72 protein-coding genes, 2 pseudogenes and 1 other annotated feature (2 of these 75 cut by a window edge) are annotated in these 55,036 nt (G+C 39.6%); of the genes and pseudogenes, 5 read left to right on the top strand and 69 right to left on the bottom strand.

What is annotated here, in order from left to right:
* On the bottom strand, positions 1 to 174 hold the 5' portion of the coding sequence (locus FSZ17_RS00940) for a hypothetical protein (protein ID WP_057776581.1). The gene continues 57 nt to the left of window position 1, outside the view; only the first 174 of its 231 coding nucleotides appear in the window; it begins with the start codon at positions 172 to 174; its stop codon lies beyond the left edge, outside the window.
* A 143-nt stretch (positions 175 to 317) separates the two neighbouring features.
* On the opposite strand from FSZ17_RS00940, the gene pdaB reads away from it, so the two are divergent.
* Positions 318 to 1,070 carry a polysaccharide deacetylase family sporulation protein PdaB gene (pdaB, locus tag FSZ17_RS00935; protein WP_057776580.1) on the top strand — a complete coding sequence of 251 codons (753 nt, stop codon included), beginning with the start codon at positions 318 to 320 and terminating at the stop codon, positions 1,068 to 1,070.
* Positions 1,071 to 1,190: 120 nt separating this feature from the next.
* Here pdaB and FSZ17_RS00930 read toward each other — a convergent pair whose 3' ends face one another.
* Complete coding sequence (locus FSZ17_RS00930; RefSeq protein WP_057776579.1) at positions 1,191 to 1,829, bottom strand: KinB-signaling pathway activation protein; 639 nt, start codon at positions 1,827 to 1,829, stop codon at positions 1,191 to 1,193.
* A gap of 151 nt (positions 1,830 to 1,980) precedes the next feature.
* Between FSZ17_RS00930 and gerD the strand changes: the two genes are divergently transcribed.
* The gene (gene gerD, locus FSZ17_RS00925; RefSeq protein WP_057776578.1) at positions 1,981 to 2,610 is read left to right on the top strand and encodes a spore germination lipoprotein GerD; all 630 of its coding nucleotides are present in this window, start codon (positions 1,981 to 1,983) and stop codon (positions 2,608 to 2,610) included.
* A 46-nt stretch (positions 2,611 to 2,656) separates the two neighbouring features.
* Here gerD and FSZ17_RS00920 read toward each other — a convergent pair whose 3' ends face one another.
* The 3 genes from FSZ17_RS00920 to FSZ17_RS00910 form a co-directional block, all read right to left on the bottom strand.
* Positions 2,657 to 3,715, bottom strand: a complete 1,059-nt coding sequence (locus FSZ17_RS00920) for an Mrp/NBP35 family ATP-binding protein (RefSeq protein ID WP_057776577.1) — start codon at positions 3,713 to 3,715, stop codon at positions 2,657 to 2,659.
* A 139-nt stretch (positions 3,716 to 3,854) separates the two neighbouring features.
* The gene (gene cwlD / locus FSZ17_RS00915; protein ID WP_057776582.1) at positions 3,855 to 4,571 is read right to left on the bottom strand and encodes an N-acetylmuramoyl-L-alanine amidase CwlD; all 717 of its coding nucleotides are present in this window, start codon (positions 4,569 to 4,571) and stop codon (positions 3,855 to 3,857) included.
* A gap of 115 nt (positions 4,572 to 4,686) precedes the next feature.
* Positions 4,687 to 5,130 (bottom strand): YbaK family protein, encoded by a 444-nt coding sequence (locus tag FSZ17_RS00910; RefSeq protein WP_057776576.1) that lies wholly within the window; start codon positions 5,128 to 5,130, stop codon positions 4,687 to 4,689.
* A gap of 297 nt (positions 5,131 to 5,427) precedes the next feature.
* Between FSZ17_RS00910 and FSZ17_RS00905 the strand changes: the two genes are divergently transcribed.
* Both FSZ17_RS00905 and FSZ17_RS00900 read left to right on the top strand, forming a co-directional pair.
* Positions 5,428 to 6,639 (top strand): DUF4062 domain-containing protein, encoded by a 1,212-nt coding sequence (locus tag FSZ17_RS00905; protein ID WP_057776575.1) that lies wholly within the window; start codon positions 5,428 to 5,430, stop codon positions 6,637 to 6,639.
* The gene (locus tag FSZ17_RS00900) at positions 6,632 to 6,811 is read left to right on the top strand and encodes a hypothetical protein (RefSeq protein ID WP_057776574.1); all 180 of its coding nucleotides are present in this window, start codon (positions 6,632 to 6,634) and stop codon (positions 6,809 to 6,811) included. The genes FSZ17_RS00905 and FSZ17_RS00900 overlap by 8 nt, the downstream gene beginning before the upstream one ends.
* A gap of 7 nt (positions 6,812 to 6,818) precedes the next feature.
* Here FSZ17_RS00900 and FSZ17_RS23240 read toward each other — a convergent pair whose 3' ends face one another.
* From FSZ17_RS23240 to FSZ17_RS00875, 7 genes and pseudogenes are all read right to left on the bottom strand, one after another.
* Positions 6,819 to 6,959, bottom strand: a complete 141-nt coding sequence (locus tag FSZ17_RS23240) for a hypothetical protein (protein ID WP_156416287.1) — start codon at positions 6,957 to 6,959, stop codon at positions 6,819 to 6,821.
* Between the two features lie 318 nt (positions 6,960 to 7,277).
* Positions 7,278 to 9,023 carry a GMC family oxidoreductase gene (locus tag FSZ17_RS00895; RefSeq protein ID WP_057776573.1) on the bottom strand — a complete coding sequence of 582 codons (1,746 nt, stop codon included), beginning with the start codon at positions 9,021 to 9,023 and terminating at the stop codon, positions 7,278 to 7,280.
* 15 nt (positions 9,024 to 9,038) lie between these two features.
* Positions 9,039 to 9,860 carry a gluconate 2-dehydrogenase subunit 3 family protein gene (locus tag FSZ17_RS00890; RefSeq protein WP_057776572.1) on the bottom strand — a complete coding sequence of 274 codons (822 nt, stop codon included), beginning with the start codon at positions 9,858 to 9,860 and terminating at the stop codon, positions 9,039 to 9,041.
* Positions 9,861 to 10,068: 208 nt separating this feature from the next.
* Positions 10,069 to 10,128, bottom strand: a pseudogene (gene rpsI / locus FSZ17_RS24050) (30S ribosomal protein S9); the annotation flags it as partial.
* A gap of 405 nt (positions 10,129 to 10,533) precedes the next feature.
* Complete coding sequence (locus FSZ17_RS00885; RefSeq protein ID WP_057776571.1) at positions 10,534 to 10,986, bottom strand: DUF6220 domain-containing protein; 453 nt, start codon at positions 10,984 to 10,986, stop codon at positions 10,534 to 10,536.
* 45 nt (positions 10,987 to 11,031) lie between these two features.
* Positions 11,032 to 11,856: an alpha/beta fold hydrolase gene (locus tag FSZ17_RS00880; protein WP_057776570.1), complete on the bottom strand. Its 825-nt coding sequence runs from the start codon at positions 11,854 to 11,856 to the stop codon at positions 11,032 to 11,034.
* Between the two features lie 18 nt (positions 11,857 to 11,874).
* Entirely contained in the window at positions 11,875 to 12,351 is a 477-nt protein-coding gene (locus FSZ17_RS00875) for a MarR family transcriptional regulator (RefSeq protein WP_057776569.1), read from the bottom strand.
* 345 nt (positions 12,352 to 12,696) lie between these two features.
* Here FSZ17_RS00875 and FSZ17_RS00870 point away from each other — a divergent pair.
* A pseudogene (locus FSZ17_RS00870) lies at positions 12,697 to 13,296 on the top strand (site-specific integrase); the annotation flags it as partial.
* A gap of 117 nt (positions 13,297 to 13,413) precedes the next feature.
* Here the strand turns inward: FSZ17_RS00870 and rpsI (FSZ17_RS00865) are convergent.
* From rpsI (FSZ17_RS00865) to cysE, 57 genes are all read right to left on the bottom strand, one after another.
* Positions 13,414 to 13,806 carry a 30S ribosomal protein S9 gene (gene rpsI / locus FSZ17_RS00865; RefSeq protein ID WP_057776567.1) on the bottom strand — a complete coding sequence of 131 codons (393 nt, stop codon included), beginning with the start codon at positions 13,804 to 13,806 and terminating at the stop codon, positions 13,414 to 13,416.
* Between the two features lie 21 nt (positions 13,807 to 13,827).
* Positions 13,828 to 14,265, bottom strand: a complete 438-nt coding sequence (gene rplM / locus FSZ17_RS00860; protein ID WP_057776566.1) for a 50S ribosomal protein L13 — start codon at positions 14,263 to 14,265, stop codon at positions 13,828 to 13,830.
* Between the two features lie 176 nt (positions 14,266 to 14,441).
* On the bottom strand, positions 14,442 to 15,179 hold the full coding sequence (gene truA, locus FSZ17_RS00855; protein WP_057776565.1) for a tRNA pseudouridine(38-40) synthase TruA: 738 nt from the start codon (positions 15,177 to 15,179) through the stop codon (positions 14,442 to 14,444).
* Positions 15,180 to 15,191: 12 nt separating this feature from the next.
* The gene (locus FSZ17_RS00850; RefSeq protein ID WP_057776564.1) at positions 15,192 to 15,989 is read right to left on the bottom strand and encodes an energy-coupling factor transporter transmembrane component T family protein; all 798 of its coding nucleotides are present in this window, start codon (positions 15,987 to 15,989) and stop codon (positions 15,192 to 15,194) included.
* Complete coding sequence (locus FSZ17_RS00845; protein ID WP_057776563.1) at positions 15,986 to 16,855, bottom strand: energy-coupling factor ABC transporter ATP-binding protein; 870 nt, start codon at positions 16,853 to 16,855, stop codon at positions 15,986 to 15,988. Before FSZ17_RS00845 ends, FSZ17_RS00850 begins: the two co-directional genes overlap by 4 nt.
* The gene (locus FSZ17_RS00840) at positions 16,831 to 17,673 is read right to left on the bottom strand and encodes an energy-coupling factor ABC transporter ATP-binding protein (RefSeq protein WP_057776562.1); all 843 of its coding nucleotides are present in this window, start codon (positions 17,671 to 17,673) and stop codon (positions 16,831 to 16,833) included. Before FSZ17_RS00840 ends, FSZ17_RS00845 begins: the two co-directional genes overlap by 25 nt.
* A gap of 602 nt (positions 17,674 to 18,275) precedes the next feature.
* Complete coding sequence (rplQ, locus tag FSZ17_RS00835) at positions 18,276 to 18,638, bottom strand: 50S ribosomal protein L17 (RefSeq protein WP_057776561.1); 363 nt, start codon at positions 18,636 to 18,638, stop codon at positions 18,276 to 18,278.
* Positions 18,639 to 18,718: 80 nt separating this feature from the next.
* Positions 18,719 to 19,663 (bottom strand): DNA-directed RNA polymerase subunit alpha, encoded by a 945-nt coding sequence (locus FSZ17_RS00830; RefSeq protein ID WP_057776560.1) that lies wholly within the window; start codon positions 19,661 to 19,663, stop codon positions 18,719 to 18,721.
* A 176-nt stretch (positions 19,664 to 19,839) separates the two neighbouring features.
* Positions 19,840 to 20,229 carry a 30S ribosomal protein S11 gene (gene rpsK, locus FSZ17_RS00825; protein ID WP_057776559.1) on the bottom strand — a complete coding sequence of 130 codons (390 nt, stop codon included), beginning with the start codon at positions 20,227 to 20,229 and terminating at the stop codon, positions 19,840 to 19,842.
* Between the two features lie 21 nt (positions 20,230 to 20,250).
* Positions 20,251 to 20,616 carry a 30S ribosomal protein S13 gene (gene rpsM / locus FSZ17_RS00820; RefSeq protein WP_057776558.1) on the bottom strand — a complete coding sequence of 122 codons (366 nt, stop codon included), beginning with the start codon at positions 20,614 to 20,616 and terminating at the stop codon, positions 20,251 to 20,253.
* 22 nt (positions 20,617 to 20,638) lie between these two features.
* Entirely contained in the window at positions 20,639 to 20,752 is a 114-nt protein-coding gene (gene rpmJ / locus FSZ17_RS00815; RefSeq protein ID WP_000868344.1) for a 50S ribosomal protein L36, read from the bottom strand.
* A gap of 36 nt (positions 20,753 to 20,788) precedes the next feature.
* The gene (gene infA, locus FSZ17_RS00810) at positions 20,789 to 21,007 is read right to left on the bottom strand and encodes a translation initiation factor IF-1 (protein ID WP_009336604.1); all 219 of its coding nucleotides are present in this window, start codon (positions 21,005 to 21,007) and stop codon (positions 20,789 to 20,791) included.
* A gap of 235 nt (positions 21,008 to 21,242) precedes the next feature.
* Complete coding sequence (gene map, locus FSZ17_RS00805) at positions 21,243 to 21,989, bottom strand: type I methionyl aminopeptidase (RefSeq protein WP_057776557.1); 747 nt, start codon at positions 21,987 to 21,989, stop codon at positions 21,243 to 21,245.
* Positions 21,989 to 22,639, bottom strand: a complete 651-nt coding sequence (locus FSZ17_RS00800; RefSeq protein WP_057776556.1) for an adenylate kinase — start codon at positions 22,637 to 22,639, stop codon at positions 21,989 to 21,991. Before FSZ17_RS00800 ends, map begins: the two co-directional genes overlap by 1 nt.
* A 63-nt stretch (positions 22,640 to 22,702) precedes the next feature.
* Positions 22,703 to 23,998: a preprotein translocase subunit SecY gene (gene secY / locus FSZ17_RS00795; RefSeq protein ID WP_057776555.1), complete on the bottom strand. Its 1,296-nt coding sequence runs from the start codon at positions 23,996 to 23,998 to the stop codon at positions 22,703 to 22,705.
* Positions 23,998 to 24,438, bottom strand: a complete 441-nt coding sequence (rplO, locus tag FSZ17_RS00790; RefSeq protein ID WP_057776554.1) for a 50S ribosomal protein L15 — start codon at positions 24,436 to 24,438, stop codon at positions 23,998 to 24,000. Before rplO ends, secY begins: the two co-directional genes overlap by 1 nt.
* A 35-nt stretch (positions 24,439 to 24,473) precedes the next feature.
* On the bottom strand, positions 24,474 to 24,656 hold the full coding sequence (gene rpmD / locus FSZ17_RS00785; protein WP_057776553.1) for a 50S ribosomal protein L30: 183 nt from the start codon (positions 24,654 to 24,656) through the stop codon (positions 24,474 to 24,476).
* Positions 24,657 to 24,669: 13 nt separating this feature from the next.
* Positions 24,670 to 25,170 carry a 30S ribosomal protein S5 gene (rpsE, locus tag FSZ17_RS00780; protein WP_057776552.1) on the bottom strand — a complete coding sequence of 167 codons (501 nt, stop codon included), beginning with the start codon at positions 25,168 to 25,170 and terminating at the stop codon, positions 24,670 to 24,672.
* 24 nt (positions 25,171 to 25,194) lie between these two features.
* Positions 25,195 to 25,557 carry a 50S ribosomal protein L18 gene (gene rplR / locus FSZ17_RS00775; protein WP_057776551.1) on the bottom strand — a complete coding sequence of 121 codons (363 nt, stop codon included), beginning with the start codon at positions 25,555 to 25,557 and terminating at the stop codon, positions 25,195 to 25,197.
* Positions 25,558 to 25,589: 32 nt separating this feature from the next.
* The gene (gene rplF, locus FSZ17_RS00770) at positions 25,590 to 26,129 is read right to left on the bottom strand and encodes a 50S ribosomal protein L6 (RefSeq protein ID WP_057776550.1); all 540 of its coding nucleotides are present in this window, start codon (positions 26,127 to 26,129) and stop codon (positions 25,590 to 25,592) included.
* A gap of 31 nt (positions 26,130 to 26,160) precedes the next feature.
* A complete protein-coding gene (gene rpsH, locus FSZ17_RS00765; RefSeq protein ID WP_057776549.1) occupies positions 26,161 to 26,559 on the bottom strand; it encodes a 30S ribosomal protein S8 in 399 nt (132 codons plus the stop codon).
* Between the two features lie 29 nt (positions 26,560 to 26,588).
* A complete protein-coding gene (rpsN, locus tag FSZ17_RS00760; protein WP_009499044.1) occupies positions 26,589 to 26,774 on the bottom strand; it encodes a 30S ribosomal protein S14 in 186 nt (61 codons plus the stop codon).
* Between the two features lie 25 nt (positions 26,775 to 26,799).
* On the bottom strand, positions 26,800 to 27,339 hold the full coding sequence (rplE, locus tag FSZ17_RS00755) for a 50S ribosomal protein L5 (protein ID WP_057776548.1): 540 nt from the start codon (positions 27,337 to 27,339) through the stop codon (positions 26,800 to 26,802).
* Positions 27,340 to 27,367: 28 nt separating this feature from the next.
* Positions 27,368 to 27,679: a 50S ribosomal protein L24 gene (rplX, locus tag FSZ17_RS00750; protein ID WP_057776547.1), complete on the bottom strand. Its 312-nt coding sequence runs from the start codon at positions 27,677 to 27,679 to the stop codon at positions 27,368 to 27,370.
* 35 nt (positions 27,680 to 27,714) lie between these two features.
* Positions 27,715 to 28,083 (bottom strand): 50S ribosomal protein L14, encoded by a 369-nt coding sequence (gene rplN, locus FSZ17_RS00745; protein WP_057776546.1) that lies wholly within the window; start codon positions 28,081 to 28,083, stop codon positions 27,715 to 27,717.
* Positions 28,084 to 28,123: 40 nt separating this feature from the next.
* Positions 28,124 to 28,387, bottom strand: a complete 264-nt coding sequence (gene rpsQ / locus FSZ17_RS00740; protein WP_057776545.1) for a 30S ribosomal protein S17 — start codon at positions 28,385 to 28,387, stop codon at positions 28,124 to 28,126.
* Positions 28,388 to 28,408: 21 nt separating this feature from the next.
* Positions 28,409 to 28,609, bottom strand: a complete 201-nt coding sequence (gene rpmC / locus FSZ17_RS00735; RefSeq protein WP_057776544.1) for a 50S ribosomal protein L29 — start codon at positions 28,607 to 28,609, stop codon at positions 28,409 to 28,411.
* Positions 28,599 to 29,033, bottom strand: a complete 435-nt coding sequence (gene rplP / locus FSZ17_RS00730) for a 50S ribosomal protein L16 (RefSeq protein ID WP_057776543.1) — start codon at positions 29,031 to 29,033, stop codon at positions 28,599 to 28,601. Before rplP ends, rpmC begins: the two co-directional genes overlap by 11 nt.
* Position 29,034: 1 nt before the next feature.
* Positions 29,035 to 29,691: a 30S ribosomal protein S3 gene (gene rpsC, locus FSZ17_RS00725; protein ID WP_057776542.1), complete on the bottom strand. Its 657-nt coding sequence runs from the start codon at positions 29,689 to 29,691 to the stop codon at positions 29,035 to 29,037.
* A 3-nt stretch (positions 29,692 to 29,694) separates the two neighbouring features.
* Entirely contained in the window at positions 29,695 to 30,036 is a 342-nt protein-coding gene (gene rplV / locus FSZ17_RS00720; protein WP_009336582.1) for a 50S ribosomal protein L22, read from the bottom strand.
* Positions 30,037 to 30,054: 18 nt separating this feature from the next.
* Complete coding sequence (gene rpsS, locus FSZ17_RS00715) at positions 30,055 to 30,333, bottom strand: 30S ribosomal protein S19 (protein ID WP_057776541.1); 279 nt, start codon at positions 30,331 to 30,333, stop codon at positions 30,055 to 30,057.
* A gap of 60 nt (positions 30,334 to 30,393) precedes the next feature.
* Complete coding sequence (gene rplB / locus FSZ17_RS00710) at positions 30,394 to 31,224, bottom strand: 50S ribosomal protein L2 (protein ID WP_057776540.1); 831 nt, start codon at positions 31,222 to 31,224, stop codon at positions 30,394 to 30,396.
* A 26-nt stretch (positions 31,225 to 31,250) separates the two neighbouring features.
* Positions 31,251 to 31,535: a 50S ribosomal protein L23 gene (gene rplW / locus FSZ17_RS00705; RefSeq protein WP_057776539.1), complete on the bottom strand. Its 285-nt coding sequence runs from the start codon at positions 31,533 to 31,535 to the stop codon at positions 31,251 to 31,253.
* The gene (gene rplD, locus FSZ17_RS00700; protein WP_057776538.1) at positions 31,535 to 32,158 is read right to left on the bottom strand and encodes a 50S ribosomal protein L4; all 624 of its coding nucleotides are present in this window, start codon (positions 32,156 to 32,158) and stop codon (positions 31,535 to 31,537) included. The genes rplW and rplD overlap by 1 nt, the downstream gene beginning before the upstream one ends.
* 27 nt (positions 32,159 to 32,185) lie before the next feature.
* Positions 32,186 to 32,812, bottom strand: coding sequence for a 50S ribosomal protein L3 (gene rplC / locus FSZ17_RS00695; RefSeq protein ID WP_057776537.1), 627 nt, complete (start codon positions 32,810 to 32,812; stop codon positions 32,186 to 32,188).
* Between the two features lie 39 nt (positions 32,813 to 32,851).
* Entirely contained in the window at positions 32,852 to 33,160 is a 309-nt protein-coding gene (rpsJ, locus tag FSZ17_RS00690; RefSeq protein WP_003348621.1) for a 30S ribosomal protein S10, read from the bottom strand.
* A gap of 423 nt (positions 33,161 to 33,583) precedes the next feature.
* A complete protein-coding gene (gene tuf, locus FSZ17_RS00685) occupies positions 33,584 to 34,771 on the bottom strand; it encodes an elongation factor Tu (protein ID WP_057776536.1) in 1,188 nt (395 codons plus the stop codon).
* A 123-nt stretch (positions 34,772 to 34,894) separates the two neighbouring features.
* Positions 34,895 to 36,973 (bottom strand): elongation factor G, encoded by a 2,079-nt coding sequence (gene fusA, locus FSZ17_RS00680; protein WP_057776535.1) that lies wholly within the window; start codon positions 36,971 to 36,973, stop codon positions 34,895 to 34,897.
* Between the two features lie 51 nt (positions 36,974 to 37,024).
* On the bottom strand, positions 37,025 to 37,495 hold the full coding sequence (rpsG, locus tag FSZ17_RS00675) for a 30S ribosomal protein S7 (protein ID WP_057776534.1): 471 nt from the start codon (positions 37,493 to 37,495) through the stop codon (positions 37,025 to 37,027).
* Positions 37,496 to 37,535: 40 nt separating this feature from the next.
* On the bottom strand, positions 37,536 to 37,958 hold the full coding sequence (gene rpsL, locus FSZ17_RS00670) for a 30S ribosomal protein S12 (RefSeq protein WP_057776533.1): 423 nt from the start codon (positions 37,956 to 37,958) through the stop codon (positions 37,536 to 37,538).
* 102 nt (positions 37,959 to 38,060) lie between these two features.
* Complete coding sequence (locus tag FSZ17_RS00665; RefSeq protein ID WP_057776532.1) at positions 38,061 to 38,309, bottom strand: 50S ribosomal protein L7ae-like protein; 249 nt, start codon at positions 38,307 to 38,309, stop codon at positions 38,061 to 38,063.
* A gap of 166 nt (positions 38,310 to 38,475) precedes the next feature.
* Positions 38,476 to 42,075, bottom strand: coding sequence for a DNA-directed RNA polymerase subunit beta' (gene rpoC / locus FSZ17_RS00660; protein WP_057776531.1), 3,600 nt, complete (start codon positions 42,073 to 42,075; stop codon positions 38,476 to 38,478).
* Positions 42,076 to 42,229: 154 nt separating this feature from the next.
* Entirely contained in the window at positions 42,230 to 45,790 is a 3,561-nt protein-coding gene (gene rpoB, locus FSZ17_RS00655) for a DNA-directed RNA polymerase subunit beta (RefSeq protein ID WP_057776530.1), read from the bottom strand.
* Between the two features lie 341 nt (positions 45,791 to 46,131).
* Entirely contained in the window at positions 46,132 to 46,734 is a 603-nt protein-coding gene (locus FSZ17_RS00650; RefSeq protein WP_057776529.1) for a class I SAM-dependent methyltransferase, read from the bottom strand.
* 114 nt (positions 46,735 to 46,848) lie between these two features.
* Positions 46,849 to 47,214, bottom strand: coding sequence for a 50S ribosomal protein L7/L12 (gene rplL, locus FSZ17_RS00645; RefSeq protein ID WP_057776528.1), 366 nt, complete (start codon positions 47,212 to 47,214; stop codon positions 46,849 to 46,851).
* A gap of 56 nt (positions 47,215 to 47,270) precedes the next feature.
* On the bottom strand, positions 47,271 to 47,771 hold the full coding sequence (rplJ, locus tag FSZ17_RS00640) for a 50S ribosomal protein L10 (RefSeq protein ID WP_057776527.1): 501 nt from the start codon (positions 47,769 to 47,771) through the stop codon (positions 47,271 to 47,273).
* Positions 47,772 to 47,803: 32 nt separating this feature from the next.
* Positions 47,804 to 47,945 (bottom strand) — a sequence feature (ribosomal protein L10 leader region).
* Positions 47,946 to 48,012: 67 nt separating this feature from the next.
* A complete protein-coding gene (gene rplA / locus FSZ17_RS00635; RefSeq protein ID WP_322107596.1) occupies positions 48,013 to 48,756 on the bottom strand; it encodes a 50S ribosomal protein L1 in 744 nt (247 codons plus the stop codon).
* Between the two features lie 113 nt (positions 48,757 to 48,869).
* Positions 48,870 to 49,295 carry a 50S ribosomal protein L11 gene (gene rplK, locus FSZ17_RS00630; protein WP_057776525.1) on the bottom strand — a complete coding sequence of 142 codons (426 nt, stop codon included), beginning with the start codon at positions 49,293 to 49,295 and terminating at the stop codon, positions 48,870 to 48,872.
* 221 nt (positions 49,296 to 49,516) lie between these two features.
* Positions 49,517 to 50,050, bottom strand: a complete 534-nt coding sequence (nusG, locus tag FSZ17_RS00625; protein WP_057776524.1) for a transcription termination/antitermination protein NusG — start codon at positions 50,048 to 50,050, stop codon at positions 49,517 to 49,519.
* Positions 50,051 to 50,176: 126 nt separating this feature from the next.
* The gene (gene secE / locus FSZ17_RS00620; protein WP_057776523.1) at positions 50,177 to 50,359 is read right to left on the bottom strand and encodes a preprotein translocase subunit SecE; all 183 of its coding nucleotides are present in this window, start codon (positions 50,357 to 50,359) and stop codon (positions 50,177 to 50,179) included.
* Between the two features lie 54 nt (positions 50,360 to 50,413).
* On the bottom strand, positions 50,414 to 50,557 hold the full coding sequence (gene rpmG, locus FSZ17_RS00615; RefSeq protein ID WP_082625437.1) for a 50S ribosomal protein L33: 144 nt from the start codon (positions 50,555 to 50,557) through the stop codon (positions 50,414 to 50,416).
* Between the two features lie 111 nt (positions 50,558 to 50,668).
* Entirely contained in the window at positions 50,669 to 51,325 is a 657-nt protein-coding gene (gene sigH / locus FSZ17_RS00610; RefSeq protein WP_057776522.1) for an RNA polymerase sporulation sigma factor SigH, read from the bottom strand.
* A 74-nt stretch (positions 51,326 to 51,399) separates the two neighbouring features.
* On the bottom strand, positions 51,400 to 51,909 hold the full coding sequence (locus FSZ17_RS00605; protein WP_057776521.1) for an NYN domain-containing protein: 510 nt from the start codon (positions 51,907 to 51,909) through the stop codon (positions 51,400 to 51,402).
* 2 nt (positions 51,910 to 51,911) lie between these two features.
* Positions 51,912 to 52,655: a 23S rRNA (guanosine(2251)-2'-O)-methyltransferase RlmB gene (gene rlmB / locus FSZ17_RS00600; protein ID WP_057776520.1), complete on the bottom strand. Its 744-nt coding sequence runs from the start codon at positions 52,653 to 52,655 to the stop codon at positions 51,912 to 51,914.
* Positions 52,652 to 53,077: a Mini-ribonuclease 3 gene (locus tag FSZ17_RS00595; RefSeq protein ID WP_057776519.1), complete on the bottom strand. Its 426-nt coding sequence runs from the start codon at positions 53,075 to 53,077 to the stop codon at positions 52,652 to 52,654. Before FSZ17_RS00595 ends, rlmB begins: the two co-directional genes overlap by 4 nt.
* Positions 53,078 to 53,080: 3 nt before the next feature.
* Positions 53,081 to 54,484, bottom strand: coding sequence for a cysteine--tRNA ligase (gene cysS, locus FSZ17_RS00590; RefSeq protein ID WP_057776518.1), 1,404 nt, complete (start codon positions 54,482 to 54,484; stop codon positions 53,081 to 53,083).
* Positions 54,465 to 55,036, bottom strand: partial view of a serine O-acetyltransferase gene (gene cysE, locus FSZ17_RS00585; protein WP_057776517.1) — the 3' portion only. It continues 97 nt past the right edge of the window; the window shows 572 of its 669 coding nt (coding positions 98-669); the start codon falls outside the window, past its right edge — the gene reads right to left on this strand; the stop codon is at positions 54,465 to 54,467. The genes cysS and cysE overlap by 20 nt, the downstream gene beginning before the upstream one ends.

The raw sequence follows: 55,036 nt of genomic DNA, 5'->3' as shown, positions 1-55,036 counted from the left end.
CGAAGCTACTCTTTTAAACAAAGAAAATAATATTTTATATCTCTCTTCCATTGCTCTTTTAACAATATGATCAATTCGTTCATCCTTTAAATCAAAAAGAATTTCATCCATTTCTCTTTTTATTAAGTATTGCATTTCTTTTTGTTCCATATCATTAATTAATATTCCAATCATAAATGCACCTCTTTATATTCCAATATGGTTTTTGTAGTATTTTCCAAATTATTTTTTTTATGAATTTGATTTTGTATTCATTTATAAAAAAAACTTTGCATAGGATTGAGACAAGGAGTGTATTGGACGAGGTGAAGAGAAAAATGAATTACTTTTTTGTACTAAACGGGAAATCAATGAAAAAAACCGCTTTAATAATTATTGCATCATTTTTTACTGCATGGTTTTTATATATCGGGAATATTGTGCATTTGCCGGTATTTTCAACAAAGGATGGGCCTAAAGCGATATATAAAGGAGAAAAAGATCTTGCCCTTACCTTCAATATTGGTTGGGGGGATGAAAAAGCAGAGCCTATCCTGGATGTTTTGAAAAAAGAGAATGTAAAATCCGCTACTTTTTTTCTCTCTGGTTCATGGGCGGAGCGTCATCCAGATTTAGTAGCGCGAATAGTCAAAGAAGGATATGAAATAGGAATCCTTGGTTATAATTACGAGGACTATACTGAGCTTGAGGAAGCGAAAATTAGACAAGATATAGCGAAAGCTCAAGTTGCATTTAAGAAATTAAATGTAAAAGACATCAAGCTAGTTCGAGCTCCGACAGGTCATTTTGACCAAAAAACTCTAAAAATTGCTGAAAGGCTCGGTTACACAGTTATACATTGGAGCATAGATTCAAAGGATTGGACAAATCCAGGGACAGAACAAATTATCAATAATGTGTCTAGAGCTAAAAAAGGCGATATTGTATTGCTTCATGCTTCAGATTCCGCAAAACAAACAGAAAAAGCACTGCCACATATCTTAAAACAATTAAATAAAAAAGGAATTGAACTAGTTACCGTATCAGAAATGATCGCAAATGCAAAAACAAAAACAAGTGAAATTAAATAAGAGGGTGACCACACAGGAGCGATAGTGACGAGGAGGCTTCCGGACCGTCCGCGATCGCTAAGTGCCTGCAGCGGAAATCAACAAGGAAGTTTAAAATAACCTAACTAAAAAAGCCTTCCATTATTTGGTCGGCTTTTTTGATTTCTGTTGTTTTTGTAGTTGAGATTTTTCGTTAAGCTTATGTAGAATAAGTAGCTGGTAAGTGTTGCATACTAATAAAGGAACGATCATCAGATAAACCCAGCTTTGTTCGTTGACCCTTAATACAGGAACCCACTCAATCGTCGTTACAACAACCATAAAGAAAACAGCTGGTATAAATGCTTCCTTATTCGTTAACTTCGCCTTAACCGCTGCAACAACAAGCGCTACCACTAATACAAATGCAGCAAGTGCGATGTACAGCAGTATGCTTTCTCCTTCCTTCGCAAAAGCATTATAACGAAGGTACACTAGATCGAATAATACAAACACAATAAGAAGGACTTGTACAGCATTCCATAAGGAGCGGGATTTAAATATTCCTAAACCAAAACGGTGGACAGTTAAATAAGCAAAAAACCCCATTTGGCTAAGAATACTAAAAATGAAGCCAACACCTATTAACCAAAATAACACAGATAATATTTCAAGAAAATCAAACGGAACAAATAACGGTTTAAATTCATTCCATCGGACGATAAATCCAACAACCCCAGTAGTTAATCCCCCTACCAAAAGCGTGGATAAAAATAGCTTTACCCAATTTCGGCTCGTCAATTTATTTTTCCTCCATAATATAAATTATTCACCTTATGATTGTACCAACCAAGCTTTGAAAAATCTAGGGATTGTATTTTCTCGCGAATAATAATTGCTCTTTTTCTTCATCATAAAAATAAGGATACCTTCTCTGAAAGGAGCTTCAAGTATGTTAAATAAATTCCGTTTGCTCCTGACACTACTGCCGATCATATTCATAACGGGCTGTGCTCAAAATGAAGCTGGCGGCAATCAATTGGATTATGAGCAAACAAAAAAGATGGTTGTCGATATACTTAAAACCGACGATGGAAAAAAGGCTATCCAAGAACTTATGTCTGAAGATAAAATGAAGCAACAGATTGTTATGGATCAAAAGATTGTGTCAGATACAATAGAAAAGACATTAACTTCCGAAAAGGGAGCAGAATTTTGGAAAAAGCAATTTGAGGATCCTAAATTCGCCGAAAGCATGGCAAAAAGCATGAAGACCGAAAATGAGAAGCTTCTAAAGGATTTAATGAAAGATCCTGAATACCGTGGCATGATGATTGAAGTCTTACAGGATCCTGAATTAGAAAAAGAGGTCATAAAAGTTTTAAAAAGCAAAGAATATCGAGAGTATTTACAAACAGTCGTAAAGGAAACCTTTGAGAGTCCCCTGTTCAAAGCAAAAATACAAACCCTCCTTTTAAAAGCGGCAGATGAGGTTAAGAGCGGTGAAAAGGGTGGAGAAAAAGGCGACGGCGGTGAAGGGCAAGGACAACAAAGTGAAGGTGGAGGCGGCGGAGGCCAGTAAGAGTGAATAAAAAACCTCTTCTTTTTCGAGAAGAGGTTTTTCCACTTTACTTACCTTCCAGTGTATTAACAACCTTTTGGGCAATATCTCCATAAATCTTACCAAGCTTATGGTCTGCATCATACACAGATGGCGCGAAATCATCTTCATTCCAATCAGGCTGCGCGAGTGGCAATTGGCCTAAAACGGTTGTTCTAAGCTCATCAGCCAACTTCTCTCCTCCACCTTGTCCGAATACATATTCCTTCTCACCTGTAAGCTGACTTTCAAAGTATGCCATATTTTCAATAACACCTAATATTTCATGCTCTGTTCTTATAGCCATCGCACCAGCACGAGCTGCTACAAATGCTGCAGTTGGATGAGGGGTAGTCACAACGATTTCTTTACAAGCAGGAAGCATTGTATGAACATCTAATGCAACATCTCCCGTTCCTGGGGGCAAGTCTAACAGTAAATAATCAATTTCTCCCCACTCTACCTCATTAAAAAAACTATTGAGCATTTTCCCTAGCATTGGCCCTCTCCAAATAATCGGAGAGTTATCTTCAACAAAGAAGCCCATTGAAATCACTTTTACACCAAATCGATCGACTGGAATAATTTTTTCTCCTCTTACGACAGGTCTTGTTGTTATTCCCATCATATCTGGGACACTGAATCCATAAATATCGGCATCAATTAATCCGACCTTCTTGCCTAACCTCGCCAAAGAGACAGCAAGGTTCACGGATACAGTTGACTTTCCTACTCCACCTTTTCCACTCGCAATCGCAATAAATGTTGTTTTACTCTCTGGTGAAAGCAATCCTTTGTCATCTTCTTGTACTGCTTGGCGGTATTGTGACAGAACAGATTCTGGCAGCTCACTAAAACGAATTCCAACCGTATCCGCTCCTGCTTCTTTTAGACGGCTAACGATGAGAGTTTGAAGCTGAAGCTGCTCAGCTGTACCTGTTTTCGCAATAAGGATTTTTACACTTACATGATTTTTTTCTTCTTTGATCTTAATTTCCTCAATTGCTCCCAGCTCACCTAATGATTTATGTAAAAATGGCTCCTGTAATCCACTTAAAACTTCTCTTATATTTTGTTCAGATAACATATTAGCACCTGCCTTTTATATTCGTTTCCATTTAAGTATAACATATAGATTTATGAATAATGTTAATTGTATCACACCTTATTTACTCTAATTGGAAAAGGAAAACGATCATTGAAAAAAGATGCTATCATAGCACCTTTTATTCCTCTTCTATTAACTCGTTCTCATCAGAGTAATAGCGCAATATTCCATTATAAATCGAAGCCGCTACTTTATCTTGGTATTTTTCTTTCTTTAAATTAGCCTTTTCAGCTGCATTGGATAAAAATCCTATTTCAACTAATGATCCAGGAATTTTTGCGTTTTTAAGGATATATACATCAAGCACTTTTGCTTTTCGAGTGGTGTTTTCCAAATTACGCCGCAGTTCATCCTGAATAAATTTTGCTGAACGTGCATTTTCCTCTCTTTTCGATGCATAAAAGGTTTGTGCTCCGCTCCACCTTGGGGATGGAATCGAATTTAAATGGATGCTCACAAAATACTCTGCACCTGATGTATTAATCATTTCCAGCCTCTTCTTTAAATCCTCTACCTTTCGGCGGCTGTAACCCCTTGTCCCTTCAGGAGCCAGATCCCGGTCATCCTCCCTCGTCATCAAGACAAGAGCTCCCTGCTGCTGCAAGAGATCACGGACTTTCAATGAAACATCAAGCGCAATATCCTTTTCAAGTGCATCCAAATCCCCTGCCCCACCGTCAGGGCCTCCATGACCTGGATCAAGTAAAATGATTTTACCTGTTAAAGGCAAATTCCACGACTCCCACGAATCATTCTCTGCAAAATCATATTGTAAAATAAAAAACAGAATGATCAGCCCAATGGCGAAAGCCCATGTTTTTAGTCTTTTGTTCATCAATCTGTCCATCCTCCCGCTCGTCCTCACTTCAATATATGGGACGAGTTGGAGTTCTAGAACGAAGAAATACGATAAGCGGTTGTAGAACTATCGATAATAAAAGGGAGGTTTTCTAGTGCAATCTTAAGCGATGTCTTCTTTCTCCTTTATGAAAACCCTCCATCCACCAGTAAGAAACATATTCCTCGCATAAATAATATAAGGACTCATTCATAACTCCCTCCTCACCGCTTCCCCAGTACAGGAAGAAATGGTATAGGGTATCAATTAAATGCCGCTCTTCATTCCGGCATCGATATTTTACAGCCTCGATCGTTTCACCATAAAAACCAAAACGGCTAAAATGTGCACCCAATAAATAAGCCTCGATCGCCACATCATAGCAAGCTTCTTCTATTCCATTATTCATCAACAAGCCAGCAACAAAGCGAGATGACCCGAAAAGCTGCTGTACTTTTTCTTTTAATGTCTTTATTGAAATTTCCCGCAAAACGGATCTTTCATATTTAATTTGCTTCTCTCTTTTCTTTTCATTAAAGGTTGTAATCACATTCATTGTATTTCACCTCTTGAGGATAGTCTTTATCCCTTAAGGACGAGAAATACAAAAAGCACATAGCTTTTGACTGCCAATTTTTTATCTATGCTATAAACTTCCTTGTTGATTTCCGCTGCAGGCACTCGCTTTCCGCTCCAATCAACAACAAAATAGCATTTTCAAAACTTAACTTTAACACAACCTTTATTTCAGTTAATACAACCAGCAAGAACGAACGATTCGCTTTTTTTATCATTATTTTAGGAATTATTTGATAAAATGGTATATAGAGATTTTACCAAAGGAGGTATTTAATTGAATATTGATGTAACCAAAATATTTATTAGTTCTTCCTCTCAGCAAACCCTTCAGCCATTAAGAGAACGAATAAAAGCAGCTTTAGAGAATGCTGGTCACGAAACGGTTATGTATGAGTATGGAGATATGGGATTATATACAGATAACCCTAATCAAGATTGCTTAATTAAGGTAAAGGATAGTGATGTCCTTGTTTTATTTATATCCAATAAAGCGGGAAGCCTAAGCCGTAATAATCCCAATATTACCATTACATATGCAGAATTTATGACCGCTCTCAAAAACGATAAAATTGTCATACCGATCGTGGAAACGCAAATACTTAACTTCTATAAAGAGCATGTGAAAGATGAATTAGACAGAGCGATTTACAAGTATGAAATGAAGTACGACCATGAGCCTCGATTCACCTTTCCAATCGTAAAAGCCCTTTTGGAAGAACATAAAATAAATGATACGGTCTTACATAAAAAAATTTTAGAGATTGCCGTGGATGATTTTATTTGGGCCTTTGTCCATGATTGTTTTAATATGACAAGATGGACGTATGATTACAGCATCGCTGATACACCTGAACTTTGTAGCTTCCTTTTGAAGGTTTTAAGTCAAGTATTAAGAAAAAGCACGAAATTTTATCTTCATGAAAAAGAAATAACTCAAAACCTTTTGCTGTACGATGAGCTTTCTGTTTATCAAGACGCTGTAAATAATTTTATGAAGTGCATTGTGAACGCCAAGCTAAATCTCCCATTATTCTTTAAAACTTTATCCGAGTATTTGCCAGGTCAATCCATTTATGATCCTTACAGTGATTTTGCGGAACACCCTGTACCTATTTTGAATATATCTGAATGTAAAGCCATTACATTGTACAAACGAAGTGAAGACCTATTCTCTTTAGTTGATTCGTATGGAAGCAAAACCCCAGCACAAAACTTTAAAATTGAGGATGAAGATTCATTTGTTGCTCAAACTTATCATAAAGATATGGAGCATCGAGAACATGTTTTTTACTCAGAAGAGAAACAGATGATTTACATGACAAAGAAGGTTGGAGAATTAGTCTTATCATGCCACTTTCAATTATCTCAGCTTTGGTCAAGTCGTCGTGTGAACAGCTATGAAAGCGATATTGTAAGTGCTATAATGGAAAAAAGGCAACCATTTGATTTTGCAATTGACCTTTTAGGAGGGATGTTAAATGAGTAAGGATAGTGTAGTCTATATCGGTTCCACTCCTAAGCATCTGACTCGTATTGCAAAAGAAATCGATATGAGGAAAAAATCAGAAAACAATAGACGTCTACTAGAATCTTTAGGATATAATAAATCTCACACATGTGGGAAATCACCATTTACTGGAATTATCAAAAAAGCGTAGAAAAATTCTACGCTTTTTTATTTTCATATATGAAGACCCTCAAACCAACATCCATGGTAACTAGCAGATCTTCATTAGGAATTGATTTTTGAATCCGTAACTCTTCCTTTTCGAAAATTGGAATGTTTTCATCAATAACTTGTTCCAATAAACCTCCAAAGTCTACTACTAAAAGTTAATTTGACATCTGGGCTTGTCAGCCTAGTGTATTCAAACAGTTCATTGATAGTGTTTTTAGCTTTAGAGATTTGGAATAGATCGTCTCCACAGATAATCAAGGAGAACGCATTCTCCTTTTTGTTGATAAAGACCGTAAAGAACAATATAAAACTATTTATGTCAAAAAAAACAAATCGCCTTAAAATTATTGAACTAAATGGAAAAGGACAAATCTTTAATGGGATTTTGTAATTATAACAAAATGCCCCTCACCCAAACTTTCCCGGGAAGGGGCTTTCTAAAAAAATTAAGCACTGGTGCCACCCTGTTTTCCTTTTGCCAATTGACCGCCGTTTTTCAGATAATGTTCAATACCTTCAGCTGCACGGTAACCCAATGCGCCAATTGTTGCAGTTGGATGATGACCCGCAAATTGTGGGAAAGCTGATCCACCAACTACGAAGAGGTTGTCAACATCCCACATTTGTAAGTAGTTGTTTACTGCAGACGTTGCTGGGTCCGCCCCCATAATGACTCCGCCCGCATAATGACCGCCACTATAAACATGATCAAATTCTTGTGGCACTTCATCCTCATCAATAATATCTGCGCCCATTGCTTTCATAATTTCCCGTGACTTCTCTATCCCAAACTTAGCAATATTCCGATCCTGATCTGTATATCGATTGGTTATACGCAAAAGTGGATCATTATAGATATCCTTATAGGTTGGATCTAAATCCGTAAAATTATGCCACCAGGACATGGTTGCCGATGTATACCATACAACAAGGGAGCGGTTCGCATAAAAAATTGAATTCTTTTTAAACTCTGGCCCCCATTTTGGGGTGCCCTTTGGGACATGGTTCGTCGCGATAGCTCCATCACCATATTGTCGAAGTTCGATTCCCCCGCCATTAATGAAATCCAATTTTGAATGATCGAAATTATCCCCTGCAAAATCACTTAAGGTGCCACCTAATGCGCCAGCTCCCATGTAATAATTGAATTTCTTGTTTTTGAAATACCCTCTCGCCCCAAGAAAGGTAATACCGAACTGGCCGTTAAAATTTCTTCCAATAACGCCTTTTCTTGTATTAGGATTATAAGGTTGTCCTATATTAGATAACATTAATAAACGATTGTTTGTAAATGTGAATGCGGCTAGCACCACTACATCCGCGGGTTGTTCGAATTCTTCTCCAGTCATGGTATCGACATATAGAACACCCGTCGCTTTGCCACCAGAGTATAACACACGCCGTACATAGGCCCCTGTTCTCACCTCAAAGTTTCCCGTTTTCATGGCCGTTGGAATGACCGTTACAAGTGGATCAGATTTCGCTCCAAAATCACATCCGTATTGCGTGCAAAATGAACAAAACATACATTGGCCCATCTTTTCCCCGTCAGGATTCGTATAGGCCTTTGATAAATTACCTGAAGCAACTTGATAGGGATGGTAGCCCATTTTCTTAGTGGTGTCTTTAAATAAGCGAACCGCTGGCGACTCCTTCATCGGCGGGTTTGGATAGTCACTTGATCGCTTGTCTCCAATCGGATCTGGTTCTCCAGAGGTACCTGCTGTTTTTTCCCACCGATCATAGTATTTTTCCATCTCATCGTATGTAATGCCCCAATCCTGTATAGCCATACCTTCTGGGATTTTATCTTTTCCGTATCGCTCGATCGTCTTACTTCTAATTTCAAAGTCGTATGGCTTCCAACGGTAAGTGGCTCCAGCCCAATGAACACTGCCCCCACCCAAATCCGTGCCAACCATCATTTCTTGACGAGTTCTTACCGGCAGAGCAATTTCATCTAAATAATTTCGGGAAGTAATGGTTTCTGGGGCTAAATTCTGCATCATCTCATAGCGATTTGTATAACGCAGTTCATCCTTCACTCCTATATAATCTGCCCGAATGACATTTTTCCCCCGTTCCAAAGCAATCACTTTATAGCCTGCTTTCGAAAGTTCCGCTGAAACAACACCGCCTGCCCAGCCCGTACCTACAACTACTACATCTACTTTATCTAATTTAACAGCCATCGTATTTGCCTCCCATTAATGACCTTGATAATTACGTAAGTTTGTCGGTTCCATTTTAATAAATTTTTCCTCCCCAATTTTATCCAAGTAGCCCATTTGTGGACCCGGATACTCTTTCATCTTCCATCCCATCATATCTTTATTTCCGCCATACACGGGATCTGCATAAGCACCTTCAATCGTAGTCTGCAGAAGTAAGTGGAAAAAGTTTGAGGATCCTACCCCTTTCATCTCGACTTTATCCTCTTCAAACATATGTAGCACCTCATCTTGCTTGTCTGGGTCCAACTCAACAAACCCTTTACCGAATTCCTTTTGAGCCACTTCATCCATTTTCCTTAGACCCAAAGTGAACATTTCACCCCTATTTAATATGGTATGGTAGCGCGGTGACGGAGTAGGTATTTGCGTGCCTGAATTCGGCCCTTGGCTATCTTGACGCCGTTGTACATTATGATTGCCAGCTTCCTTTATGTCGGAAATAAAAGGACCCTTCATATATTCCTTCGCATTCGTCCCCCATTCACTAGCTAATTGTTTGTCAATAAAGTAGGGAACGCTTAATTCAATGGCGCCAGGACCCAAATCATCTTTTGGAAAAATACGTTCTGTTGCTGCCGATAGAATATCAAAGTCTCTTGCTCGATTGATGAAGACACGTGCTTCTTGCAGGCCACCACTGATATTTTTCACATCTTGGATTTCTGGTTTTTTTTGAAACTGGTTTGTCAACAAGCCGCCAAATAAGGTTCCACCAACTAATCCACCCGCAACTAGCCCTGTATTCTTAATAAACTGGCGGCGGCTCTCGTTAGTTTCCTTCGGTTTATCTGTCACTTCATACTCCTCCTTACACCTCTATTAATTCATCAATTATGTTTAATATTTCCAGCATAATCCTTACATATTCATTTCTAATTAGAATTAAGTTTTTATGTGGGGTGTGAGTTATACAATTTGTTAAAGGAGGCCAAAGGTCAAAGACCATTTTTATACAAAAAAAGACCCCCAACCAAATTGGTTGAGAGCCTTTGATAAGCAATAATTAACGTTTTGAGAACTGAGGTGCACGACGAGCGCCTTTAAGACCGTATTTTTTACGTCCTTTGTTTTATATATTAAATATGAAGAATCTAGGAATAAAATAACTTACTGTAAGCCTGATTTATCGGGCTTCTTTCTGTTCAATAAAAATTTGATAATATATCCTTATATATATTTGGTGGTCAGAATGTGGTCAAAAATAACTCATACTTATTCCACTTAAGCGCCCGTTGGTGGAAGATCAACAATATTATTAAAGGCTTTATAGCCTGTTTACGTATCTGGTAAAAAAACTGTTCGGGTTTTGTTGCTTTGAAATAAAGTTTGATAAAAACACCTTACAAGCCCATATTTTATGGTAAATAAGAAGAATCCATTTCAAAAAAGATTGATCAAAATGGATTCTTCTTCAGATTGGGAGCCTTAGTTGAACGGGGGTGCTACGGCAGCCCTTTTTCTTATTCCACTATTTTTGAGTGGTGAGAAGAGTTGTATCTGTGCTAGCTGCTAAGACGCCTAAATAATACCTATATGAACTCCATGCTAGTGTAAACGAGACCCAAAATAATACAAGGGCAAGAACTGGGTGAAGCGCCCCAGCAATACCATGGGCTGTGTAGTATTGGATATTACAAAGGGCAAACATGCCAAAGCTTCCCCAGATCATTTTCCAAGGTAAACGACCGATAAATCCAAGGAAAAACATGAGTATCGAAATATATTCAAACATATGCACAAAGATCCTATGTCTTCCCCAATTGACTGGATCTTCGAATATTGCCATTCCTGCTAAATAAACCTGTGCGACGATACAAATGAGTAAAATCAACGCTAATAAGAAAAATCCTATCTGAGAGTACTTCACTCGGACAGAAAGCTTTTCTTTTGCCTTTTCCGTATTCGCATCTTCAATCATCATGATTTAATCTCCTTTCTAAACAAATAATCATTTTCTTTCCGTTATTTATGATACTTCAGTACTCTTAAGCACTTTTCGTAATGTTTCTGCCCACTCGTGAGGTAAATCGAAATAGGAAATATGATGTCCCGGAAAGGTAACCATTTTACAACCGAGCATTTCCGCCAAGATAGGTGCTGTCCTGGCGTAATAAGCACCCTTAGCCAAACTCCTACTGCCCGCTGCCATAATAACCTTAACGCCATTTTGCTTAATATTCTTGATATCAGGCATATAGTTCACACTTGAAAGCATTTCATGATTTATGAGGTAGTGATTATTATTCGCCTTCGTCACACGATCTTGAAAATCCTTTGGGACGCTTTTGAAAGCACTGAATGGGATAGAAAGCGCCATATTAAACCTAAAAAGAGCAATTTGGTAGTTAAATCTGAAAGATGTCCTAAAAACCTTTGCGAAAAATCCCAACCATTTTTTTCTATCGGGAAGAACCCGCAAAACAGGAGGCTCATGAACGACCATCGCTTTAACAGCCTGAGGGTGGCTCCTTGCCATTTCGAGTGCAAAGATTGCACCGCCACTGTTTCCAAACACATAAGCTGTTTCATGACCTGCCGCACGGAGAACGGCAACGGCATCGCGTGCTTCCCGGCTAACTTCAAAATTTACCGGCTCATTTCTGGTACTGCGGGAATTACCCCGACGATCATAAGTAATCACTTGGTATTCATCAGCGAGAATATCTGCAACATACGAGTAAAATCCTGCATCACCTCCACCTCCTGAAATCATCAAGAGTGGTACACCTTGACCGCGGACTTCAAAATATAGTTCATCACCCTCCGACGTAACACGTCCTGTTTTTACCACAGAATCACCGCCCTCCTATTATATATAATTATCCATACCCAACTTTTTAAGTTCGGTGGCTATCTGCCCGTAAATTTTATTTAATATTTTGATAAGCTGATTTTTTTCCTCTTCACTTAATTGACTGAAAAATCCACGATCTTTTTCAATCCGGGAACTATGCATTTTTTCATGCTCTATATAAATATCTCTTCCAACATCGGTGAGTTTGTAATATATTTCTTTTTTATTCTCTTGCTTTTGATATTTTTCTACTGCGCCATCCTCAATTAATTTTTTCATTGTTTTACTGATTGCTCCTCTTGTCACACGCAGCGACTTTGAAAGCTTTGTAACATTTGGGTCTTCAATTTTTTCGATTAAATCAATACTGTGAACTTCTAAAAATGTGTTTTCTTTCATGAACTTGTATTTTTGTTCATCGATATTTTTAATAATTCTATGCCTTTCAGCCACTCGATTAAAAATAGCACTTAGTTCTTCTTCTTTTGTCATAAAAACCCTCCATTTATTGTTTCTAGGGAAACAATAATATTGTAGCGCTTTTTTGTTTCCGAAGTCAACAAAAAATATTAACTGGATTTTTGGAGTTTAAAAAACTTTATTAAGGGGTATCGTCAGGAACCCCGCAGTTACAGCGTTGAGGAAATCTAAATGTAAAGAAGCCTAATTTCTCGCTTACCCAATACAGAGAAATTAGGCTTTAGTTACTTCTGAATAGCGCCCGATTGTGGAATAGCTTTTTCCTAAATGATATAAAATTCATCTAAAGGCTCAGAAAAGGAGTTACTAAATGAGGAAAATGAATTTGAGGACCGTGATTACTGGACAAAGGACGAGGTAAAAAGATTCCTTTCCATTACTAAAAAGGATACATCACTTCGGGAACATGTACTCTTTCACCTCTTAATTTACACCGGGGCTCGTAAAGGGGAATTATTAGCGTTAACATGGGATGATATCGATTTTGAGGCCGGGTTTATCCGTTTATGGAGAACCCTGTTCCAGACCGATGGAAAACATCTTTTTCAAATGCCAAAAACAAGGGATTCTAAGCGTTTAATTAGTTTGGATAATAAAACCCTATCTTTGCTTAAAAAGTGGCGCATAAGCCAAAAGGAAGAGGAATTTGCCAACAGAATAATAAGTAGTGCCAATAATCTTGTTTTTAAAATAGAGGATGGGACACCATTACGCTTAGCTTATCTTAATGAAAAGCTAAATATTTTAATTAAAAAACATAATCTTCATCCCATAACAATTCACGGTATAAGGCACACTCACGCATCTTTATTATTTGAAGCTGGTGCTAATATTAAAGAAGTACAAGAACGGTTAGGACACGCCGATATTCAAATGACAATGAATATCTACACCCACGTAACTAATACCCTTAAAGAGCAAACCGCTTCAAAATTTCAAAAGTATATCGAGCTATAATTAGTCGTCTAATGTGGTCAAAAAAATATTGGTGGTCAAAATGTGGTCAAAAGTAGTCTTTAGGCATAAAAAAGACCCTTTCCACAGAAGTGAAAAGAGCCTTCGAAACATTGATAATTAACGTTTTGAGAACTGAGGTGCACGACGAGCGCCTTTAAGACCGTATTTTTTACGTTCTTTCATACGAGCATCACGAGTTAATAGACCTGCAGCTTTTAATGTTGGACGGAATTCTGGATCAGCTTGAAGTAACGCACGAGCGATACCGTGGCGAATTGCGCCAGCTTGACCAGTGTATCCACCACCATTTACGTTTACATGAACATCATAGCTACCTTGTGTTTCAGTAGCTACAAGTGGTTGGTTTACAACCGCACGTAAAGCAGCAAATGGGATATACTCTTCGATTTCACGACCATTGATAATAATTTTACCATCGCCTGGTACTAAACGAACTCGTGCAACGGAGCTCTTACGACGACCAGTGCCAATATATTGAACCTGTGCCAAGTTAATAACCTCCCCTAAAAATTATCCACGAAGTTCGTAAACTTCAGGTTGTTGAGCTTGGTGCTTATGTTCAGCGCCAGCATATACGTGTAATTTCTTGAACATTTGACGACCTAGAGTGTTCTTTGGAAGCATGCCTTTAATAGCAAGCTCTAACATTCTCTCAGGATAGTTCGTACGCATTTCGTTAGCAGTTCTTGTTTTTAATCCGCCTGGGTGATTTGTGTGACGGTAGTAGATTTTATCAGTAAGTTTCTTACCTGTTAATTCAATCTTAGCAGCATTAAGAATAATTACATGATCACCAGTATCAACATGTGGTGTATAAGTTGGTTTATGTTTACCACGTAGGATTGATGCAACTTCACTAGCAAGACGACCTAGAGTTTTGCCTTCTGCATCAACCACGTACCATTTACGCTCGATATTGTTTGAATTCGCCATAAACGTTGTACGCATCATTTTCCCTCCTAAAAATTCCATTTTCATAATTTCATTGGTTTCATTTATCTTAGACACAATAAGTTCCGGGGCTTATCGTGGTTTTAATAACAATACCTTTGCTATGATACACTTTTATACAGCTATTGTCAATAAAATGTTACACCAGGTTTAGTTGTTTTGGAACATTTTTTTTAATAAAAAACATTCCATAAATAAAGCCCATGTCCAGGAGCCGTTTTTCCCGCATAAGATCGGTCTTTCTTATCCAAAATGTCCAATATGGATTCCGGGTCTCTATCTCCAACTCCGACCTCTAAAAGAGTTCCGACTAAGATTCTCACCATATTATACAAAAAGCCATTACCAACAAAGCGGAACACAAGCTCCCCATTATCCTCAATCAGCTCAATCTCTTTTATTTCTCTTACCTTATCCTCTACTTCCGTCTTTGCAGAGCAGAAGCTTGTAAAGTCATGGGTGCCAAGCAGATGAACAATGGCCTCTTTCATAGCAGAGATATTTAAAGAATAGGGATACTGAAATGCATAATGTCGGCTGAATGGATCTCTCTTAGGGGATCGATGCAGAAAATAGCGGTATTCCTTCCCTTTTGCATCAAAACGGGCATGAAAATCCTGTTCTGCTTCCTCTGTTTTGACAATCACGATATCATCAGGCAAAAGCGAATTAAGGGCGATATCCCACTTTGACAGTGGAATTTGCAACTCCGAATCGAAATGAATAACCTGCCCTTTTGCATGTACACCTGCATCCGTTCTACCTGAGGCAATGATCTTTACATCTGCCCCCTTGTGCAGCTTCTTCAAGGCAGTCTCGATTTCCCCCTGCACTGTCCGCTTTTTCGGCTGAACCTGATAGCCAGCAAAAAGTGTTCCGTCATAGGCTACAACACACTTTAGTCTTTTCATCATCTTGCCCCATTACGTTCTTAGTAAAAATAATAAAAGCGTCAATAAAACAAGCAGCAAGAGCATAATAGTATCATTGAATCTCCAGCTAAGCTGCCGATATTTCGTTCGTCCTTCCCCGCCGCGGTATCCCCTTGCTTCCATCGCTGTAGCAAGCTCTTCAGCCCTTTTAAAGGAACTGACAAAAAGAGGGATTAAAAGTGGAATGATTGCCTTAACCCTTTCTTTAATGGGTCCGCTTGTAAAATCAACGCCTCTTGCTGTTTGAGCCTTCATAATCTTATCTGTCTCTTGCATCAGTGTTGGAATAAACCTAAGTGAAATTGACATCATAAGAGCCAGCTCATGCACAGGAAACTTCACTTTATTTAACGGATGCAGCAAGCTCTCCAAACCATCCGTTATTTCAATCGGTGTCGTCGTTAACGTAAGAATGGAAGTCATTAATATCAGTAAGAAGAAGCGCATAGAAATGAATATCCCTTGCCTTAATCCTTCTTCATAGATCTTGAACCAGCCTGCCTGAAATATGATTTCCCCTTCTTTTGTTAAAAACAAATGCAATAGCATTGTGAAAAGGACGAGCCAAAGAACAGGCTTTAGCCCTGCAATAATAAAGCGAAAAGGAACTTTGGACAAAGAAACCATAAAAAAGGTATAAACAACTAATAGAGCGTATGTCACGGTGTTGTTCGCGATAAAAACAATGCAAACAAATAAAAAAATCAAAAGCAGCTTTGATCGTGGATCCATCTTATGGATGAAAGATTGAGCAGGAACATAGCGGCCAAAAATCATTTTCTCCATCATCTCTGCTCACCCCTCTTCAATAATGCAGCAATTTCCTCCGTAAGCTGCTCGACAGATAAGCACGTTTTAGGAAAATTCATTTGAAAAGCCTTTTCAATTTTTTGCTGAAAACGGACAACCTCTGGAACATCTAGCCCAAGCTCCAATAAGCCTTCAGGTGAAGAAAAAATTTCCTCAGGTGTTCCTTTTTTGTACACTTCCCCTTGATGCATAATCACAATTTGATCAGCATACCTTGAGGCATCCTCCATACTATGAGTAACAAGTACAGTAGAAAGCTTTCTTTCCTGATGGAGAGCATAGAACATCTCCATTATTTCTTTTCGTCCTCTAGGGTCAAGACCTGCTGTCGGCTCGTCCAGAACAATGACATCCGGTTCCATTGCCAGTACACCAGCAATAGCAACTCTTCTCATTTGACCACCAGATAAATCAAAAGGTGATTTATCCAAAATGTCTTCAGAGAGACCAACTTGACGAATCGCGATTCTTGCCCGTTTTTTTGCTTCATCCTCTGAAACACCAAAATTCATCGGTCCGAAGCAAATATCCTTCTCAACCGTTTCCTCAAATAATTGATGCTCTGGAAATTGAAACACAATCCCTACTTTTTGCCTTACTTCTTTAAGGTTTTTCTGCTTCTTCTCTGAAGTGATTTCTTTATCCCCTATGATGACTTTACCGGCCGTTGGCTTCAACAATGCATTTAGATGCTGTAGAATGGTTGATTTACCTGAACCTGTATGTCCGATAATAGCAAGAAATGTCCCCGATGGAATATCGATAGAAACATCCTTTATAGCTAACCGTTCAAAAGGGGTATTCGCCTGATATCGATATTCTACTTGTTGTAGTAAGATGTCCATAACTCTGCCACCAACTCTTCTTCCGATAAAAAATGTCTCGATAGGGAAATGCCTTGCTCTTTTAAAAATTTGCTCATTTTCACAGGAAATGGGATATCTAGACCAAGCTTAACAAGCTCTTCGTCCATTTGAAATATTTCCTCTGGCGTACCTTCTCTATAAAGCTTGCCTTTATTCATGACAATGATTCGATCAGCTTTTGCTGCTTCCTCTAAATCATGAGTAATGGAAATAACGGTCATATTATGAGTTTCTTTCAATTCTCTAACCGTTTCTAGAACCTCTTCTCTTCCTCTCGGATCAAGCATAGAGGTTGCTTCATCTAAAATAATGACAGATGGTCTAAGGGCAATTACACCGGCGATTGCCACCCTTTGCTTTTGGCCTCCAGACAGATGGTGCGGCTCTTGATCAAGAAATTGCGCCATTTTCACCTTATTCAGGGAACTATTGACTCTTTCAATCATATCATCTCTAGCAATCCCGTTATTTTCTAAACCAAAAGCCACATCATCCTGGACAGTCGTTCCAACAAATTGATTGTCCGGATTTTGAAACACCATTCCAATCTTTCTTCTCGTTTCCCACACCGTTTCTTCCGTTAAAAGCATGCCATCTACAGTAATAGTCCCTTCCTGCGGATATTGCAGCCCATTTAATAGCTTCGCCAGGGTGGATTTCCCTGAGCCGTTATGACCAACAATCGCGAGCCACTCACCTTCATAGACCTCAAAGGATACATCCTGAAGGGCATAATTCGCCTGAATATCATATTGAAATGAGACATTATTTAGCTGAACTAGGGGCTTCTTGCTCATTGTTGTTCCTCCTCTCATCTCTCTCTTCTCTCTATTCTATACTGATCTCTCAGACAATCAACAACAAAATAGCATGATCAACACTGAGCTTTAATACAGCCATATTAAAAAACCCGCCACAATTGGCGAGCATAAATAGTATGACAGCGGATATTTATTCCTATAACAAATAGAATAAGATTACACAGCTTGTAATCTTGAAAGTAAACTTACTAGATAATCTGCTATCCGAGCTTTATTAAAGCCAAGACTGCCTCTCTATTCAAGCTCAAAATCATAGATTTATCCCTAAAAAAAAGCCTGCACCTCCCCGTTAAAACAGGGCCCCCCTGTTGTGCGTAAACTTTGAAACTAATTCGGAAAGGTGCAAGAGCTAGACGAGTCATATATAAAATCATGCTCATCGTAACGCTCACTTTTTTTGCTAAAATTCGTTTAGCTACTAAAATTTAGCAGCTAAACATCTTATAGAAAAAGGGCAAAGAACTACTGTCCTGCCCTATGCAAAGGTTTTTCTATAAGTTAGGCGTGAGGATTGACTAGAGGAAATCGGTGCAAGCACCGGCCTCTTCATCAAAACCTCATTCCTTAACTAGATGAAATTATACTAATTCAATGATAACCATTGGCGCACCGTCTCCACGACGTGGTCCAAGTTTCATGATACGAGTATATCCACCTTGGCGTTCTTCATAGCGAGATGCGATATCGCTGAATAGCTTTTGAACAGCATCTTGGTTTGTTTCAGCGTTTGCTACCTCATTGCGTACGAATGCAGCTGCTTGACGACGAGCATGAAGATCGCCACGCTTTCCAAGAGTGATCATTTTCTCAACAACTGAACGAAGCTCTTTCGCACGAGCTTCAGTTGTTTCAATGCGCTCGTTGATGATTAAATCTGTTGCTAAGTCACGTAGCATAGCTTTACGTTGAGAGCTAGTACGTCCTAACTTTCTGTATCCCATGAAAGTTTCCCTCCTTTGTTGAAGTCATTCATAAAAGCTTTAGGTAGCCTCGTCAAAATGCCTCATGAAGCAATTACTTATCAGTCATCTTTACGTAAGCCTAATCCAAGCTCTTCTAGTTTGTGTTTAACTTCCTCAAGAGACTTTCTGCCTAAGTTACGAACCTTCATCATATCTTCTTCCGTCTTATTAGCTAATTCTTGAACGGTATTGATTCCGGCACGCTTTAAACAGTTGTATGAACGAACTGATAAATCAAGCTCTTCAATTGTCATCTCAAGTACTTTTTCTTTTTGATCTTCTTCTTTTTCAACCATAATTTCAGCATTTTGAGCTTCATCCGTTAATCCAACGAAGATATTCAAATGCTCAGTTAAAACCTTCGCACCAAGTGCAACTGCATCTTGAGGACCTGTACTTCCATCAGTCCAAACGTCAAATGTTAACTTATCATAGTTAGTCATTTGGCCTACGCGTGTATTTTCTACTTGGAAAGAAACACGTGAAACAGGTGTATAGATAGAATCGATTGGAATCACACCAATCGGCTGATCTTCTCTTTTATTTTGGACGGCAGGTGTATATCCACGACCGCGTCTAGCTGTTAAACGCATGCGTAAATGACCGTTCGTTCCTAAAGTAGCAATGTGAAGATCTGGATTTAGAATTTCAACATCGCTGTCATGAGTAATATCAGCGGCTTTAACTGCGCCTTCACCCTGTACATCGATTTCAAGAGTCTTCTCTTCATCAGAGTAGATTTTCAGTGCAAGCTTTTTGATGTTTAAAATGATAGATGTCACATCTTCTACGACGCCTTCAATTGTTGAGAACTCATGAAGTACCCCATCAATCTGAATTGATGTAACTGCGGCACCAGGGAGTGAGGATAAAAGGATACGACGTAAGGAGTTACCCAAAGTTGTACCATATCCACGCTCAAGTGGCTCTACAACGAACTTCCCGTACTTGGCATCATCGCTGATCTCAACCGTTTCGATTTTTGGTTTTTCTATTTCGATCATGAAAATATACCCTCCTTCAAAACGTCGAAACCCCGGTTAGCAAAATTAACCGAAATTCCCCATGTATACGTTCCCGTTTTGCGCACAACAACTTGAATCATATTCTGTACAAAAAGTAGAAACTTTTTTCCATCATATCCCATTATAGACAAGGATACGAAATTTATACAGAAAAATTACACACGGCGACGTTTTGGTGGACGACATCCATTATGTGGAACTGGAGTTACGTCTCTAATTGCAGTAACTTCTAGACCAGCAGCTTGAAGTGCACGGATTGCAGCTTCACGTCCAGCACCAGGTCCTTTAACAGTTACTTCAAGAGTTTTCATGCCATGCTCCATAGAAGCCTTTGCTGCAGTTTCTGCTGCCATTTGAGCTGCGAAAGGAGTAGATTTACGAGAACCTTTGAACCCTAACGCACCAGCGCTTGACCATGAAAGTGCATTCCCATGAGCATCAGTGATAGTTACAATTGTATTATTGAAAGTAGAACGAATATGTGCAACACCTTGTTCAATATTCTTTTTCACACGGCGTTTACGTGTATTAGTTTTACGAGCCATTTAAAGTACCTCCTTTACTGATTATTTCTTCTTGTTCGCTACAGTCTTACGAGGACCTTTGCGTGTACGAGCATTGTTCTTAGTATTTTGTCCACGAACAGGTAGACCACGGCGATGACGAAGACCGCGATAGCAACCGATTTCCATTAAACGCTTAATGTTAAGTGAAACCTCACGGCGAAGGTCACCTTCAACTTTTAATTTGTCGATTACTTCACGAATTTTATTTAATTCGTCTTCAGTTAAATCACGAACACGAGTGTCTTCAGAAACACCAGCTTCTGCTAAAACTTTTTGTGCAGTTACTTTACCAATTCCATAGATGTAAGTTAAGGATATTACTACACGTTTTTCACGTGGAATATCTACACCAGCAATACGTGCCATTCGTTAGCGCACCTCCTTGTATTTAACCTTGTTTTTGTTTATGTTTAGGGTTTTCACAGATAACCATAACTTTACCACGTCTGCGGATAACTTTACACTTTTCGCAGATTGGTTTAACAGATGGTCTTACTTTCATTATCCTAACCTCCTTAATAGTACGGAGTGCAGTGGTTTATTTAAAACGATAAGTGATTCTTCCGCGAGTTAAGTCATATGGAGAAAGCTCTACAGTTACTTTATCCCCAGGTAATATACGGATAAAGTGCATGCGGATTTTCCCAGAAACGTGTGCTAACACTGTATGACCATTCTCTAACTCTACTTTAAACATGGCATTTGGCAAAGTGTCAACAACAGTACCTTCGATCTCAATTACATCGTCTTTCGCCATCGAACGTGTCCCCCTTTTCATTTCAAATACGAAATCATTTTTTATACTTTGCTAGATGCAAAGTGCATTTTCCATTAGTTGCACAACCGGTTTCTTGTAATCTTTCTGAACTTCTTAAGATGCCAACAACCTTATTATTATAACACAATGTTTAGCATGAAGTCCTAAAAGAACCAATACAAGTTTGACCTAAAAATAGAACAGAATGGAAGGAACAGAGAAAATCACCTACAAATTAGGCTTTTGTAAGGATCTCATAACCTGTTTCTGTGATGGCAATTGTATGTTCAAAATGAGCACACATTTTTCCGTCAACCGTTACAACTGTCCAGTTATCTGTTAACGTTTTTACATATCGGCTTCCTGCATTCACCATAGGTTCAACAGCAAGTACCATCCCCGGTTTTAAGCGTGGGCCCTTGTTCGGGGGACCGTAATGAGGAATTTGCGGATCCTCATGTAAGTCTTGCCCTATTCCATGACCTACATACTCGCGTACAATGGAAAAACCATATGATTCCGCATAAGTTTGAATCGCATGTGAGATGTTCGACAGACGCTCTCCTGGTTTTGCTTCTGTAAGACCTTTATATAAAGATTCCTCAGTTACATCCAGAAGTGTTTGAGTTTCCTTATCAATCGTACCTACAGGATACGTCCAAGCAGAATCACCATGATAACCGTTAAATTTAGCACCGATATCAACGCTTATAATGTCGCCATTCTTTAATACCCGATTACTAGGAATCCCATGAACAAGCTCATTATTAACTGAAGCACAGATGCTTCCGCGAAAGCCATTATAACCTTTAAAAGATGGAATTGCATCATGTTTTTTTATAAACTTTTCAGCAATGTCATCCAATTCTAAGGTTGTAATGCCTGAAGCAATATGTTTTTTCAGTTCTTGATGAGTCAGCGCTACAATTTTTCCAGCTTCACGCATGATTTCAATTTCACGCGGTGTTTTGCAAATGATCATTATTGCAATCCCTCGAGTAATTGATCCACATCAGCAAATACTTTATCTATTTCCTGCTGGCCATCAATATTGCGCAAATAGCCTTTAGTTTCATAGAAATCAAGTAATGGTTTCGTTTGTTTAATATTAACGTCCAAACGATTCTTAACAGTTGCCTCATTATCATCAGCACGCTGATACAGCTCTCCGCTGCAACGATCGCAAACACCATCTTTTGCAGGAGGATTGAATACAAGATGATAAGTGGCACCGCAATCTTTACAAATGCGACGGCCAGTAAGGCGTTCCATTAGAATTCCATTGTCTACGTCAATGTTAATGACGTAGTTAATTTTTTTATCCAAATGAGTGAGGATGTCTTCCAATGCTTCTGCTTGAGCAACAGTTCGAGGAAAGCCGTCCAGCAGGAAGCCTTTCTTACAATCACCCTTAGATAATCTTTCACGGACAATACCAATTGTTACCTCATCAGGAACAAGTTCGCCTTTATCCATAAATGATTTTGCCTGAAGGCCGAGTTCCGTTTCATCTTTTATTGCTGCACGGAACATATCTCCTGTTGAGATATGAGGGATGCCGTATTTTTGGACAATCTTTTCCGCTTGTGTACCTTTACCGGCACCAGGGAGCCCCATTAATACTAAGTTCATGTGAAATCCCCCTAAATCTAATTGGTTTTTAGGGACCGTCAATGGGTACCCTAAAAAACCAAATTATTTAATAAACCCTTTATAATGACGTTTCACAAGTTGAGCCTCAAGCTGCTTCATTGTTTCTAGTGCAACACCAATAACAATTAATAAGCTTGTTCCCCCAATTTGAGCAGATTGCGGCAAACCAGAAAGATTAATAAAGAGAATCGGCAAGATCGCAATAGCTGTCAGGAATAAGGCTCCCACAAATGTTAAACGATATAGAACACGAGTTAAATACTCTTGAGTACTTTTTCCTGGACGTATACCAGGAATATAACCGCCTTGCTTTTTCAAGTTATCCGAAACTTGTTCAGGATTTACTTGAATGAAAGCGTAGAAATAAGTAAAGGCAATAATCAGTGCACTATACACGACCATTCCTATTGGATTTGAGTAATTAAATACTCTTTCAATCCAGAGTGTTACCTCATTTTGCTCAAAGAATGAAGCAATCGTTCTTGGTGTAACGATAAAAGAAACTGCAAAGATAACCGGAATTACACCTGCAGCATTTACTTTTAAAGGTAAGTGAGAGGATTGACCACCAACTGGACCTTTTCCTGCTACCATTCTTTTTGCGTATTGAATAGGAATTTTTCTTAATGCTTGCTGAATAAAGATAGTACCGACAACAATTGCAATAACTGCAATAGCAAGTAGTACAAATTTTACAATGTTAAGGAACAGCTGCTCTCCAGCATTTTCAAATGACTGAGCATAAATTTGATTAAATGTAGATGGAATACCAGCTACGATCCCAGCAAAAATGATGACAGAGATTCCGTTTCCAACACCTTTTGAAGTGATTTGTTCACCTAGCCACATTAAGAATGAAGTTCCTGCTGTTAAGACTACTGCAATTAATAGATAGTTTCCGATACTTGGATTTTCAATTAACTGCCCGCCAGCTAGGTTGTTGAACCCGTATGACATACCTAAAGCTTGGATAAAACCAAGCACAATAGTGAAATAGCGGGTAAACTGAGCTAACTTACGGCGTCCAACTTCTCCTTGCTTTGACCATTCAGTAAACTTCGGAACAACGTCCATTTGAAGCAACTGAATAATAATGGATGCGGTAATGTACGGCATAATCCCCATTGCAAGAATTGAGAAGTTTCGTAACGCCCCACCGCCGAATGTATCCAGAAGACCGAATACATTAAGTTCATCCTGGGCCTTTAAAAGATCTGCATTCACTCCTGGTACAGGAATAAATGTACCAATACGGAATACAACCAACATTAAAAGGGTGAATAGGATCTTTCTTCTTATATCACCCACGCGCATAAAATTGGAGATTGTCTGAAACATTAAATCACCTCAGTTTGACCGCCGGCAGCTTCAATAGCTTCCTTCGCAGCAGAGGAGAATTTATGAGCTTTAACAGTAAGCTTTTTCTCAACTTTGCCTTTAGCAAGAATTTTGATTCCTGCTTTCTCGTTGCTAACTACACCTGTTTCAATAAGAAGTACTGGAGTTACTTCAGTACCATCTTCAAAACGATTTAGAGCATCAAGGTTCACAACCGCATATTCTTTACGGTTAATGTTTGTAAAACCACGTTTTGGTAAACGTCTGAATAAAGGTGTTTGACCACCCTCGAATCCAGGGCGAACACCGCCGCCAGAACGAGCATTTTGACCTTTATGACCTTTACCAGCAGTTTTACCATTACCGGAACCAATTCCACGACCTTTACGTTTGCGTTCTTGACGTGAACCTTCTGCAGGCTTTAATTCATGAAGTTTCATGTTGGCACCTCCTTATTTGTTAGAAGAGTAAAAAATTATATTTCTTTTACCGTAACAAGGTGAGCAACTTTATTGATCATTCCGCGAATAGCTGGATTGTCTTGATGCTCAACTGTTTGGTGCAATTTGCGTAAGCCAAGAGCTTTAACTGTTTCGCGTTGGTCACCTGGGCGGCCAATCACGCTGCGAGTGAGGGTAATTTCTAGTTTATTCGCCATTTGATTTCCCTCCTTATCCTAACAGTTCTTCTACTGATTTACCACGTAATTTCGCTACGTCCTCAGCACGTTTTAATTGTGTTAAACCGTTCAAAGTAGCACGAACCATGTTGATTGGTGTGTTTGTACCTAAAGATTTAGATAAGATATCACCAACACCAGCTAATTCAAGTACCGCACGAACAGGTCCACCAGCGATAACACCAGTACCTTCATATGCAGGCTTTAAAAGTACTTCTCCAGCACCAAAGTTTCCAATAACTTGGTGAGGAATCGTTGTTCCAACCATTGGTACTTCGATTAAGTTTTTCTTTGCATCTTCAATCGCTTTACGGATTGCTTCTGGTACTTCTTGTGCTTTACCAGTACCAAAGCCGACATGACCGTTTTTGTCACCTACTACTACAAGAGCAGAGAAACGAAAACGACGTCCACCTTTAACAACCTTCGCTACACGATTAACCGTAACTACGCGTTCTTCAAGTTCAAGTTTGTTTGGATCAATACGACGCATCTTTTTGTGTCCCTCCTTTGTCTATTAAAATTCTAAACCGTTCTCGCGAGCTGCATCTGCTAATGCTCGAATGCGGCCATGATAGAGGTATCCCCCACGGTCAAATACGACAGCTTTAATTCCTTTTTCTACTGCACGCTTCGCAACTAATTCTCCGACCTTTGTAGCTGCGTCAACATTACCTGTAGATTCAAGGTTAATTTCTTTATCTAAAGTAGAAGCACTTGCTAAAGTAACTCCCTTAACATCGTCAACTAATTGAGCATAAATATGCTTATTAGAGCGGAACACATTTAAACGAGGACGAGTTTCAGTTCCAGAAAGCTTAGCACGTACACGGCCATGTCTTTTCTTACGAACTGCATTTTTATCAGCCTTCGTAATCATTAAAGTCACTCCTTTCGTTTACCTATGCGGCATTACTTACCAGTTTTACCTTCTTTACGACGCACATATTCGCCTTCATAACGGATACCTTTTCCTTTGTAAGGCTCTGGAGGACGAACATCACGAATGTTAGCTGCTAATGCACCAACACGTTCTTTACTGATACCTTTAACAATAACCTTTGTATTAGATGGAACTTCAACTTCAATACCATCTTCAGGTTCGATTTCAACAGGGTGAGAGTATCCTACGTTTAATACAAGTTTTTTACCTTGTTTTTGAGCACGGTAACCGACCCCGATTAGCTCTAGACCTTTTTCAAAGCCTTTAGATACACCTTCAACCATGTTTGATATTAATGCACGAGTAGTACCGTGAATTGTACGGTGCTCTTTTGATTCAGATGGACGAGAAACTGTTAATACATTTTCTTCTACTTGAATCGTTAAATCTGGGTTGAATGAACGTGTAAGTTCACCTTTAGGACCCTTTACTGTAACAGTGTTTTTGCTATCGATATTAACCGTAACACCAGTTGGAATTTCAATTGGTTTTTTACCTATACGAGACATTTATTGCACCTCCATTCATTAAGAAACTCTATTACCAAACGTATGCTAATACTTCTCCGCCAACTTGTTTAGCACGAGCTTCTTTATCTGTAAGAACTCCTTGAGAAGTAGAAACTAGTGCAATTCCAAGGCCGTTAAGTACACGTGGCACTTCGTCAGCTTTTGCGTATACACGAAGACCAGGCTTGCTTATACGCTTAAGACCAGTAATTACACGTTCGTTGTTTGAACCGTATTTTAAGAAAATGCGGATGATACCTTGTTTGTTATCTTCGATAAACTCAACATCGCGTACAAAACCTTCACGCTTTAAGATATCAGCAATCTCTTTTTTGATATTAGAAGCAGGAACTTCTAATTTTTCGTGACGTACCATATTCGCATTACGGATGCGAGTAAGCAAATCTGCAATTGGATCTGTCATGACCATTGTTTTTACCTCCTTCCTAAACCTTATGTTTACCAGCTAGCTTTTTTCACGCCAGGAATTTGACCTTTATATGCTAATTCACGGAAACAGATACGGCAAAGCTTAAATTTACGGTAAACAGAATGTGGACGTCCGCAACGTTCGCAGCGTGTGTATTCTTGTACCTTATATTTAGGCGTGCGTTTTTGTTTCGCAATCATTGACTTTTTAGCCACGTTTTCGCCTCCCTCTATTTAGCGATTACTTTTGGAATGGCATTCCAAATTGAGTTAAAAGTTCACGAGCTTCTTCATCAGTATTAGCTGTAGTTACGATAACGATATCCATACCACGAACTTTGCTTACTTTATCGTAATCAATCTCAGGGAAGATTAACTGCTCTTTAATACCTAAAGTGTAGTTTCCGCGTCCATCAAAAGACTTTTTAGAGATACCGCGGAAGTCACGTACACGTGGAAGGGAAACAGAGACTAACTTATCGAAAAACTCATACATGCGCTCCCCGCGTAGTGTAACTTTAGCACCGATAGGCATACCTTCACGTAAACGGAATCCAGCGATAGAGTTTTTCGCACGAGTAACAACTGGTTTTTGACCAGAAAGTAACGCTAACTCTTCAACCGCATTATCTAATGCTTTAGCATTTTGAACAGCATCACCAACACCCATGTTGATAACGATTTTATCAATCGTAGGTACTTGCATTACTGATTTATAGTTAAACTTGCTCATAAGAGCAGGAGTAATTTCTTTTGTATACTTTTCTTTTAGGCGGTTCATGTGATTAGTACCTCCCTTCTTCTATAAACTATTTATCTAGAACTTCACCGGATTTTGTTGCTACACGTACTTTTTTGCCATCAACCGTTTTGTAGCCAACACGTGTTGGATTCCCAGACTTAGGGTCTACAGGCATGACATTTGATACATGAATAGGTGCCTCCTGGCTATTGATTCCACCTTGTGGGTTCATTTGGGAAGGCTTAGAGTGTTTTTTTACAATGTTAACTCCTTCAACAAGAACACGGTCTTGTTTAGGAAACGCTGCAAGAATAACACCTGTTTTGCCTTTATCCTTACCAGAGATGACCATAACTTTGTCACCTTTTTTTACATGCATCCGTAAGCACCTCCTTAAAGGCATTTTAATTTAAATTATAGAACTTCTGGAGCTAATGAAACAATTTTCATGAAGTTGCTGTCACGTAACTCACGCGCAACAGGTCCGAAGATACGAGTTCCACGAGGACCCTTATCATCACGAATAATTACACATGCGTTTTCATCAAAACGAATGTAAGTACCGTCATTACGGCGTACTCCGCTCTTAGTTCGAACAATTACGGCTTTAACAACATCACCTTTTTTAACAACGCCACCTGGTGTTGCTTGTTTCACTGTACAAACGATAATGTCGCCAATATTAGCAGTTTTGCGGCCAGAGCCACCAAGAACTTTAATTGTAAGTACTTCACGAGCACCAGAGTTGTCAGCAACTTTCAAACGTGATTCTTGTTGAATCATGTGTGTAACCTCCCTTCGGAATTAAGCTATTTCCGAACAATTAGATAATAACTGCTTTTTCTACTACTTCTACTAAACGGAAACGTTTTGTCGCTGAAAGCGGGCGAGTTTCCATAATACGGACGATATCGCCTGTTTTCGCTACGTTTTGCTCATCATGAGCTTTGAATTTTTTAGAGTACTTAACGCGTTTACCGTATAATGGGTGTTTTTTGTGAGTTTCAACAAGGACAGTAACGGTCTTATCCATTTTGTCTGAAACAACACGCCCAGTGTAAACTTTGCGTTGGTTGCGTTCACTCATTGTGCGAACCTCCTCTCAATATCACTTTGAAAAGCCAATTTCTCTTTCACGAATCACAGTTTTCATACGAGCGATCGATTTACGAACTTCACGAATGCGTGCTGTGTTTTCAAGTTGTCCAGTCGCTAATTGAAAGCGAAGATTGAATAATTCTTCTTTTAATGATTTCACTTTTTGTTCAATTTCGGCAGTGGTAAGGTCACGAATATCATTAGCTTTCATTTGATTCACCACCAATTTCTTCACGTTTTACAAACTTACACTTTACAGGAAGCTTGTGTGATGCAAGACGAAGTGCTTCACGAGCGATTTCTTCAGAAACACCAGCAATTTCGAACATTACTTTACCAGGCTTAACAACTGCTACCCAACCTTCTGGAGCACCCTTACCGGAACCCATTCGGACTTCTAGAGGCTTTGCAGTGTAAGGCTTGTGTGGGAAAATTTTGATCCAAACTTTACCGCCACGTTTCATATAACGAGTCATAGCGATACGAGCAGATTCGATTTGGCGGTTAGTGATCCAAGAAGCTTCAGTTGCTTGTAATCCGAATTCACCAAATGTTACTTCAGTGCCGCCTTTAGCGTTACCACGCATTTTTCCACGGTGTTGACGGCGATATTTTACGCGTTTTGGCAATAACATATTATTTGCCTCCTTCCGCAGATTTCTTCTTAGTAGGAAGGACTTCTCCCTTATAGATCCATACTTTTACGCCAAGCTTACCATAAGTTGTATCAGCTTCAGCGTGAGCATAGTCAATATCAGCACGAAGAGTATGAAGTGGAACTGTTCCTTCGCTGTACGACTCAGAACGAGCGATATCAGCACCGCCTAAGCGTCCAGATACCATAGTTTTGATACCTTTAGCACCAGCGCGCATTGCACGTTGAATTGTTTGTTTTTGAGCACGACGGAAAGAAACGCGGCCTTCTAATTGACGAGCAATGTTTTCCGCAACTAATTTCGCATCGATATCAGCTTTCTTAATTTCAAGAATATTGATGTGTACACGTTTGCCAGTTAATGAGTTAAGTGCTTTACGAAGTGCTTCAACCTCAGTACCACCCTTACCAATAACCATTCCTGGCTTGGCAGTGTGAATAGTGACGTTTAGACGATTAGCTGCACGTTCGATTTCGACTTTTGATACAGAAGCATCTTTAAGACGCTTTGTGATGTACTCACGAACTTTAAGGTCTTCGTGTAAAAGATCAGCATAGTCTTTGCCTGCGTACCATTTTGATTCCCAATCACGGATAACACCGATACGCAAACCGACTGGATTTACTTTTTGACCCACTGATTACCCCTCCTTCTTTTCTGATAAAACGATAGTAATATGACTAGTACGTTTGTTGATTTGGCTTGCACGGCCCATTGCACGAGGACGGAAACGTTTTAATGTTGGTCCTTCGTCAACAAATGCTTGAGCAACTACTAAGTTATTAACGTCCATTTCGTAGTTGTGCTCAGCGTTAGCTAATGCAGATTTTAAAACTTTTTCTACGATTGGAGAAGCAGCTTTTGGAGTTAAATTTAAAATCGCTACTGCTTCGCCTACTTGCTTACCTCGAATTAAATCTACGACTAAACGAGCTTTACGAGGAGCAATACGAACTGTTCTTGCAACAGCTTTAGCTTGCATATGAATGCCCTCCTCTCATTAACGTCTTGTTTTCTTATCATCATTGCCATGGCCTTTGTATGCACGTGTTGGAGCGAATTCTCCAAGCTTGTGGCCTACCATGTCTTCAGTGACAAATACAGGTACATGTTTACGACCATCGTAAACTGCAATTGTGTGTCCGATGAATTGTGGGAAGATCGTAGAACGGCGAGACCAAGTTTTTACAACTTGTTTGCCTTCAGTTTCATTTAGCTTTTCGATCTTTGTCATTAAATGATCATCAACAAAAGGTCCTTTTTTTAAGCTGCGACCCATGATTGAACCTCCCTTCGCGATTGATCTACGGTTCTATATGTGAACCGTAGGACAATCCCGTTATTTTTTACGACGACGAACAATAAACTTATCCGACTTGTTTGATTTTTTGCGTGTTTTGAATCCAAGTGTTGGTTTGCCCCAAGGAGACATTGGAGACTTACGTCCGATTGGTGAACGTCCTTCACCACCACCGTGTGGGTGATCGTTAGGGTTCATTACAGATCCACGAACAGTTGGGCGCTTACCTAACCAACGAGAACGTCCTGCTTTACCAATGTTGATAAGTTCATGTTGTTCGTTACCAACTTGACCTACAGTAGCACGGCACTCAGCAAGGATCATACGAACTTCACCAGAGTTTAAACGTACTAATACGTATTTGCCTTCTTTACCAAGTACTTGAGCAGAAGTACCAGCAGAACGTACTAGTTGTCCACCCTTACCAGGTTTTAATTCGATGTTGTGGATTACTGTACCCACAGGGATGTTAGCTAATGGAAGTGCGTTTCCTACTTTGATGTCAGCTTCAGGACCTGACATGATCTCCATTCCAACTTCTAAGTTTTTAGGAGCTAGGATGTAACGCTTTTCTCCATCCACATAGTTAATTAATGCGATGTTCGCAGAACGGTTTGGATCGTACTCGATTGTAGCAACGCGTCCTGGAATGCCATCTTTTGTACGTTTAAAATCGATTAAACGATATTGACGTTTATGACCGCCACCTTGATGACGGACAGTTAACTTACCTTGGTTGTTACGGCCACCTTTTCTCTTTAAAGGAGCAAGTAGGGACTTTTCTGGTTTGTCAGTCGTAATCTCTGCAAAATCAGAAGTTGTCATTCCGCGACGACCATTAGAGGTAGGTTTATACTTTTTAATCGCCATTTCATTTCCCTCCTCTTCAATAAATATTAAGCTTCAAAGAATTCGATTTCTTTGCTATCAGCTGTTAATTTCACAATTGCTTTACGACGTTTGTTAGTGTATCCACCAAAACGTCCCATACGTTTGAATTTACCTTTGTAGTTCATGACGTTTACTTTCTCAACTTTAACACCGAAGATTGCTTCTACAGCGTCTTTAACTTGAGTTTTGTTAGCACGAACGTCAACTTCGAACGTATATTTTTTATCTGCCATTAAATCAGAAGAAGCTTCAGTAATTACGGGGCGCTTAATGATATCGCGTGCATCCATTATGCAAGCACCTCCTCTACTTTTTCAACAGCTTGCTTAGTCATGATTAATTTATCATGATTTAAAACATCCAACACATTAATTCCGTCAGCAGTTACAACAGTTACACCTGGGATGTTACGAGCAGATAATGCTACGTTTTCATCTAGATCAGCTGTTACGATTAACGCTCTAGAATCAACTGAAAGACCTTTTAATACACCTTTAAAGTCTTTTGTTTTTGGAGTTTCGAAAGCAAGGCTTTCTAATACTAAAATGTTTTCTTCTAATACTTTAGAAGATAATGCAGATTTAATCGCTAAGCGACGAACCTTTTTAGGTAATTTGTAGCTATAGCTGCGTGGAACAGGACCAAATACAGTACCACCACCGCGCCATTGTGGAGAACGGATAGAACCTTGACGTGCACGGCCTGTGCCTTTTTGGCGCCATGGTTTACGTCCGCCGCCTGCTACTTCAGAACGAATTTTTGTTTTGTGAGTTCCTTGACGTAAAGAAGCTCTTTGCATAACAACAGCTTCGAATAAAACATGGTTGTTAGGCTCGATTCCAAAGACAGTATCTTTTAGCTCAACTTCACCAACTTTAGATCCGCTTTGGTTAAATAATGCTACTTTCGGCATTCTTATTTCCTCCTTTCCGACTTATTACTATGCTTTAACCGCAGTTTTAATTTTTAATAATGCTTTTTTAGCACCAGGTACATTACCTTTGATAAGTAATAAGTTGCGTTCAACGTCAACTTTTACAATTTCAAGGTTTTGAACTGTTACTTGTTCTCCGCCCATACGACCAGGTAGCAATTTACCTTTAAATACGCGGTTTGGAGCTACAGGACCCATTGAACCAGGGCGACGGTGGTAACGAGAACCGTGTGACATAGGTCCGCGAGATTGTCCATGGCGCTTAATAGAACCTTGGAAACCTTTACCCTTTGAGATACCTGTTACATCAACAGTTTCTCCTGCTGTGAAAATATCAACTTTGACTTCTTGACCAACTTCATAATCTCCTAAATTAACTCCGCGCAATTCACGAACGAAGCGCTTAGGAGCAGTGTTAGCTTTTGCAACATGGCCCTTTTCAGGTTTGTTTGATAACTTCTCGCGCTTGTCATCAAAACCGACTTGGATAGCTTCATAGCCATCAGTTTCAACAGACTTAACTTGAAGAACAACGTTTCCAGCAGCCTCAACAACTGTTACCGGGATTAAATCACCGTTTTCAGCAAACACTTGAGTCATACCAATCTTTCTTCCTAAGATTCCTTTGGTCATTTCAGTCACACCTCCTAAATTGTTAAATAATTTATTTCATTAAAGTTTGATTTCGATATCTACACCTGACGGTAAGTCTAAACGCATTAATGAATCAACAGTTTGTGGTGTTGGATTAATGATGTCGATTAGACGTTTGTGCGTACGCATTTCAAATTGCTCACGAGAATCTTTATACTTGTGAACCGCACGAAGAATTGTGTATACAGACTTTTCAGTTGGTAATGGAATCGGACCAGAAACAGCCGCACCAGAACGTTTTGCAGTCTCAACAATCTTTTCAGCAGATTGATCAAGGATTCTGTGATCATACGCTTTTAAACGAATACGAATTTTTTGTTTTGCCATTATTTTCCCTCCTTTTCGCCTATTTTAAAATAGACATTCTCCGTGAAAATTTCCCACACACTCGCCATGGCAAAGCGGCCGGGTGTGTCAGCAACCTTTCACATCATCGCAGTCAAAGACCAACATTGTCTATTATACAGAAATCATATTCAATATGCAATAGAAATAATAGAATTTCTTCGTTTCTTGAACACTTGTATAATTATATCGGCATTCACCTTGATTTTCAAGCACAACATGAACAATCCAGTAATTTCATATGATTAGAAAAACGTAAGTTATTTAACATTTGGTTTCATGCAGAAGCCGATTCCATTTAGAGTTATATAACTCGTGAAGTAGATTCTATTATAGAAGAAACAAGATTTTTAGAATAAAAAAACTGAGTGGATCGTCATCCACCCAGTCTTACTTTATCTATAATTATTCTACAATTGTAGCAACAACGCCTGCGCCTACAGTACGTCCACCTTCACGAATAGAGAACTTAGTTCCTTCTTCGATTGCGATTGGAGCAATAAGCTCAACGTGCATTTCGATGTTATCTCCAGGCATAACCATTTCTACGCCTTCAGGAAGATTACAAATACCAGTTACGTCAGTTGTACGGAAGTAGAACTGAGGACGGTAGTTTGTGAAGAATGGAGTGTGACGTCCACCTTCTTCTTTAGATAAAACGTAAACTTCAGCTTTGAATTTTACGTGTGGCTTGATTGAACCTGGTTTTGCTAAAACTTGACCACGTTGGATATCTTCACGAGCAACCCCACGAAGAAGTGCACCAATGTTGTCTCCAGCTTCAGCATAGTCTAGTAACTTACGGAACATTTCTACACCAGTTACTGTTGTAGATTTTGGCTCTTCAGTGAAACCAGTGATTTCGATTACGTCACCAACTTTAACTTGTCCACGCTCAACACGTCCAGTAGCAACTGTACCACGACCAGTGATTGAGAATACATCCTCAACTGGCATCATGAATGGTTTGTCAGTTTCACGAGTTGGGTTTGGAACGTACTCGTCTACAGCAGCCATAAGTTCAATGATTTTCTCTTCCCAAGCAGCTTCGCCTTCAAGAGCTTTAAGAGCAGAACCTTTAACAACTGGAATGTCATCGCCAGGGAATTCGTATTCAGAAAGAAGGTCACGAATTTCCATTTCTACTAATTCAAGAAGCTCTTCATCGTCTACCATGTCACATTTGTTCATGAATACAACAAGGAAAGGTACACCTACTTGACGAGAAAGAAGGATGTGCTCACGAGTTTGTGGCATTGGACCATCAGCAGCAGATACTACTAAGATACCGCCGTCCATTTGAGCAGCACCAGTGATCATGTTTTTAACGTAGTCAGCATGTCCTGGGCAGTCAACGTGTGCATAGTGACGGTTAGCAGTTTCATACTCAACGTGAGAAGTGTTGATTGTGATTCCACGCTCTTTTTCTTCTGGAGCGTTATCGATTTGATCATATCCGCGTGCTTCACCGCCGCCTGCTTTCGCAAGAACAGTTGTGATTGCAGCTGTTAAAGTTGTTTTACCATGGTCAACGTGTCCAATAGTACCAATGTTTACATGGGGTTTTGTACGGTCAAATTTAGCTTTTGCCATTAGGAAAATCCTCCTTTAAATTATAAAAATTAAGTATTTTAAACTGCTGCGAAAAGATTACTCCATTCGCAGCATGCCTACAATAGTAGTTATACTTGATTAAAAAGGTAAAATCAATTAAAATTATTCACCTTTATGCTTTTTAATGATTTCTTCTGAAATTGATTTTGGAACTTCTTCATAGTGATCAAAATGCATTGAGAATACACCGCGACCTTGCGTGCTAGAACGTAAAGAAGTAGCATATCCAAACATTTCAGAAAGTGGAACCATTGCACGAACAACTTGTGCGTTACCGCGCGCTTCCATTCCTTCAACACGACCACGACGAGAAGTAACGTTACCCATGATATCTCCCAAGTATTCTTCAGGAATGATGACTTCAACTTTCATCACTGGCTCAAGGATAACAGGGCTACATTTTGAAGCAGCATTTTTAAGGGCCATAGATGCCGCAATTTTAAACGCCATTTCAGATGAGTCTACATCATGGTATGATCCGTCAAATAGTCTTGCTTTAATATCCACTAACGGGAATCCAGCAAGTACTCCTCGGTCTAGAGCATCTTCAAGACCAGCTTGAACAGGAGCAATATATTCACGCGGAACAACCCCACCAACGATGCCATTTTCGAATTCAAAGCCTTTACCTTCTTCGTTTGGAGAGAATTCAATCCAAACATGACCATATTGTCCGCGTCCACCAGATTGGCGAGCGAATTTACCTTCAACTTGTGCTGAAGCACGGAAAGTTTCACGGTATGCAACCTGAGGTGCACCAACGTTTGCTTCCACTTTAAATTCACGACGCATACGGTCAACAAGGATATCAAGGTGAAGCTCACCCATACCTGCAATGATTACTTCTCCAGTTTCCTGGTCAGTATGTGCACGGAATGTTGGATCTTCTTCTTGAAGTTTTTGAAGAGCTGTCGTCATTTTATCTTGGTCAGCCTTTGTTTTCGGCTCGATAGATAATTGAATTACTGGCTCTGGGAATTCCATAGATTCTAGAATAACAAGATTTTTCTCGTCACATAGTGTATCACCAGTAGTTGTGTCTTTAAGACCAACTGCAGCAGCGATATCTCCAGCATGTACGATAGAAATTTCTTGACGGTGGTTTGCGTGCATCTGTAAGATACGTCCTACGCGCTCACGCTTACCTTTAGTTGAGTTTTGAACATATGAACCTGAGCTCAATGTACCAGAGTAAACACGGAAGAATGTTAGTTTACCAACATAAGGGTCCGTCATTACTTTGAATGCAAGTGCAGAGAATGGAGCCTCATCGTCTGAAGGACGAGTTGTCTCTTCTTCTGTATCTGGATTAATACCTTTAATAGCTGGAATATCAACCGGAGACGGAAGGTAGTCAATCGCTGCATCTAGCATCTTCTGAACACCTTTGTTTTTAAACGCTGTTCCGCATAGAACTGGGTAGAATTCTACATTTATAGTTGCTTTACGGATTGCAGCCTTTAGCTCTTCCTTCGTGATTTCTTCGCCACCAAGGTATTTTTCCATAAGCTCTTCATCAAGTTCAGCAACTGCTTCGATTAATTTCTCGCGGTATTCTTGAGCTTGATCCACGAATTCTGCTGGGATTTCACCCACTTCGATATCTGTACCAAGATCATTTGCATAGAATGTTGCTTCCATTTCAACTAGATCAATGATGCCTCTGAATTGATCTTCAGCACCGATAGGTAATTGAATTGGGGCAGCATTAGCTTGTAGACGGTCATGAAGCGTCTTCACAGAATATAAGAAGTCTGCACCAAGCTTATCCATTTTGTTTACAAAAACAATACGAGGTACGCCATAAGTTGTTGCTTGGCGCCAAACTGTTTCTGTTTGTGGTTCTACTCCAGATTGAGCATCAAGTACAGTTACAGCACCATCAAGTACACGAAGTGAACGTTCAACCTCAACAGTGAAATCCACGTGTCCTGGTGTATCAATGATGTTTACGCGGTTACCTTTCCATTGTGCAGTTGTTGCTGCAGATGTAATCGTAATACCACGCTCTTGTTCTTGCTCCATCCAGTCCATCTGAGAAGCACCTTCATGAGTTTCACCGATTTTATGAATCTTACCAGTGTAATAAAGAATACGCTCAGTTGTTGTTGTTTTACCGGCATCAATATGAGCCATGATACCGATATTACGAGTATGATCTAAGGAGAACTCTCTTGCCATTGGGTCTTTCTCCTTCCTAGTTTGAGTATTATTTTATATAGGGTATAAATTCTACCAACGGTAGTGAGCAAATGCTTTATTTGCTTCTGCCATTTTGTGTGTATCTTCACGTTTCTTAACTGATGCACCAGTGTTGTTAGCTGCATCAAGAATTTCGTTAGCTAAACGCTCTTCCATCGTCTTTTCTCCGCGTAGACGAGAATAGTTTACTAACCAACGAAGACCAAGAGTTGTACGGCGATCAGGACGCACCTCAACTGGTACTTGATAGTTTGATCCACCAACACGGCGAGCTTTTACTTCAAGTACTGGCATGATGTTCTTAAGCGCTTGATCGAAAACTTCCATCGGCTCTTTACCAGTACGCTCACTGATGATGTCAAATGCAGAATATAGAATAGCTTGTGACTTACCTCTTTTACCGTCGATCATCATTTTGTTGATTAGGCGGCTAACAAGCTTTGAGTTGTAAATCGGATCCGGCAATACGTCTCTTTTTGCTACAGGACCTTTACGTGGCATATTATTTCCTCCTTTCAGAAATTCTTACTAATGTTTAATATTATTTCTTAGGTGCTTTTGGTCTCTTCGCACCGTATTTAGAACGACCTTGCATACGGTTAGCAACACCCGCTGTATCTAATGCTCCACGAACGATGTGATAACGTACCCCTGGTAAGTCTTTTACACGTCCGCCACGAATTAGAACTACGCTGTGCTCTTGCAGGTTGTGTCCGATACCCGGAATGTAAGCATTTACCTCGATTCCGTTTGATAAACGTACACGCGCATATTTACGTAACGCTGAGTTCGGTTTCTTCGGTGTCATTGTACCAACACGAGTACAAACACCGCGTTTTTGTGGTGAAGAAACATTTGTTTGTGCTTTTTTGAAGCTGTTATATCCTTTGTTTAGTGCTGGTGATTTTGACTTTTCCTCTTTAGTTTGACGAGGCTTGCGCACTAATTGGTTAATAGTTGGCATTGAATTGTCCTCCCTTCACTTTTGTTTAAGCCCACACATCCAGGTGGTTCATTTTGATGCAAAAAACAAAGTCTTTGCAGACCTTATCTACAAAAACAGTTTTTAATTAATTATCGCAACCGTTGCCGCACCAACTTCAATTCCGCATGCGTTTCCAAGCTTTTTCATTGAATCTACATACAAAACCGGAACGTTTACTTCAGATGCTGTATTTATCACTTTCGCAATCACTTTTTGATCTGCGTCTTTGGCTACTACAACCTCTTTAGCTGTTCTGGACTTCAGTGCTTTTATCGTTTGCTTTGTTCCTATTATAATTTCCTTTGCCTGCAATACTTTTTCATAAGACATTAAAGGACATCCTCCAAAGTATCGAGTTAATAGGAGCACCTTTGCTATATTAACATCTTCATTTTTTTATGTCAATAATCATTCTTGCTTTATTAGAAAAAAATTAATAGTTTTTTTTGGAAATGCAATGCTTGCTAGTTTTCCAGCAAGCATTGCAAATTCATTATTATTCTATTGTTACGGCGTCCTCGATAACCTCTTCATTTGTGTAAGGCTCAGCTCGACGATAGCGCTGCATTCCCGTTCCAGCTGGAACAAGTTTTCCAATGATAACATTTTCCTTTAATCCTAATAATTCATCACGTTTTCCTTTAATGGCTGCATCCGTAAGAACTCTTGTTGTTTCTTGGAAGGATGCCGCAGATAGGAATGAATCTGTTTCAAGAGATGCTTTCGTAATTCCAAGCAACACTGGACGACCTGTCGCTGGCAATTTACCTGATAGAAGTGCTTTTTCATTTGCATCTGTAAATTGATGAATGTCAAGCAGTGTACCTGGAAGGACATCTGTTTCAGCAGCATCGATGACACGAACTTTACGAAGCATTTGACGTACCATTACTTCGATATGCTTATCGCCGATTTCTACCCCTTGCATACGGTATACTTTTTGAACTTCACGCAGTAAATACTCTTGAACAGCTGTAACGTCCTTCACTCTAATTAATTCTTTCGGATCAATTGAGCCCTCTGTTAGTTCCTGTCCACACTCTACAGTGTCATTAATTGACACTTTTAGACGAGCCGTGTATGGAGCTGTATATGTGCGGGACTCCACTTCCCCTTGAACAATTATTTCGTGTTGACGGTCGCGGCCTTCATTAATTCCAACTACGACACCATCAATTTCAGTGATAATTGCCAGACCTTTAGGATTCCGTGCTTCAAACAATTCCTGAATACGCGGTAAACCTTGTGTAATATCATCTCCAGCAACTCCACCTGTATGGAATGTACGCATCGTTAACTGAGTTCCCGGCTCACCGATAGATTGTGCAGCGATAATACCAACTGCTTCACCTACTTCAACCTCTTGACCAGTTGCTAAATTACGGCCATAACACTTCTTACACACACCATGACGTGTATTACATGTAAAGGCAGAGCGAATCCAAACCTCTTGAACGTTTGCATTTGTAACTTCCTCAGCAAGATCTTCAGTAATTAGACCATTTTCAGGAATAATCACTTCTTTTGTTTCTGGATGTCTTATTGCTTTTCTGGCATATCTGCCGATTAGACGCTCTTCAAGTGTCTCAATAATCTCAGTGCCATCTTTTAAAGCACTAATTAATAAACCACGATCTGTTCCGCAATCATCTTCACGAACGATGACATCTTGTGCTACATCTACTAAACGACGAGTTAAGTAACCAGAGTCAGCTGTTTTTAATGCTGTATCGGCAAGACCTTTACGAGCACCGTGAGTAGAAATAAAGTATTCTAATACCGTTAAACCTTCACGGAAACTTGATTTAATTGGCAACTCAATAATACGTCCAGCTGGGTTGGCCATCAGACCACGCATACCCGCTAATTGAGTAAAGTTAGATGCGTTACCACGGGCACCAGAGTCACTCATCATAAAGATTGGGTTCGATTTTTCAAGGGACTTCATTAGTTTTTCTTGGATTGAATCCTTTGCAGCACTCCAAATCGAAATTACACGATCATAGCGCTCGTCTTCAGTAATAAGACCACGTCTGAATTGCTTCATAACATTGTCAACTTTAACTTGAGCTTCATGAATGATTTGTTTCTTCTCTCCTAGGACAACGATATCGGAAACCCCGACCGTAATACCAGCTTTTGTAGAGTGTTTGAAACCTAAATCTTTCATGCGATCAAGCATTTTAGACGTTTCTGTAATCTTGTAACGTTTGAATACTTCTGCAATGATATTTCCAAGGATCTTCTTCTTAAATGGATCCACAAGCGGCATTTCTCGAATAATAGAAAGTACTTCTTGACCTTTTTCCACAAAATACTTAGCTGGAGTTTCCACCTCAAGATTTTGTCTTGTAGGTTCATTAATATACGGGAATGACGCTGGTAAAATCTCATTAAAAATAAGCTTTCCTACTGTTGTAATCAATAGCTTTTGATTTTGTTCTGGTGTAAATTGCGGATTCTTTAAGGAGCCAGCATGAACAGCTACACGCGTATGCAAATGAACATATCCATTTTGATAAGCTAGAAGCGCTTCATTGATATCCTTAAAGATCATACCTTCCCCAACAGCGCCATCTCTTTCCAGTGTCAGATAGTAGTTACCTAATACCATATCCTGAGAAGGAGTAACAACCGGTTTTCCATCTTTCGGGTTCAAGATATTTTGAGCTGCAAGCATTAATAGACGTGCTTCAGCTTGAGCCTCAGATGAAAGAGGAACGTGAACAGCCATTTGGTCACCATCAAAGTCAGCGTTGTAAGCTGTACATACGAGCGGGTGAAGACGAATCGCACGACCCTCAACCAATGTTGGTTCGAATGCTTGAATTCCCAATCTATGAAGAGTTGGAGCACGGTTAAGAAGAACTGGATGCTCTTTAATGACACTTTCTAAAACATCCCAAACTTCAGGCTGAACTCTTTCAATTTTACGTTTTGCTGATTTAATATTATGTGATAAGCCTTTTTCTACTAACTCTTTCATGACGAATGGCTTAAATAGCTCTAAGGCCATTTCTTTCGGAAGACCACATTGATACATTTTCAAATTCGGTCCAACAACAATAACCGAACGACCTGAATAGTCTACACGTTTCCCTAATAGGTTTTGACGGAAGCGGCCTTGCTTTCCTTTTAGCATATGGGAAAGCGATTTTAACGGACGATTTCCTGGACCTGTTACTGGACGGCCACGACGACCATTATCGATCAGTGCATCGACTGCTTCTTGAAGCATCCGTTTTTCGTTTTGAACAATAATACTAGGCGCACCAAGATCCAATAATCGTTTTAAACGGTTATTTCGGTTAATGACACGACGGTATAAATCGTTCAAATCAGATGTAGCAAAACGGCCACCATCAAGTTGAACCATCGGACGAAGCTCTGGCGGTATAACAGGAAGAACATCAAGGATCATCCATGATGGCTCATTGCCTGATCCACGGAATGCTTCTAATACTTCAAGACGCTTAATTGCGCGTGTTCTACGCTGTCCTTGTGCAGTTTTTAATTCTTCTTTCAAAATATCAACTTCTTTATTCAAATCAATATCTGAAAGAAGCTTTTTAATGGACTCTGCACCCATTGAAGCTTGAAACTTATTACCATATTTTTCACGGTACGCACGGTATTCCTTTTCTGATAACAGCTGTTTTTTCTCAAGAGCTGTATCGCCCGACTCCGTTACTACGTAAGAAGCAAAATAAATCACTTCTTCAAGCGCACGAGGAGACATGTCAAGAACAAGTCCCATTCTGCTTGGAATTCCTTTAAAATACCAAATGTGTGAAACTGGAGCTGCAAGTTCAATATGCCCCATTCTTTCACGACGGACCTTTGCACGTGTAACTTCAACACCGCATCGATCACAGACTACACCTTTATAGCGTACACGCTTGTATTTTCCGCAATGGCATTCCCAGTCCTTTGTAGGTCCAAAAATACGCTCACAAAACAAACCATCTTTTTCTGGTTTTAATGTACGATAGTTAATCGTTTCTGGTTTTTTTACCTCACCATGTGACCAAGAACGAATTTTATCTGGTGAAGCAAGACCGATTTTCATATACTCAAAATTATTTACATCTATCAAGGGGCCTACCTCCCTTTTGATCTCCGGGCTATGCCCATATTGCCCATATGAAGCAATTTGGTGCGAATTTAACTCGTTCTAGCGGCCTCCGCTTAAAATTATTAAAAACGGAGGCAATTGAACAGAGGCAAAACATTTATATTATTAATAAAATTTATTCTTTCGTCACTACTTCTTCAGCTTCTGAGTTTTGTGGTTCAGGAGCAATCGCGAAAGACTCAGCTTGCTGCAGGTCTTCGTCATCCTCCGTATCACGCATCTCAATTTCTTTTTCATCGCCTGATAGAATCTTGACATCCATTCCTAAGCTCTGAAGTTCTTTAATTAATACTTTAAATGATTCAGGTACGCCCGGTTCTGGAACATTTTCACCTTTGACGATTGATTCATATGTTTTCACACGTCCAACTACATCGTCAGATTTAACAGTTAAAATTTCCTGTAAAGTATAGGCAGCACCGTATGCTTCAAGCGCCCAAACTTCCATCTCCCCGAAACGCTGTCCACCGAATTGAGCTTTACCGCCCAACGGCTGCTGAGTAACAAGAGAGTAAGGACCTGTAGAACGTGCATGAAGCTTATCATCAACCATGTGTGCAAGCTTAATCATATACATGACACCGACTGATACACGGTTGTCAAATGGTTCTCCAGATCTTCCGTCATAAAGAACCGTCTTCGCGTCTCTAGCCATACCTGCTTCTTCAATCGTTGACCAAACATCTTCCTCCGTCGCACCATCGAAAACAGGGGAAGCAACATGAATACCAAGTGATCTTGCCGCCATACCAAGGTGAAGCTCAAGCACCTGTCCGATATTCATACGTGATGGAACCCCTAGTGGGTTTAACATGATATCAACAGGTGTGCCATCTGGCATATACGGCATATCTTCCTCTGGTAAAATGCGAGAGATAACCCCTTTGTTACCATGTCGTCCAGCCATCTTATCCCCTTCGGAGATTTTACGCTTTTGAACAATGTAGACACGTACAAGCTGATTCACTCCAGGTGGGAGCTCATCACCATCTTCTCGGTTGAATACCTTCACATCAAGGACAATACCGCCTCCACCATGAGGAACACGGAGGGAAGTATCGCGGACTTCACGCGCTTTTTCGCCAAAGATTGCATGTAAAAGTCTTTCTTCTGCTGTTAGTTCTGTCACACCTTTAGGAGTTACTTTACCAACTAAAAGATCTCCATCCTTTACTTCAGCACCAGTACGGATGATTCCACGCTCGTCAAGGTTGCGAAGTGCATCTTCCCCTACGTTCGGAATATCTCGTGTGATTTCTTCTGGTCCAAGCTTTGTATCACGTGATTCTGACTCATATTCTTCAATATGAATAGACGTATATACATCATCTTTAACAAGACGCTCACTCATGATGATCGCATCTTCATAGTTATAGCCATCCCATGTCATGAAGGCAACTAGAACATTACGGCCAAGAGCTAATTCGCCAAGCTCCATAGAAGGACCATCAGCAAGAATCTCACCCTTTGTCACACGATTGCCGACAGCAACAATTGGACGTTGGTTGTAACAAGTTCCCTGATTAGAACGGATGAACTTGAGCATTCTGTATTTATCAAGATCGCCTTTAACTTCTTGGCCATCTACATTAACGATTCTACGAACCCATACTTCACGGGCTTCAACGTGTTCAACAATTCCCTCATGCTTACAGATAACCGCTGCACCAGAGTCTTTTCCTGACACATATTCCATTCCTGTTCCAACTCTTGGTGCTTCTGGCTGCATTAATGGTACAGCTTGACGCTGCATGTTTGCTCCCATTAGGGCACGGTTGGAGTCATCATTCTCAAGGAACGGGATACATGCTGTTGCTGCAGAAACAACTTGCTTCGGCGAAACGTCCATGTAATCGACACGATCACGTGCAACAACTGTGTTTTCACCCTTGAAACGAGCGACTACTTCCTCTTCAAGGAAGGAACCATCATCGCCAAGAAGCACGTTTGCCTGAGCCACTACATAATTATCCTCTTCATCAGCAGTTAAGTAGTCAATACGGTCTGTTACTTTTCCTGTTTCAGGATCAACACGACGGTACGGTGTTTCAATGAACCCGAATCGGTTAACTTTCGCAAATGAAGATAAAGAGTTAATCAATCCAATGTTCGGTCCCTCTGGTGTTTCAATTGGACACATACGGCCATAGTGTGAATAGTGAACGTCACGTACTTCAAACCCTGCTCGTTCACGTGTTAAACCACCTGGTCCTAGTGCAGATAAACGGCGTTTATGCGTTAATTCCGCAAGAGGATTCGTTTGATCCATAAATTGAGATAACTGCGAGCTTCCGAAAAACTCTTTAATTGACGCAATAACAGGTCGAATATTAATTAATTGCTGTGGAGTAATCGTGTTTGTATCTTGAATTGACATTCTTTCTCGTACAACACGTTCCATTCTTGATAAACCGATGCGGAATTGGTTTTGTAAAAGCTCACCAACAGAGCGCAAACGTCTATTTCCTAAATGGTCGATATCATCTGTATCTCCAACTGAATGAAGCAGGTTAAAGAAGTAACTGATTGAAGCAATGATATCTGAAGGTGAAATATTCTTCACTGCTTCTTCAACATAAGCATTTCCAATTACATTAATAGCCTTTTCGCCATCTTCGTTAGGAGCATAAATTTTGATTGATTGTAGAGTGATGTCCTCTTCCACTACTCCGCCATAAAGACTAATCGTCTTAAAACCGATATTCTCCTCTAATTTTGGAAGAATACGATCTAAAGTACGGCGATCAAGGGTAACCCCTTTTTCAGCAATAATCTCGCCTGTTTCCGGATCAACAAGCGTTTCAGCAAGTCGTTGTCCGAATAATCTATTTTTTATGTGGAGCTTTTTATTAATTTTGTATCGACCAACATTCGCTAAATCATAACGCTTAGGGTCAAAAAATCTTGAAATTAATAAGCTTTTTGCATTTTCTACTGTAGGAGGTTCTCCTGGACGAAGGCGCTCATAAATTTCTAATAAAGCCTTATCTGTACCTTCTGTATTATCTTTTTCTAACGTGTTGCGAATGTATTCATTATCTCCAATCAAATCAATGATTTCTTGATCAGAGCCGAATCCAAGGGCACGCAAAAGAACCGTAACGGGCAGTTTCCGAGTACGATCTATTCTAACGTAAACGACATCCTTGGCATCTGTTTCATACTCAAGCCAAGCGCCGCGGTTCGGGATTACAGTTGCTGTAAAGCCTTTTTTCCCGTTTTTATCTAGTTTTCCACTAAAGTATACACTTGGTGAACGCACTAATTGCGAAACGATAACACGTTCCGCTCCATTAATTACAAATGTACCTGTTTCTGTCATAAGCGGGAAGTCACCCATAAAGACATCCTGGTCTTTAACTTCGCCTGTTTCTTTGTTTACAAGACGCACTTTCACACGCAATGGTGCAGAATATGTAACATCTCGTTCTTTCGATTCCTCAACGGAATACTTTGGATCGCCAAGGCTGTAATCAATAAATTCAAGCGACAAATTACCAGTAAAGTCTTCAATCGGAGAAATGTCCTGGAACATTTCACGTAAACCCTCATCAAGAAACCATTGATAAGAAGAGGTTTGGATTTCGATTAGATTTGGTAATTCTAAAACTTCACTGATTCGTGCGTAACTCCTACGTTGGCGGTGTCGTCCATACTGAACAAGTTGACCTATCAACTGATTCACCCCTCAAATCAAGCGTTTTTATAATAAAAGCGGAAGCACCTTGCCTAGGAGCAACAAACATAAGACAAACCCGCGAAAAGTTGTCCTTTAACCTTTTGACGGATTGTCTTATGACCTCAAGCTCCTAGGCGCTGTAGCTATACAGCTTTCACTTATCATAAGACAAAAAGAAAAAGGGTTTTTAAGTCAAAAACCACATTTTCACATTACGACTATTATTTTGTCATTATTTCCCGTTAATGCTAATTTTATACAGTGTTTGTGTATTTTAGGAATTAAACGGAAAATATTATGTTGGCATTATATAACGTTAACATAAGAAAAAAGTCAAGTCAATCTTTTTTTGCTCTTAAAATATAATAGCCTTTTCTCTTTTCAACCGTCTCTACATCACCAAATAACTCTGTTAGCTTTTCAATAGCAGAAGGTGCTCCTTGCTTTTTTTGAATAACTACCCAGAGATCGCCGCCAGGCAATAATTTATTGTAGCTCTGCTCGAAAATATCATGGACAACTTTTTTTCCAGCACGAATTGGCGGATTGGTCAAAATAGCAGCAAACTTCTCGCTCTTCACATTCTCCAAACGGTCACTTTCATAAATACATACATTCTTGATATTATTTAACTCTGCATTTTCTCTTGCAAGACCTATCGCTCGAGAATTGACATCAACCATGTGGACAAGCCGGTTATTCATAAGCTTAGCTGCTGAAAGTCCAATTGGACCGTATCCACAGCCGACATCAAGGATATCCCCCTCTATCTCTGGTTGTTTAAACACATCAATGAGTAATCTTGATCCAAAATCAACTTCACTTTTTGAGAAAACACCATTATCCGTTTTAAAGCGAAACACATGATTATTAAGAGTAAAACTCCAATACTTCGGATTGCTATCCGTACTTTGTGTTTTGGAATAGTAATGTTCTGACATGAGAAAGTCACCTCCAGCGGAGAATCAATTGTAGAAATAAAGAGAGGTAATAAAAATCACTTTCTTATTCTTTTAAAAAAAGCTCGCTAAATAGCGAGCTTTTTTATATCTATATTACTTAACTTCAACGCCAGCTCCAACTTCTTCAAGTTTAGCTTTGATTTCTTCAGCTTCTTCTTTAGAAGCGCCTTCTTTGATTGGTTTTGGAGTGTTATCAACAAGTTCTTTTGCTTCTTTAAGTCCAAGACCAGTGATTTCACGAACAACTTTGATAACTTTGATTTTTTGATCGCCTGCAGAAGCAAGGATTACATCAAAGTCAGTTTTTTCTTCAGCAGCTCCACCAGCAGCAGCTCCACCCATAACAGCTACAGGAGCTGCAGCAGTTACACCAAATTCTTCTTCGATAGCTTTTACTAAGTCGTTTAATTCTAAAACAGTCATATTTTTAACTGCTTCAATGATTTGTTCTTTAGTCATTTTAAAGTTCCTCCTTATATTTGGTTTGAATTTAATAGTTAAAGCTTAAGATCAACTTACGCGCCTTGTTCTTCTTTTTGGTCTGCAACAGCTTTTGCAGCAAGAGCAAGGTTGCGGATAGGTGCTTGAAGAACGCTGAGTAGCATAGATAGTAAACCTTCGCGAGATGGTAGTTCCGCAAGAGCCTTAACATCTTCTGCTGTAGCAACAGTTCCTTCGATTACACCAGCTTTAATTTCAAGTGCATCGTGCTTTTTCGCAAAATCATTAATGATTTTTGCTGGAGCAACTACGTCTTCAGTACTGAATGCGACCGCATTTGGACCAGTTAAGAATTCGTTTAAACCAGAAAGTTCAGCAGCCTCTGCAGCACGGCGTGTTAAAGTATTTTTGTATACTTTGAATTCAACACCAGCTTCACGAAGCTGTTTACGAAGTTCAGTAACTTCCGCAACAGTTAGACCACGATAATCAACAACAACCGTTGATGCGCTTGCTTTAAACTTATCAGCAATTTCTCCTACGATTTGTTTCTTTTGTTCGATAACGCTGCTCATCTTTACACCTCCTGTAGAATTTCTGCATTTATACCGACAAATAAAAACCTCCACATCAGTAGTAGACGTGGAGGGAGTATACAATAGGAATTAAATCAAATAATCTATCGTATGACCTCGGCAGGATATTAAGCATGAAGCACCTGCTGTCTACGGTACAAATGGTATTATATTTTAACAACAAAATACATAATACTAGATGTATTTTTGTATGTCAATCTTTTAATGATATTACCAATTATTACTTAACAGTAACTGTTGATGGATCTACTTTTACGCCAGGTCCCATAGTTGAAGTAACAGAAACGTTCTTCATGTAAGTACCTTTTGCAGCAGCAGGCTTAACTTTAAGCATTGTATCGAAAATTGTATTGAAGTTTTCGATTAGCTTATCGTTTTCAAATGAAACTTTACCGATAGGAACATGGATATTACCAGCTTTATCAGTACGGTATTCCACTTTACCAGCTTTGATTTCATTTACAGCTTTTTCAACATCAAATGTAACTGTGCCTGTTTTTGGGTTTGGCATTAAGCCTTTTGGTCCTAATACACGACCAAGCTTACCAACTTCACCCATCATGTCAGGTGTTGCTACGATAACATCAAAATCGAACCAACCTTGGTTGATTTTGTTGATGAAATCTGCATCGCCTACAAAATCTGCACCAGCAGCTTCTGCTTCCTTCGCTTTTTCACCCTTCGCAAATACTAGAACACGTTGAGTTTTACCAGTTCCGTTTGGAAGCACTACTGCTCCACGGATATTTTGGTCAGCTTTCTTAGGATCAATTCCTAAACGGAAAGCAACTTCTACAGTTGCATCAAATTTAGTGAAGTTTGTTTTCTTAGCAAGTTCAATCGCTTCTGCAATTGGGTATGCTTTTGTATTGTCTACAAGCTTGGCAGCTTCAACATACTTCTTACCTTTTTTAGCCATTATTATTTCCTCCTTGATTGTGGTTTTAGCGGAATAACCTCCCACGCAAGAAAAACGCTACACGTTTTTCACGTCAGAGCTAGACGCAATAAAGGTTGCGCGTGAAACCAAATTCAGCAACGCAACCTAAATCAACAACCTACTCTTGAAACACGCGATTAGTCTTCGATAACGATACCCATGCTGCGTGCAGTACCTTCTACCATTAACATTGCAGCTTCTACGCTTGCAGCGTTAAGGTCAGGCATCTTTGTTTCAGCAATCTCGCGTACCTTGTCACGCTTGACTGTTGCTACTTTATTACGGTTTGGTTCACCAGAACCAGACTCGATTCCAGCTGCTTTCTTAAGAAGTACAGCAGCAGGCGGAGTTTTCGTAATAAATGTAAATGAACGGTCTTCAAAAACCGTAATTTCAACAGGAATGATTAGGCCAGCTTGTTCAGCTGTACGTGCGTTAAATTCCTTACAGAATCCCATGATATTAACACCCGCTTGACCTAGTGCCGGTCCAACTGGTGGTGCAGGGTTTGCTTTACCTGCAGGGATTTGTAACTTTACAAGTTTGATTACTTTTTTAGCCACGAGACACACCTCCTTAAAGTCCGTGATGTGGTAATAGGGGATTTCCCCTCCCACTCAACTTATAGTCTTTATATAAAGATAAAGAACACAACAATTGTCCGGTCTCATTTTCTGAGACATACTGACCTATGAAATGTTATCACTTTTTAAAGTCAATTTCAAGTTTTTTTCAAAAAATAGAAAGGGTGACTTTTAAAATTAGAGAATTGTCTTGTTTCGACTTATAGTTTTTCAATTTGTGAAAAATCAAGTTCTACTGGCGTATCACGGCCAAACATATTAACAAGAACCTTGATCTTCGCTTTGTCTTTATCAATATCTTCAATAGAACCTGTGAAGTTAGCAAATGGTCCTTCTTTAACCTGTACCATTTCCCCTAATTCAAATTTAATGTCGACTCGTTTTTCTTCAACACCCATCCGTTTCAAAATAACATTGACCTCTTCGGGTAATAATGGAGTCGGTTTGGAACCAGAGCCAGCTGATCCAACAAAGCCTGTAACACCTGGCGTATTTCTCACGACATACCATGAATCATCTGTCATGACAATTTCAACAAGCACATAACCAGGGAAAACTTTACGTTTTACAACTTTCTTTTTACCGTTTTTGAAATCTGTTTCTTCTTCTTCCGGCACAATGACACGGAAAATCTTATCTTGCATCCCCATAGATTCTACACGCTTCTCCAGGTTTGCCTTTACTTTATTTTCGTAACCAGAGTACGTATGAACAACATACCAATTCTTTTCCATTTAAGAGGACTCGCTCGTCCTTCCCTCCCTGTATAAATAAATAATTTTAACCAAATAAAAAACCCGTTTCCGGGCTTTGCAAAAGTTTCCTGTGATATTCTCCATTATACCATGGACATACAGGGATTATTCAAGAATAATACGAATCAATTCAGAAATACCAAAATCAACCACTGTAAAAAACACAGCAAAAAAAGCTACAGTTGCTATAACTGTTATTGTGTAGCTAGTCAGCTCTTTGCGTTTCGGCCAGCTGACCTTTCTCATTTCTCGTGCGATATCGCGAAAAAAATTCAAGATGCGTTGCATACTGCAACCTCCCCACTCCCAAGAGATATATCCATAATCTATAAATAACTATAATTACTTTGTTTCACGATGGATGGTATGATTACTGCATGTTTTACAATACTTCTTAAGCTCTAAACGATCGGTTTCCTTATTACTCATTGTTGAATAATTTCTAGAACCGCATTCCTCGCAAGCTAGTACCACTTTTTTTCTCATTGCTTCACCTACTAAAAGACTTCAACGTCCTTAAAACTTTATCACGGACGATAAATGATGTCAATAACAGTGAAAGCTGGAAGAAAGAGTGTTAGATGATCAGAATACGACTTATAAAGAAATTTCGCGGACCTCTAAATACCTTTCAAGCTTTCGCTTCACTCTTTGCAGAGCATTATCAATGGACTTGACATGACGATTCAGTTCTTCAGAAATTTCTTGATAGGATTGCCCATCTAAATAGAGGGAGAGTACTTTTCGTTCAAGATCACTTAGAAGCTCAGACATTTTTACTTCAATGTGATCGAACTCTTCTTGATTAATAATTAATTCTTCAGGATCCATTACCTTTGCACCCGAAATCACATCCATTAATGTCCGATCAGACTCTTCATCATAGATCGGCTTGTCCAAAGACACGTATGAATTTAACGGGATATGCTTTTGCCTTGTTGCGGTTTTAATAGCCGTGATAATTTGTCTCGTTATGCACAGCTCTGCAAACGCTTTAAATGAAGATAGCTTGTCCTCTTTAAAATCACGAATGGCCTTATATAAACCAATCATTCCTTCTTGAACAATATCTTCCTTGTCTGCACCAATTAAAAAGTAAGATCTGGCTTTTGCACGCACAAAATTACGGTACTTATGAATTAAATAATCTAACGCTTCACTCTCGCCTTTGTGCACTAAATCAATCAGTTCTTCATCTTCAAGCTGCACATACTCTAAATTATTCTCGTCGAATGTTTTCAAGTCAGTATCCACTAAGATCCCCCCGACCGCACAAGCATAGATAGATAGAAATATTATACAGTAGGATTTTTTCCAGCGTCAACCATTCATTGCTGCCCCCGACGCCATTTTTCAAAAATTTCTGCCATTTCTTCGCTAATTGGAAGTTTCGAGAAGGGTTTATTTGCTTGAATTTTCTTTACTTTTTTCTCTATTCGATTTTCAATTGAATTCATTTCATTTAATAATTCTCTTGATGACTTTCGTAATGCCCCCTGGCCAAATATAGCCCATTGCTCTGTATAGTCGGAGGTCGCTACATGAACTTGAGTTTTTCTATTATTTAAGCTAATAGCCAGCTTTTCAATTCGCTCATCAGCCGTTTCATTCGTTCGTGTAAAAATCACTTCAACCTTGGAATCTTTATATTTTTTTTCGGTTCCTTTCACAAAATGAGCGTCAAATACGACAATCACTCTATATCCAGAATATCCTTGGTACTCTGCCATTTTTTCGATTAATCGGTCTCTAGCTGAAGATAGATCCTTTTTCTTCAGCTCTCTTAGTTCCGGCCAAGCACCGATTACGTTATAACCGTCGACAAGTAGGATGTCCATTTTTATCCCTCTAGAGGATGTCGTTTCCGATAAACCTCATACATTAAAAGAGCAGCCGCAACGGATGCATTCAATGATGTGACATGACCTGCCATCGGCAAATGGATAAGGAAATCACATTTATCCCGAATCAACCGCCCCATCCCCTTGCCTTCACTGCCAATAACTAACCCTAGCGGCAAGCTTCCATCAAAGCGGCGGTAATCTTCACTGCCTTTTGCATCTGTCCCTGCGATCCAGACGCCTTTCTCCTTTAATTCATCTATCGTTCTTGCCATATTTGTCACTCGAACAACCGGAATATGTTCTATCGCACCAGTTGAAGCCTTTGCAACAGTTGCAGTCAATCCTACAGCTCTCCTCTTCGGGATGATGATTCCATGAGCACCTACCGCATCAGCCGTTCTCATGATCGATCCTAGATTATGAGGGTCCTCAATTTCATCCAATAACAAGAAGAAGGGCGCTTCATTCTTCCTTTCAGCAGCATGAAATAAGTCATCCATTTCGGCATATTGATAGGCTGCAACTTGAGCTACCACACCTTGATGATTTCCTTCTGCCATCTGATCTAATTTTTTCTTTGGAACAAATTGAACGAATACATTCGAGGCTTTCGCAAGCCCGATAACCTGCTGCATTTGTCCGCTTTGGGATCCTTCTGCAATAAAAATTTTATTAATATCCCGTCCTGATTTAAGCGCTTCAATGACAGGGTTTTTTCCCATTATTAAATCTTGGCTCATATTATTGTGTCTCCTTTCTTTTGTTCAACCATTTGAAAAGCAGCCACAATTATTTTTTCAAGCCGCTCCTCATTACCTGATAAATATAAATAGCCGATCAGTGATTCGAACGCAGTGCCATATCGATAGGTTTGGACATCTGTATTCTTTGGAACAGTGCCTGATTTTGCATTTCTTCCCCTTTTGACAACGGCTATTTCTTCTTCTGTCAGCCAATCAGAATCTAACATTTGGTGAATGATGGCTGATTGAGCTTTAGCTGATACATAATGGGTTGCTTCCCTATGCAATTGATTAGGCCTAACCTTTCCACATTGGATAAGATGTCTGCGGACATAGATTTCAAAAACAGCGTCGCCCATATAAGCAAGGGCGAGGCTGTTTAATTGTTTCTCATCGATTTTTTGATCATAATGGAGCATTGCCTATCCTCTTTTCCATCTAATGCCTTGAGGTGTATCTTCAAGAATGATGTTCATATCTTTCAGTTGATCACGGATTTGGTCGGCTAATTGGAAGTTTCGATCCTTACGTGCTTGAATACGCTCTTCAATTAATCGCTCAATCTCCTCATCCAGTAAATCCTCTTTCTGAACATCAAGAGAAAGCCCGAGCACTTGGAAAAGATCCTCAAATTCCTTTGTAAACGCCTCAATAACTTGTACGGAGGTGTTTTTCTCCATTACATAATAATTCGCCAATTTCGAAAGCTCAAAGAGGACGGATATGCCATTTGCTGTATTGAAGTCGTCATCCATCTCCTTGATAAATTCCTCATGAAAGGCAGAAATTTTCTCAAGCCATTCTTCGTTATTATCAGTTAAATCAGCACTTGATTCTTGACGATGCTTTAAGTTTTGATAGGATGTTGTAATTCTCTCTAATCCAGCACGCGTATTTTCCAATAATTCCTCACTATAGTTAATTGGATTGCGATAATGAACAGATAGCATAAAGAATCGCAGAACCTGTGGATCATGCTTTTTAATAATGTCATGGACAAGTACAAAGTTGCCAAGCGATTTGGACATTTTTTCATTATCGATATTGATATAGCCATTATGCATCCAATATTGGGCAAATGTTTTGCCGCTAACAGCTTCTGATTGTGCGATTTCATTCTCGTGGTGAGGAAAGGCTAGGTCCTGTCCGCCTGCGTGAATATCAATTGTTTCACCTAAATATTTTTTTGCCATCGCGGAGCATTCAATGTGCCAGCCTGGTCTTCCTTTCCCCCATGGACTGTCCCAATAAATTTCTCCTTCTTTTGCTGCCTTCCATAGAGCAAAATCGAGAGCGTCCTCCTTCTTTTCTCCTACTGCAATACGGGCACCTAACCGCAGATCATCAACGGATTGGTGTGAAAGCTTCCCATACTCATTAAATTTACGGGTATGGTAGTAGACATCTCCTTCAGACTCGTATGCATATCCTTTTTCAATTAAGGCTTCAATAAACTCTATAATGATATCCATGTTCTCGGTTACTCTTGGGTGCACATCAGCACGTTTGCATCCAAGGGCGGAAACATCAGCATAATAAGCGTCAATAAAGCGGTCCGCAATCGCTGGAACCTCTTCTCCTAGCTCTTTTGCCACGCGGATTAATTTATCATCCACATCAGTGAAATTCGAAATATACTTAACATCATAACCTCTATATTCAAAATACCTTCTTACTGTATCAAAAACAATTGGCGGCCTTGCATTTCCTATATGAATATAATTATAAACGGTCGGACCGCACACATACATTTTTACCTGCCCTTCTTCTAAAGGGATAAAAGGTTCTTTTTTCCTCGTCAATGTATTATAAATTTGAATGGTCATTAACCATACTCCTTTCTTTTCTTAAGCTCTCTATTTCAATGCTTAATTTAGCTATTTCACTTTCCAACTCTTTAAATCGGTCTGCAATTGGGTCTGGCAGGTCGCAGTGATTTAAATCCTTTCTTATCTTAACCCCATCTTGAACTTTTACTTTTCCTGGAATACCAACAACAGTTGCATTAGGAGGCACTTCATGGAGTACGACAGATCCTGCTCCAATTTTTGAGTTCTCTCCAATAGTAATGGATCCAAGTACCTTTGCTCCTGTAGCAATTAGAGCATTGTCTTTAATTGTTGGGTGACGCTTTCCTTTTTCCTTACCGGTTCCCCCTAATGTTACTCCCTGAAAAACGGTCACATTATCGCCTATTTCACAAGTCTCCCCAATCACGACTCCCATTCCATGATCGATGAAAAAGCGCCTGCCAATTTTTGCACCGGGGTGGATTTCAATCCCTGTGAAAAAACGGCTCATTTGTGAGATGACTCTTGCAAGAAAATATAGCTTTCTTTTAAAAAGTGCATGGGCAATTCGATGTGCCCAAATGGCGT

It is taken from the genome of Cytobacillus dafuensis (assembly GCF_007995155.1).
In the GTDB taxonomy this organism is placed as follows: Bacteria; Bacillota; Bacilli; order Bacillales; family Cytobacillaceae; genus Cytobacillus; species Cytobacillus dafuensis.
This window is presented reverse-complemented; position numbering and strand designations above follow the sequence as displayed.

Excerpts from the sequence above, each read along its gene's own strand:
- rpsL (WP_057776533.1), bottom strand. The coding sequence starts at position 37,958 with ATGCCAACTATTAACCAATTAGTGCGCAAGCCTCGTCAAACTAAAGAG.
- rplM (WP_057776566.1), bottom strand. The coding sequence starts at position 14,265 with ATGCGTACAACGTTTATGGCGAATTCAAACAATATCGAGCGTAAATGG.
- FSZ17_RS00895 (WP_057776573.1), bottom strand. The coding sequence starts at position 9,023 with ATGGCTGTTAAATTAGATAAAGTAGATGTAGTAGTTGTAGGTACGGGC.
- FSZ17_RS00845 (WP_057776563.1), bottom strand. The coding sequence starts at position 16,855 with ATGGACATCTTACTACAACAAGTAGAATATCGATATCAGGCGAATACC.
- rplP (WP_057776543.1), bottom strand. The coding sequence starts at position 29,033 with ATGTTATTGCCAAAACGCGTAAAATATCGCCGTCAACACCGTGGAAAA.
- rplE (WP_057776548.1), bottom strand. The coding sequence starts at position 27,339 with ATGAACCGCCTAAAAGAAAAGTATACAAAAGAAATTACTCCTGCTCTT.
- rplO (WP_057776554.1), bottom strand. The coding sequence starts at position 24,438 with ATGAAACTTCATGAATTAAAGCCTGCAGAAGGTTCACGTCAAGAACGC.
- FSZ17_RS00875 (WP_057776569.1), bottom strand. The coding sequence starts at position 12,351 with ATGACAAAAGAAGAAGAACTAAGTGCTATTTTTAATCGAGTGGCTGAA.
- rplX (WP_057776547.1), bottom strand. The coding sequence starts at position 27,679 with ATGCATGTAAAAAAAGGTGACAAAGTTATGGTCATCTCTGGTAAGGAT.
- rplD (WP_057776538.1), bottom strand. The coding sequence starts at position 32,158 with ATGCCGAAAGTAGCATTATTTAACCAAAGCGGATCTAAAGTTGGTGAA.
- FSZ17_RS00850 (WP_057776564.1), bottom strand. The coding sequence starts at position 15,989 with ATGATGGAGAAAATGATTTTTGGCCGCTATGTTCCTGCTCAATCTTTC.
- map (WP_057776557.1), bottom strand. The coding sequence starts at position 21,989 with ATGATCATTTGCAAAACACCGCGTGAAATTGAAATCATGCGTGAAGCT.
- truA (WP_057776565.1), bottom strand. The coding sequence starts at position 15,179 with ATGAAAAGACTAAAGTGTGTTGTAGCCTATGACGGAACACTTTTTGCT.
- rplL (WP_057776528.1), bottom strand. The coding sequence starts at position 47,214 with ATGACTAAAGAACAAATCATTGAAGCAGTTAAAAATATGACTGTTTTA.
- rplJ (WP_057776527.1), bottom strand. The coding sequence starts at position 47,771 with ATGAGCAGCGTTATCGAACAAAAGAAACAAATCGTAGGAGAAATTGCT.
- pdaB (WP_057776580.1), top strand. The coding sequence starts at position 318 with ATGAATTACTTTTTTGTACTAAACGGGAAATCAATGAAAAAAACCGCT.
- tuf (WP_057776536.1), bottom strand. The coding sequence starts at position 34,771 with ATGGCAAAAGCTAAATTTGACCGTACAAAACCCCATGTAAACATTGGT.
- rplW (WP_057776539.1), bottom strand. The coding sequence starts at position 31,535 with ATGGATGCACGCGATATCATTAAGCGCCCCGTAATTACTGAAGCTTCT.
- rpsS (WP_057776541.1), bottom strand. The coding sequence starts at position 30,333 with ATGGGTCGCAGCTTAAAAAAAGGACCTTTTGTTGATGATCATTTAATG.
- rpmD (WP_057776553.1), bottom strand. The coding sequence starts at position 24,656 with ATGGCGAATAAACTAGAAATTACCCTCACTCGCAGCGTGATTGGCCGC.
- rplQ (WP_057776561.1), bottom strand. The coding sequence starts at position 18,638 with ATGGGATACAGAAAGTTAGGACGTACTAGCTCTCAACGTAAAGCTATG.
- FSZ17_RS00840 (WP_057776562.1), bottom strand. The coding sequence starts at position 17,673 with ATGAGCAAGAAGCCCCTAGTTCAGCTAAATAATGTCTCATTTCAATAT.
- rplV (WP_009336582.1), bottom strand. The coding sequence starts at position 30,036 with ATGCAAGCTAAAGCTGTTGCAAGAACAGTTCGTATTGCTCCTCGTAAA.
- FSZ17_RS00595 (WP_057776519.1), bottom strand. The coding sequence starts at position 53,077 with ATGCTCCATTATGATCAAAAAATCGATGAGAAACAATTAAACAGCCTC.
- rpsJ (WP_003348621.1), bottom strand. The coding sequence starts at position 33,160 with ATGGCAAAACAAAAAATTCGTATTCGTTTAAAAGCGTATGATCACAGA.
- rpmJ (WP_000868344.1), bottom strand. The coding sequence starts at position 20,752 with ATGAAAGTAAGACCATCTGTTAAACCAATCTGCGAAAAGTGTAAAGTT.
- rplR (WP_057776551.1), bottom strand. The coding sequence starts at position 25,557 with ATGATTACGAAGGCTGATAAAAATGCAGTTCGTAAGAAAAGACATGGC.
- rplB (WP_057776540.1), bottom strand. The coding sequence starts at position 31,224 with ATGGCGATTAAAAAGTATAAACCTACCTCTAATGGTCGTCGCGGAATG.
- FSZ17_RS00910 (WP_057776576.1), bottom strand. The coding sequence starts at position 5,130 with ATGAATGTGATTACAACCTTTAATGAAAAGAAAAGAGAGAAGCAAATT.
- rpsM (WP_057776558.1), bottom strand. The coding sequence starts at position 20,616 with ATGGCACGTATTGCTGGTGTAGATATTCCACGTGAAAAACGTGTAGTA.
- secY (WP_057776555.1), bottom strand. The coding sequence starts at position 23,998 with ATGTTTCAGACAATCTCCAATTTTATGCGCGTGGGTGATATAAGAAGA.
- gerD (WP_057776578.1), top strand. The coding sequence starts at position 1,981 with ATGTTAAATAAATTCCGTTTGCTCCTGACACTACTGCCGATCATATTC.
- rpsH (WP_057776549.1), bottom strand. The coding sequence starts at position 26,559 with ATGGTCATGACAGATCCAATTGCAGATTTGCTTACTCGCATCCGTAAT.
- fusA (WP_057776535.1), bottom strand. The coding sequence starts at position 36,973 with ATGGCAAGAGAGTTCTCCTTAGATCATACTCGTAATATCGGTATCATG.
- nusG (WP_057776524.1), bottom strand. The coding sequence starts at position 50,050 with ATGGAAAAGAATTGGTATGTTGTTCATACGTACTCTGGTTACGAAAAT.
- FSZ17_RS00920 (WP_057776577.1), bottom strand. The coding sequence starts at position 3,715 with ATGTTATCTGAACAAAATATAAGAGAAGTTTTAAGTGGATTACAGGAG.
- secE (WP_057776523.1), bottom strand. The coding sequence starts at position 50,359 with ATGCAACGCATCTTGAATTTTTTTCGCGATATCGCACGAGAAATGAGA.
- rplF (WP_057776550.1), bottom strand. The coding sequence starts at position 26,129 with ATGTCTCGTATAGGTAAAAAACCAATTGAAATTCCAACTGGTGTTACG.
- rpsG (WP_057776534.1), bottom strand. The coding sequence starts at position 37,495 with ATGCCACGTAAAGGTCCTGTAGCAAAAAGAGACGTATTGCCGGATCCG.
- rpmC (WP_057776544.1), bottom strand. The coding sequence starts at position 28,609 with ATGAAAGCTAATGATATTCGTGACCTTACCACTGCCGAAATTGAACAA.
- FSZ17_RS00800 (WP_057776556.1), bottom strand. The coding sequence starts at position 22,639 with ATGAACTTAGTATTAATGGGGCTCCCTGGTGCCGGTAAAGGTACACAA.
- cysS (WP_057776518.1), bottom strand. The coding sequence starts at position 54,484 with ATGACCATTCAAATTTATAATACATTGACGAGGAAAAAAGAACCTTTT.
- rpsQ (WP_057776545.1), bottom strand. The coding sequence starts at position 28,387 with ATGAGTGAACGCAACCAACGCAAAGTTTACACTGGGCGTGTTGTTTCA.
- FSZ17_RS00900 (WP_057776574.1), top strand. The coding sequence starts at position 6,632 with ATGAGTAAGGATAGTGTAGTCTATATCGGTTCCACTCCTAAGCATCTG.
- FSZ17_RS00665 (WP_057776532.1), bottom strand. The coding sequence starts at position 38,309 with ATGTCTTATGAAAAAGTATTGCAGGCAAAGGAAATTATAATAGGAACA.
- rpmG (WP_082625437.1), bottom strand. The coding sequence starts at position 50,557 with ATGAGAAAAAAAGTGGTACTAGCTTGCGAGGAATGCGGTTCTAGAAAT.
- rpsE (WP_057776552.1), bottom strand. The coding sequence starts at position 25,170 with ATGCGTCGTATTGATCCAAACAAACTTGAACTTGAAGAACGCGTAGTT.
- rpsK (WP_057776559.1), bottom strand. The coding sequence starts at position 20,229 with ATGGCTCGTAAAACTAATACACGTAAACGCCGTGTGAAAAAGAATATT.
- rplN (WP_057776546.1), bottom strand. The coding sequence starts at position 28,083 with ATGATTCAACAAGAATCACGTTTGAAAGTTGCTGACAACTCTGGTGCT.
- FSZ17_RS00830 (WP_057776560.1), bottom strand. The coding sequence starts at position 19,663 with ATGATCGAAATAGAAAAACCAAAAATCGAAACGGTTGAGATCAGCGAT.
- cwlD (WP_057776582.1), bottom strand. The coding sequence starts at position 4,571 with ATGAACAAAAGACTAAAAACATGGGCTTTCGCCATTGGGCTGATCATT.
- rplC (WP_057776537.1), bottom strand. The coding sequence starts at position 32,812 with ATGACCAAAGGAATCTTAGGAAGAAAGATTGGTATGACTCAAGTGTTT.
- rlmB (WP_057776520.1), bottom strand. The coding sequence starts at position 52,655 with ATGAGCCAAGATTTAATAATGGGAAAAAACCCTGTCATTGAAGCGCTT.
- FSZ17_RS00605 (WP_057776521.1), bottom strand. The coding sequence starts at position 51,909 with ATGGACATCCTACTTGTCGACGGTTATAACGTAATCGGTGCTTGGCCG.
- FSZ17_RS00650 (WP_057776529.1), bottom strand. The coding sequence starts at position 46,734 with ATGTCAGAACATTACTATTCCAAAACACAAAGTACGGATAGCAATCCG.
- infA (WP_009336604.1), bottom strand. The coding sequence starts at position 21,007 with ATGGCGAAAGACGATGTAATTGAGATCGAAGGTACTGTTGTTGACACT.
- FSZ17_RS00885 (WP_057776571.1), bottom strand. The coding sequence starts at position 10,986 with ATGATGATTGAAGATGCGAATACGGAAAAGGCAAAAGAAAAGCTTTCT.